The sequence below is a fragment of the Cytobacillus eiseniae genome (assembly GCF_017874625.1).
Taxonomy (GTDB): Bacteria; Bacillota; Bacilli; order Bacillales; family Cytobacillaceae; genus Cytobacillus; species Cytobacillus eiseniae.
In genome coordinates, this window is record NZ_JAGIKZ010000029.1 from 1 (window position 1) to 45,394 (window position 45,394).

At 38.4% G+C, this 45,394-nt stretch carries 40 protein-coding genes and 1 pseudogene; 9 read left to right on the plus strand and 32 right to left on the minus strand.

Annotated features, from left to right (window positions below; genetic code table 11):
- Window positions 1-328: 328 nt before the first annotated feature.
- The 3 genes from J2Z40_RS17015 to J2Z40_RS17025 all read right to left on the minus strand — a co-directional run bounded on the left by J2Z40_RS17015 (window position 329) and on the right by J2Z40_RS17025 (window position 2,734).
- Window positions 329-601, minus strand: coding sequence for a hypothetical protein (locus J2Z40_RS17015; RefSeq protein WP_066391995.1), 273 nt, complete (start codon window positions 599-601; stop codon window positions 329-331).
- A gap of 704 nt (window positions 602-1,305) precedes the next feature.
- A complete protein-coding gene (spoIIP, locus tag J2Z40_RS17020) occupies window positions 1,306-2,208 on the minus strand; it encodes a stage II sporulation protein P (RefSeq protein ID WP_066391991.1) in 903 nt (300 codons plus the stop codon).
- Window positions 2,198-2,734, minus strand: coding sequence for an RNA polymerase sigma factor (locus tag J2Z40_RS17025; protein WP_066391990.1), 537 nt, complete (start codon window positions 2,732-2,734; stop codon window positions 2,198-2,200). The genes spoIIP and J2Z40_RS17025 overlap by 11 nt, the downstream gene beginning before the upstream one ends.
- A gap of 407 nt (window positions 2,735-3,141) precedes the next feature.
- Here J2Z40_RS17025 and J2Z40_RS17030 point away from each other — a divergent pair, with 407 nt between their 5' ends.
- Window positions 3,142-4,167, plus strand: a complete 1,026-nt coding sequence (locus J2Z40_RS17030) for a serine hydrolase domain-containing protein (protein ID WP_066391989.1) — start codon at window positions 3,142-3,144, stop codon at window positions 4,165-4,167.
- Window positions 4,168-4,265: 98 nt separating this feature from the next.
- On the opposite strand, the gene J2Z40_RS17035 is transcribed toward J2Z40_RS17030, so the two are convergent.
- The 3 genes from J2Z40_RS17035 to J2Z40_RS17045 form a co-directional block, all read right to left on the minus strand.
- Complete coding sequence (locus J2Z40_RS17035) at window positions 4,266-5,282, minus strand: aminoglycoside phosphotransferase family protein (RefSeq protein WP_066391987.1); 1,017 nt, start codon at window positions 5,280-5,282, stop codon at window positions 4,266-4,268.
- 49 nt (window positions 5,283-5,331) lie between these two features.
- The gene (locus J2Z40_RS17040) at window positions 5,332-5,514 is read right to left on the minus strand and encodes a hypothetical protein (RefSeq protein WP_066391985.1); all 183 of its coding nucleotides are present in this window, start codon (window positions 5,512-5,514) and stop codon (window positions 5,332-5,334) included.
- A 512-nt stretch (window positions 5,515-6,026) separates the two neighbouring features.
- Window positions 6,027-6,221, minus strand: a complete 195-nt coding sequence (locus J2Z40_RS17045) for a hypothetical protein (RefSeq protein WP_066391982.1) — start codon at window positions 6,219-6,221, stop codon at window positions 6,027-6,029.
- 371 nt (window positions 6,222-6,592) lie between these two features.
- Between J2Z40_RS17045 and J2Z40_RS17050 the strand changes: the two genes are divergently transcribed.
- The gene (locus J2Z40_RS17050) at window positions 6,593-7,045 is read left to right on the plus strand and encodes a hypothetical protein (protein WP_066391976.1); all 453 of its coding nucleotides are present in this window, start codon (window positions 6,593-6,595) and stop codon (window positions 7,043-7,045) included.
- Window positions 7,046-7,351: 306 nt separating this feature from the next.
- Here J2Z40_RS17050 and J2Z40_RS17055 read toward each other — a convergent pair whose 3' ends face one another.
- From J2Z40_RS17055 to J2Z40_RS17135, 17 genes and pseudogenes are all read right to left on the minus strand, one after another.
- Window positions 7,352-8,020, minus strand: coding sequence for an MOSC domain-containing protein (locus J2Z40_RS17055; protein WP_066391974.1), 669 nt, complete (start codon window positions 8,018-8,020; stop codon window positions 7,352-7,354).
- Between the two features lie 333 nt (window positions 8,021-8,353).
- Entirely contained in the window at window positions 8,354-8,746 is a 393-nt protein-coding gene (locus tag J2Z40_RS17060) for a hypothetical protein (protein ID WP_066391972.1), read from the minus strand.
- Window positions 8,747-8,810: 64 nt separating this feature from the next.
- On the minus strand, window positions 8,811-9,560 hold the full coding sequence (locus tag J2Z40_RS17065; RefSeq protein ID WP_066391970.1) for a phosphotransferase family protein: 750 nt from the start codon (window positions 9,558-9,560) through the stop codon (window positions 8,811-8,813).
- Between the two features lie 273 nt (window positions 9,561-9,833).
- Window positions 9,834-11,189 (minus strand): replicative DNA helicase, encoded by a 1,356-nt coding sequence (gene dnaB, locus J2Z40_RS17070; protein WP_245350147.1) that lies wholly within the window; start codon window positions 11,187-11,189, stop codon window positions 9,834-9,836.
- A complete protein-coding gene (locus J2Z40_RS17075) occupies window positions 11,119-11,448 on the minus strand; it encodes a replicative helicase loader/inhibitor (protein WP_066391967.1) in 330 nt (109 codons plus the stop codon). Before J2Z40_RS17075 ends, dnaB begins: the two co-directional genes overlap by 71 nt.
- A gap of 12 nt (window positions 11,449-11,460) precedes the next feature.
- Entirely contained in the window at window positions 11,461-12,276 is an 816-nt protein-coding gene (locus J2Z40_RS17080; RefSeq protein WP_066391966.1) for a hypothetical protein, read from the minus strand.
- A 1,001-nt stretch (window positions 12,277-13,277) separates the two neighbouring features.
- Window positions 13,278-15,488, minus strand: coding sequence for a heavy metal translocating P-type ATPase (locus J2Z40_RS17085; protein ID WP_066391964.1), 2,211 nt, complete (start codon window positions 15,486-15,488; stop codon window positions 13,278-13,280).
- A 95-nt stretch (window positions 15,489-15,583) separates the two neighbouring features.
- Window positions 15,584-16,405 (minus strand): cytochrome c oxidase assembly protein, encoded by an 822-nt coding sequence (locus tag J2Z40_RS17090; RefSeq protein ID WP_066391963.1) that lies wholly within the window; start codon window positions 16,403-16,405, stop codon window positions 15,584-15,586.
- Window positions 16,406-16,837: 432 nt separating this feature from the next.
- Window positions 16,838-17,488, minus strand: a pseudogene (locus J2Z40_RS17095) (YdeI/OmpD-associated family protein).
- Window positions 17,489-17,592: 104 nt separating this feature from the next.
- On the minus strand, window positions 17,593-18,579 hold the full coding sequence (locus J2Z40_RS17100) for an SDR family oxidoreductase (RefSeq protein WP_066391961.1): 987 nt from the start codon (window positions 18,577-18,579) through the stop codon (window positions 17,593-17,595).
- Window positions 18,576-19,502: a bile acid:sodium symporter family protein gene (locus J2Z40_RS17105; protein WP_066391959.1), complete on the minus strand. Its 927-nt coding sequence runs from the start codon at window positions 19,500-19,502 to the stop codon at window positions 18,576-18,578. Before J2Z40_RS17105 ends, J2Z40_RS17100 begins: the two co-directional genes overlap by 4 nt.
- Window positions 19,502-21,250 carry a thiamine pyrophosphate-binding protein gene (locus tag J2Z40_RS17110; protein ID WP_066391953.1) on the minus strand — a complete coding sequence of 583 codons (1,749 nt, stop codon included), beginning with the start codon at window positions 21,248-21,250 and terminating at the stop codon, window positions 19,502-19,504. The genes J2Z40_RS17105 and J2Z40_RS17110 overlap by 1 nt, the downstream gene beginning before the upstream one ends.
- Before the next feature lie 328 nt (window positions 21,251-21,578).
- Window positions 21,579-22,751 (minus strand): iron-containing alcohol dehydrogenase family protein, encoded by a 1,173-nt coding sequence (locus tag J2Z40_RS17115; protein ID WP_342590348.1) that lies wholly within the window; start codon window positions 22,749-22,751, stop codon window positions 21,579-21,581.
- A gap of 45 nt (window positions 22,752-22,796) precedes the next feature.
- Entirely contained in the window at window positions 22,797-23,516 is a 720-nt protein-coding gene (locus J2Z40_RS17120) for a GntR family transcriptional regulator (RefSeq protein ID WP_066391951.1), read from the minus strand.
- Between the two features lie 182 nt (window positions 23,517-23,698).
- Window positions 23,699-23,860, minus strand: coding sequence for a hypothetical protein (locus J2Z40_RS17125; protein WP_157087795.1), 162 nt, complete (start codon window positions 23,858-23,860; stop codon window positions 23,699-23,701).
- A gap of 16 nt (window positions 23,861-23,876) precedes the next feature.
- Window positions 23,877-25,688, minus strand: coding sequence for a hypothetical protein (locus J2Z40_RS17130; protein WP_083953838.1), 1,812 nt, complete (start codon window positions 25,686-25,688; stop codon window positions 23,877-23,879).
- A 2-nt stretch (window positions 25,689-25,690) separates the two neighbouring features.
- Window positions 25,691-27,751, minus strand: coding sequence for an efflux RND transporter permease subunit (locus J2Z40_RS17135; RefSeq protein WP_066391945.1), 2,061 nt, complete (start codon window positions 27,749-27,751; stop codon window positions 25,691-25,693).
- Window positions 27,752-27,966: 215 nt separating this feature from the next.
- Here J2Z40_RS17135 and J2Z40_RS17140 point away from each other — a divergent pair, with 215 nt between their 5' ends.
- Window positions 27,967-28,473, plus strand: coding sequence for a TetR/AcrR family transcriptional regulator (locus tag J2Z40_RS17140; protein ID WP_245350148.1), 507 nt, complete (start codon window positions 27,967-27,969; stop codon window positions 28,471-28,473).
- Window positions 28,474-28,569: 96 nt separating this feature from the next.
- Here the strand turns inward: J2Z40_RS17140 and J2Z40_RS17145 are convergent, their stop codons facing one another.
- Window positions 28,570-30,633 carry a catalase gene (locus J2Z40_RS17145; protein ID WP_066391939.1) on the minus strand — a complete coding sequence of 688 codons (2,064 nt, stop codon included), beginning with the start codon at window positions 30,631-30,633 and terminating at the stop codon, window positions 28,570-28,572.
- Window positions 30,634-30,860: 227 nt separating this feature from the next.
- Here J2Z40_RS17145 and J2Z40_RS17150 point away from each other — a divergent pair, with 227 nt between their 5' ends.
- From J2Z40_RS17150 to J2Z40_RS17165, 4 genes are all read left to right on the plus strand, one after another.
- Entirely contained in the window at window positions 30,861-31,706 is an 846-nt protein-coding gene (locus J2Z40_RS17150; protein ID WP_066399099.1) for an MBL fold metallo-hydrolase, read from the plus strand.
- A gap of 145 nt (window positions 31,707-31,851) precedes the next feature.
- On the plus strand, window positions 31,852-32,199 hold the full coding sequence (locus J2Z40_RS17155; RefSeq protein WP_066391937.1) for a hypothetical protein: 348 nt from the start codon (window positions 31,852-31,854) through the stop codon (window positions 32,197-32,199).
- Window positions 32,200-32,790: a nitroreductase family protein gene (locus J2Z40_RS17160; RefSeq protein ID WP_066391935.1), complete on the plus strand. Its 591-nt coding sequence runs from the start codon at window positions 32,200-32,202 to the stop codon at window positions 32,788-32,790.
- Window positions 32,791-33,442: 652 nt separating this feature from the next.
- Window positions 33,443-34,450, plus strand: a complete 1,008-nt coding sequence (locus J2Z40_RS17165) for a DUF3231 family protein (RefSeq protein ID WP_066391933.1) — start codon at window positions 33,443-33,445, stop codon at window positions 34,448-34,450.
- A 135-nt stretch (window positions 34,451-34,585) separates the two neighbouring features.
- Here the strand turns inward: J2Z40_RS17165 and J2Z40_RS17170 are convergent, their stop codons facing one another.
- The 4 genes from J2Z40_RS17170 to J2Z40_RS17185 form a co-directional block, all read right to left on the minus strand.
- A complete protein-coding gene (locus J2Z40_RS17170; RefSeq protein ID WP_066391925.1) occupies window positions 34,586-35,857 on the minus strand; it encodes an MFS transporter in 1,272 nt (423 codons plus the stop codon).
- Between the two features lie 379 nt (window positions 35,858-36,236).
- Window positions 36,237-36,440, minus strand: coding sequence for a hypothetical protein (locus tag J2Z40_RS17175; protein ID WP_066391922.1), 204 nt, complete (start codon window positions 36,438-36,440; stop codon window positions 36,237-36,239).
- A gap of 246 nt (window positions 36,441-36,686) precedes the next feature.
- Window positions 36,687-38,699, minus strand: coding sequence for a DUF4179 domain-containing protein (locus J2Z40_RS17180; protein ID WP_066391920.1), 2,013 nt, complete (start codon window positions 38,697-38,699; stop codon window positions 36,687-36,689).
- Between the two features lie 219 nt (window positions 38,700-38,918).
- Window positions 38,919-40,289 (minus strand): MATE family efflux transporter, encoded by a 1,371-nt coding sequence (locus tag J2Z40_RS17185; RefSeq protein WP_066391918.1) that lies wholly within the window; start codon window positions 40,287-40,289, stop codon window positions 38,919-38,921.
- A gap of 275 nt (window positions 40,290-40,564) precedes the next feature.
- On the opposite strand from J2Z40_RS17185, the gene J2Z40_RS17190 reads away from it, so the two are divergent.
- Window positions 40,565-40,738 (plus strand): hypothetical protein, encoded by a 174-nt coding sequence (locus J2Z40_RS17190; protein ID WP_157087793.1) that lies wholly within the window; start codon window positions 40,565-40,567, stop codon window positions 40,736-40,738.
- Window positions 40,739-40,870: 132 nt separating this feature from the next.
- Here the strand turns inward: J2Z40_RS17190 and J2Z40_RS17195 are convergent, their stop codons facing one another.
- The 4 genes from J2Z40_RS17195 to J2Z40_RS17210 all read right to left on the minus strand — a co-directional run bounded on the left by J2Z40_RS17195 (window position 40,871) and on the right by J2Z40_RS17210 (window position 43,293).
- Window positions 40,871-41,770 carry an acetamidase/formamidase family protein gene (locus J2Z40_RS17195; RefSeq protein ID WP_066391914.1) on the minus strand — a complete coding sequence of 300 codons (900 nt, stop codon included), beginning with the start codon at window positions 41,768-41,770 and terminating at the stop codon, window positions 40,871-40,873.
- A gap of 114 nt (window positions 41,771-41,884) precedes the next feature.
- Window positions 41,885-42,265: a YxiJ family protein gene (locus J2Z40_RS17200; protein ID WP_066391911.1), complete on the minus strand. Its 381-nt coding sequence runs from the start codon at window positions 42,263-42,265 to the stop codon at window positions 41,885-41,887.
- 16 nt (window positions 42,266-42,281) lie between these two features.
- On the minus strand, window positions 42,282-42,716 hold the full coding sequence (locus J2Z40_RS17205) for a DUF4275 family protein (RefSeq protein ID WP_066391909.1): 435 nt from the start codon (window positions 42,714-42,716) through the stop codon (window positions 42,282-42,284).
- A gap of 58 nt (window positions 42,717-42,774) precedes the next feature.
- Window positions 42,775-43,293, minus strand: coding sequence for an NUDIX hydrolase (locus J2Z40_RS17210; RefSeq protein WP_066391907.1), 519 nt, complete (start codon window positions 43,291-43,293; stop codon window positions 42,775-42,777).
- A 576-nt stretch (window positions 43,294-43,869) separates the two neighbouring features.
- On the opposite strand from J2Z40_RS17210, the gene J2Z40_RS17215 reads away from it, so the two are divergent.
- Complete coding sequence (locus J2Z40_RS17215; protein WP_066391905.1) at window positions 43,870-44,964, plus strand: flavin monoamine oxidase family protein; 1,095 nt, start codon at window positions 43,870-43,872, stop codon at window positions 44,962-44,964.
- Window positions 44,965-45,394: the final 430 nt, after the last annotated feature.

Genomic DNA, 45,394 nt, shown 5'->3' on the forward strand with positions numbered 1-45,394 from the left:
TGAAATCTTCATCAAATGTTTTTCTGCTCATGTGGACACCTCATATTATTAGTTATTTCTATTTTAAACTGTGTCCACTTTTGAGTCTAACACCACAAAAGCATTACGAGATTGTATTGGACTAATTGTATCTTTTTTAAATACTTAACATCTTTTATATTCCATTGTAATTCATCCATTTTTATCCACCCCATTTTAATTAAATCTACTGCTCCGTTAGCATAAGAAGCAACTCTTGTTTAGCAATTGTTCCCTAGGTTTTCCATGTTTTCATTAAAAGAGAGGAATCTTTCTACTTGGGTTACTGGCAGAAATATAATTAATATCTTTACTTACCAAAACCAAATAGAATGAAATCAATTAATAAAGGACTGAGAAGGATTCCCAAAATAAGTAGGACACCTAATTGAGTGTCGATTCCCTTGTTAGTCCATTCCCACCTTGACTTTATTTTTGCAAAAATTTGCTGTAATAGAGTCGCTATTAAAACAAGAAGAGTTAGATTCAACCACTTTGAAAAAGGGAATGTTGGTTCAAAATAAATTATTACAATCATGAACAAGACAATAAATAAAGCCTCTATAATATTATATATTCTCATAAAACATTCTTCCTCATCTACTTTAAGGTAAACACACAATGAACAAATTTCCTATAAAGAAACCAGTCCACTTGTTTAATAACTTCAACAAAAAAGGGCGTTGCTCCTTCTTGAATCAACGCCCCCACCCGTTAACTAAAAATTGCTATTTTAATTATATCTTTAAAAAATATCCATAAAAACAGAATCCAGATGGCTGCAATTCCACAAAAAATGTATTTTTTATATCGAGGGCTATTCTTATCCCAAGCACCGGACCACTCTGCTAATAAAACAATAATAAAGATCAAAAACACATACATCATTAATTGAATCATTTTGCATCTTGATACTTCAATATTAACATAATTTTCAGAGTAATCTTTTAAAAAAATACAGACCATCCATTTGATGATCTATTGTTTAATTCATACACCCGTTTTTGGCCCGATTGAGGAAGATCAAATAGCGATTTATACTTTTTTCTTGTCATGCTATTGCTACCAGTTAGCGAAAAACATTATGGTGATCATTCAAGAAAGTAATTCCATATTTCTGTTGGTAATTCTTCAACTGCAAGAACTTTTAACTTTCGCATACTTTGTGTACTTGGTGAAGTCATAATCAGATAAAGCACGCTATTAATAAATTAGATATTTTTCCATTCTACCAGATTGCCCATTAACAACTGATCCGAAGTAGTGTTAAAAAGAAAAAAGCATGCGTTAAGACTCATTCAGAATGTCTTGAATGATTTCTGCAAGGATATCTGCTGTTCTATATTCCTCCTGTAGTGTGTTTTCAACTCCTCCAATTTCAAGTAAAACGGAGTTATCTAAGAGGTCTTGATTATAGGTGTTTTGTTTATCTTGATTATCTGTAACAATAACTCCTCTCGATAATCGAGGATATTTTTCCACCATCCTATTGTGAAGGCGTTCCGCAAACTTTATATTTTCTTTAGAATTACTGCTTGAACCAGATACTAAAAACACTACTTTTGAATAATCTATTCCTTTTAACTTTACAGTCGTATCCTTTCTTTTTCTTGAATCTCTGTGAATATCAAATACCATTTTAATACTTTTATTATTTTCCAAAGTGGCATTTAACGGCTCTCTTGATACTGAGTAAGTTTCACTAAATGAAAAGTTATTTTCGTTTAGTATTTCCGTTATATTGGTTTTATCATGGATAGCATTAATCCCTCTTTCTTTTAGTGATTGGCTTAACCTTTCTCCAACTAGAGTTATATTTTGGGTTTCATGAAATGCTTCATTAGCATCCTTTGTTTGCGTTTCTGTGAAAAATGACTCTAAATTATGTGATTGGTATATATAAATTAAAGGTTCTTGCTCAGCAACAGAAATCAGCGATTTTTCTTCTCCATGCGTATTAAGATTATTGAGTACGTCATCTTTCCCACCGTAAAAAAAGAACCATGAAAATGCAAATGTACATAGAGCAAGACCAGAAGTCACAAAGGATAAATATTTTATTCTACTTTTTCTATTCAATTTTCTTGCACGTTTTTTTAGAATATTTGAAGTTGTGGATACAAAGTCTTCGCTTGGATTGAGTGGGTAGGTATTTTTAATAAGGTCAAACAATTCCTTATCAGTTTGCATTTCCCATAACCTCCTCAGTATTAAGATCTAATTTTTTCTTAAGTTCTTTTAAGGCTCTGTGATAATCTACCTTTACTTTAGACTCGCTACATTTTAATATTTCAGATGTCTCTTTTATTGAGAATTCGTTTATGCCCCTTAGTATTACTACTGCTCGAAAGGATGGTTTTAATTTTGAAATTGCCGTATGAACAAGCTTTTTCAGTTCCTTTTGTTCAACTAATTCAAGTGTTTCTTTTTCCGTAGATACGATTCTCTTAAAAAATCCTTCTCCAAAAATTGAACTGTACTTTTTCTTTCTATAATGGTCAATGGCTGCATGTTTTGCTATTGAAAAAATCCACGTCTTTATATTTCCAGCATTAAAATTAGGTAAATTATTTAGTACACGAATAAATACTTCTTGAGTTAAGTCCTCTGCATCATTCTGACTACCTGTAAAACAAATAAGAAAACGATACACATCTAAATAGTGCTGATTATAGATTTCAATTATTCTGACCTCTATATCATCAAAACTATTCAAAATATCCCCCCCTCTTTTATGTACTCACCTATTAATCGTTTGGGATTAAAAAAAAGTTACAATAATCTAAACCGTCGTTACATAAAAAACATATTTTTTTCACTATACAAAAAAGACCCTCAATAATTGACGGTCCATTATCATAAAGAATAATATATATAGCAATTTCTTCATCATTAACAAATTTCCTTCTTATAGCAACCTGCCCGTCAGGTTTATAAAAGCAAACCAATATTGCATCCAGTTTCGATGTTTGAATATTGTAATAATTCACTCTAAATGCTATGCTCATAATGGTAAAGGAGGAGAACTACATGTTTCATTATCTAATGTGAAGAGGTTAACTGAATATGTTTTTTTAGATGCATTGAATCTTTTGCAAAAAACATATTCAGGAGGAATAAAAGATGAATAAACAAATAAGTTGGAACGGTTTAGCTAAAATACAACAGGAACTTCAGTTTTCAGGGAGCATTCACGTGCGTAAGAGTGGCAAGGCAATCATGTCGGAGAGCTTTGGCTATGCAAACCGTTCGGAAAAAATTATAAATGAACCACACACTCGATTTTCGATTGCATCTGGCAGCAAGATTTTTACATCGATTGCGATTTGTAAGTTGGTGGAAGAAGGAAAAATCTCATTTGATACAAAAATCATCAATTGCTTGGATATTGATTTTCCTTACTTTGATAAGGAAATCACCATTCATCATTTACTCACGCATATTTCTGGGGTTCCAGATTATTTTGACGAGGATGAAATGGATGATTTTGAAGTGCTTTGGGAAACCTTGCCAATGTATCGAGTTCGCTGTGCAAAAGACTTTTTGCCTATGTTTCAGAATGGAAAAATGCAAGCAAAAGTAGGAAGTCCCTTCAGTTATAATAATTCTGGTTATATTATTCTAGGCCTTATTATTGAGCAGATCAGTGGCATGGACTTCACTGACTATATCGAAAAAAATATCTTCCAGACAATTGGCATGACTGACTCAGGATACTTTTCAATGGATAAATTACCTGAAAGTGTTTCAATCGGATATATAGAAAACCCTGATCATACGTATAAAGCAAATATTTATTCTCTTCCTGCAAAAGGTGGGCCTGATGGCGGTGCCTATGTTACTGCTACTGATATGGGGATATTTTGGGAAGCATTAATGAATGGCAAACTATTGTCAGAAGAAATAACTCGCATCTTATTGACGCCTCAAGTAAATGTTGTAGATGATATCTTTTACGGGTATGGTGGGTATATGGAATCAAACGAACAGGGTGTCGTGAAATACATTCAAATGGGATATGATCCAGGTGTGAATTATCGTTCTGTCCATTATCCAAATCAAGATCTTACCATCATTGTTTGCTCAAATAAAGAAGAAGGTGCTTATGAGATTCTTAAGGAAGTGGAAAGTTTAACAGTCAATAAGTAAAGTATTAATAAGGGCTAATTCTGCGATTAGCCCTTATTTTTTCTATAAGCTCTGCTAAAATCTAATGATGATAGAAGTTTATATCGTAGTATATTTCTCTACACATTTCTCATCTCATAGATTTTTTGTAAGGTATTAAGGTGCATTTCTTTATCTTCAGGCGACTCAGCGAATTTATACCACTCCACAAGCCTATATCCAAACATAACAAGAATTAGTTCATAAATACAATGATCGGAGATATGGGTCATATCCGCATATTCCGAAAAACCCCTGTAATACGCCGGAATGCATTTTTCGTAGTATTCAATCATATGGCGGACGTCTGCTTCATCTGTTATTAAACTCGCGATATCCTCACCCATATGCCCCCATCCTGCGGTATCCCAATCGATAAGTACGATTTTACTGTCCGAATAGAAGATGTTTTCCACCCAAAAGTCTCTGTGGCAAAGCACGATTGGCAGCTTTTCAATCCGATTAAATATTTCATCCGCATTGTTATCTATGTCTATGAGCATTTCACACAGATGCTTCGGAATTTCACAGTCATCGGAGCGTATGTAATCATACACCACATTCCATGATCGATAACGTAGATAGTAGTTTTTCGTAAAATCAATCTTGCTTAAATTGGACAAATGCTGCAATTCCTTTGGTCGTTCAGTGTACAACTTTCCTTGAAATCGCCCCAATTCCTCGGCTATCCGCTCATACATTTCCGTGGTCAGATGTAAGCCTGACACACCATCAATATATTCCATCCACAGTTGAATATCATCGCCATTTATTTCGGCGTGGTAACACTCTGGACTTCGGAACGAATCAAGGAACACCTTTTTAAAATCCGATGCATAGAGGTCGTATTCCCTACGCCATGAATCCGGATCCCCATAACGCTCAAACTTTTTCTGTATTTTCCAAACGAGCTTATACGGCAGCTTTTCACCATCAGCAGTTTCAACCATTCCTGTTACAAGCCGAACCTCCCCTATTGTCCCTCCTTGCAACTCTGTGAGTTGATAATCTGCATGGATGATCGTCTTCTCGAGCATTTTACCCAAAACAAGTGCTAGTGTTTTGGGCTTTACTAATTTTTCATCAAGTTTGTTCATCTTTTGTATCCTCCCTTTTTTGCCTTATGTTGCATGGCAATCACTTTTTCTACATCCATTTATCCGGTTGATGCCCTAATATTTCATCAACAGATTTTTTTCCTGCTTCTGTAAAAGGGATTGCTCCCGCTGTATTTCCTGCTCTCGGTGGCATTCGGCTTCGATATAGCCGGATTGTTTCAAAACAATTATCAATCGATTTTTCCCTATTAATGGAAGCGTTTTTAGGCATAAAAATACCGCGAACAAGCAGCCTCCAAAGAAGCTGCTGTTACGCGGTGAAAAGTCAAAAGCCGACTTGTAATCAAAAAAGAATACAATTTTCATCGTATCCCGCTAACAGCAGTATTCACGAAAGGTTACTGTTTACGGCATAGCAAAAAAACGGGGGTTATTCCCAGTTGCTCCCATTCCAAGCTATAACAATGATTGGAATCTACTATGCCCGATATTCGGTTAAGCTAAAACCACCAATACCATATAAGTAATCATAAAAAAACATCCCCTTTCGCATAAAAAAATTGAAAAAACCATTCACTTTAATATTGTGACACATCTAAATGTTAGAATCAATAGAAAATACAGAAAATTTAATCATAAGGAATATTTACAGTTAATTGCCCCTCCAACCCAATCTCTCAACTATCGCAAATAGTGGTAACTCAACAAAAAGATGCATTAATCTTACTTAGATCAACGCACTTGATAGTAAATATGTACATTATTTATTCTTTCGCAATTCACTTATCCTATTACTATACTGTATGAAATATTCAGTTGATCCCAAACCCAAGCCTGAAAAACTTTGTCTATTTCTTTTTTTAGTGCTTCATCATCCAACTCCTCAACAATACCTAATTCTTTAAAAGTAAATGTTTCTGTCGCCTCTACACCTTTATATTTTGTACTGCTGAATGAAAAAGTAACTGTTTTATCCATTGGTTCATCCTCTGTTATTTCTCTTTAATTACCGTTTAAAGTTTTCCTTCTTATTGCACTAAAGTGCTCACTAATTTATGTATAATCTTGCACAAGCACCAAATTATTGTTGCTATAAGTATTCACTTTTTCTTAGTATTCTTCCACATTTTTATATTTGTAACATCCGAACCTTTTCTTATAGAATTAAATAGTTAGTTTATAAGGGAGGACATTTTATGAAAGGAATTGATAGAATAATGATTGCATTGCTTTATTAGGTATACTCGGTTTTATCAGTTATGAGCTCACTGGAATAAAAAATCAATTAGACGCAATTCAATTCTCGATTTTCAGATTATAGGGTTGGATAGAATCGGAGAGGTGAGTGAATGAAGTCCAACTATAAGTGTTTTATTGATATCCATTTAAGTGGCGGCGATATTCAATTTGACGTTTCAGATGATATACAGTTATTTAGTTTTAAATCAGGGTTAGGTTTTATAGCTATTCCACATTTTTTATTTACGCTTGCACAACTCTATAAGGGGAAAATTAAAGAAGCACGATTAGATTGTCATGGAAATACCGATTATTATAGTTTTATTAGTGATGGTGTTAACCTTTTTATTGTATATACAACTAATTATCCCGAAGAGAAAATTTATAATTATCAATTTATTTTAGAAAAGTACCTAGAAGCTATAGATGAAGGATTTAAGAAATATTTAAAACAACTGGAAAGTGAAGGATTATTACCTTTAAAAACACAAGACTACGCTCATCCTTTAGGTGATGGTGTATTAAATGCCTTTTATGATTTTTCATCACTTATACATAATTAATTTTATAATACCGTTTACGTCGTTGAACTAGTGGGACAACTTATTTATTCCAATAAGGGTCTCAACAGAAGTCAAACAGGGAAACAGCAATTTTATAATCATTAACTTGTTCTTCTGCAATCGAGCGCTATCATTGAAGTAGCGCCTTTTTTTTAACAGTTTGGTAGAGCGTACATATACATAAAATCTTTGAACTTTTTTATTAAACCTATTATTAATAGAAATTATTTTGTAAGGGGGTCCACCGAAACTTATTAATAGTAAAAAAAACATTAGTATACTAATGTCCTTTTACAATAAAAATAACTATCCCCATAAATTTGTTGTTTTGGATTGAAATTGTTTTAATAAAATAGCACGCAGACTTTCTGATAAAGCATCAACAGATAATACTTTTTCAAGTTTCTCTTTATTAAATCTGTCAAAAAACTTCACATCATTAACTAATGATACAGAAACTTGTTGAGGATGTTCTTCAAGAAGCTCTAGGTCATCGTTTGATGTTACCATTCCCTCCTTCAATACTCGTAAAAGGAACCCTGTATAGCCAGTATCTCTCATTCGAATCACCATATTAGGCACTTCATATTTTGCAGCAAGTTTATAACAAGGATTTCGTGGTTCGGAGACCTGAATAATAGCTTCACCAAAAGTATAAATATCTCCAATATGGGCATTATCTTCTTTTAATCCTTTAACTGTTAGATTTTCACCGAACAAGGCTGTATTACTAAAGTTATTTAAAATATCACTCCAATAAGAGTAGTAATCATAAGGATATAAACATATAGCTTTATCCTCGCCACCGTGATGTTCATATGCTTGCTCATCACTCATAAATCCTGTTTTACTTAAAAAAATGGGTTCTTTGACAGATTTCTTTCTGATAGCTGATTCAAATGTTCTGTTGCCATAGGTTAGTGTTTCGATTTTCCCGACATTTAATGATTTGACTTGATATTTTAGATTTTTCATTTAAAACCTCCTTATATAACAAAATTCCAATCATACATTCAGCATATCATCAGATGTTTAAAGTTAAATTGGAGATTATTTCAACTCCAAATTACACCGATATTGACACCTCATGCTCTCTCCCCAAATAAATTAGTAATAATCGCACAAAAATTCTATACTACCAATTCCTTTTTTTAAAATTGCTCCTCCAATAAATGATCTTATCATGAAGAAAGACGCTTTCCTTATTTCTGAAAAGTGCCGATTGTTGTTCAATTAAATCGCACTCTTTAGTTAAAGTGTATTTCTTCCCTATCTCAACATTATTTGAAAGTTACTTCTTAATAAATATTACTTAATCCGTCCCTTCCCAGCTAACTGGTACATTTCCTGATTACTTATTTGTGATAATTGATAGACATGTCCATATTCTTCATCTTCTCTAAATGAGGAAGCAGTAATATTATACTTTTCCCCTTCTTTAATCAGGTTGTAGACCATTGAGTCCTCAATAAAGATTTTGTAGCGATCACGGTTCTCTTCACTTTCATTTCCATTGTAGCCAATCACCCACATTTCAAAGTAATTCCCAGGGTCAATATAATGACTTTTTTCTTCTATAACCATATCTACCATACTAATACTCTTTGTTATTTGATTGGCTGATAATGTGAAATAACTAATCATAATTAGTACGGCACCCAGAACACCTATTATTCCCCACTTTTTTGCAGTGTTTTTCATTAAGATCATATCCTTTCAGTACAACACTGAATTCCTTTATTCAACAACCGAGTTAACTCGTTCATTAAAAAGGGTAGTCGTGATTTATAATTTCCATTAATCTTTCTGCATTCTCCGATGATACCGTTTCAGATAATCTTGCTCCCGCAATGATTGGCGCCCATTGAAAAATATCAGCCCTTAACAATCCACTCTTTTCACAGTAAAGCCGCAAATACAATTCAGCTAATTCGAGTGAACGCTGAGAATATAAAAGATAGGTCCGGTAAATATCCGCACGAATATCTCCTGCACTCGAATCGACCCAATCGATCACGACTATTTTTTTATCAGACTGAATTAAATTGAATAAATGAAAATCCCCGTGACAGAGCCGATTCTCATAAGTTATGGATTCCAATTTTTTTAATAGATAAGATTTTTGTCTAGTTTCCAGTTTAGCGGCTGTCGCAATTTGACGGGATAATTTATCATACATTGGCTCAATCGTATCTGGAATTACGCGATGAATCTTTTGTTGAATATCAATAGAAAGATCTAAGTAATATTCTGCTTGATCCCTATTTTCGAATAATAAATCTCCCAACGTTCTTCCCTTTACATATTCCATCATGATCGCTTGTTTGCCATTTATCTTCGCCACACGATAAATTTCAGGAACAGGCAGTCCACATGAATAGGCATGTTTTTGCTTATTGGCTTCATTGAATGATTCCGTTTCAGGCAAATAATCGTTGAACATTTTTATAATTTTGTTGTCGTGAAGATAAATGGCAGCCGTATTTCCCTTTGCGATTGGATTTCCTAATTCCATTGGGCTCTCTCCCTATCCTTTTTTATGATCTCGTTTGCATTTTTTATTTAAATAATAAACTAGAGATGGGATTGAAATAACAATAACTGTAAATATAATAAGTTTCACCAATTGCCCCTTGTATATCGCATAATAAGTAAATGTCAGCATACCGATTATAGCTACATTTGAAGGATGAGATAAAAAATTCGTTTACTCATAATCAATCCCCCACTCTTTTCCTTAATTGTAACATTCTGAATTCTTTTTATCTGACTATTTTACTAAATAAGATTAATTCTTACCTTGAGCGCACTTCCTCTTCCCCCCATCCACAACCCCCCCATATTCCTTCTCAAACAACAACTTAACCATCCCAACTGGCCCATTCCGATGCTTCGCTAGGTCAATTTCAATGAATTTGTTTTCGCTGTTATTTTTGTTATAATACTCGTCTCTGTAAAGAAGCATAATGAGATCGGCGTCTTGTTCAATGCTGCCGGAGTCACGGAGGTCGGACATTTTTGGGCGCTTGTCCATTCTTTGTTCGACTCCTCGTGAAAGCTGGGAAAGGAGAATAATTGGGACATCGTATTGTCTAGCGAGCTGTTTTAATTCCTTCGTAATGCTGGCAATTGCGAGGTCATGGCGATCATATTTCCCGGATGTGGCGATGAGCTGGAGATAATCAATGACAACGAGATAGTCTTCATGAGGATATTCCCGGCGCGTTTTTTGGATTTGGGCTCTTATACCGGAGACTGTTTTCTGTGGTGGGTCATGGATTTGGAGATGCCATTGATGAAAAATACTGAGCGCCTCATTTGCTCTCACTTGGTCTTCCTCGGTAAATAGCCTGTATGGATTTTTCCATTTGGCACCGTCAATCCTTGATAGGCTGCTTAATATCCGTTTGGCGAGCTGTTTTTTTGGCATTTCAAGGGAAAACAGATCAACAACACCGCCTTTTTGACAGCCATTCATGGCAAGTGACAAGGCAAAGGCCGTTTTTCCCATCGATGGCCTGCCAGCTAAAATAATCAAATCGCCCTTGCTCCAGCCGCTTGTCATCCGATTGAGCGAGTCAAAGCCTGTATCGATCCCACTTAGGTCGCCTTGGTCCTCATACATTTCATTAAAAATCTCCATCATCAAATCCTGTTTTGTTTCTTCCACGGTATTCCCTATTTCCTGGAGCTTAATAAATGTCTGATAGAATTGCTCTGCTTCTACTAATCTCCCATCATTTAAAAATCTGGCTGCTGCCCGTTTTAACTCACGGAGCTTATAATGTTCAAGCATGATCTGCTCATATTCTTCCAGATGAACGGTCGTCGGACAGCTTAAGGCCAGGCTGGACAAGTAGCTGACACCGCCGATGGATTCAATCAAACTCCCAAGCTTATTGACGACTGTGACGATATCAATCCCTTGTGATTCCTGACGCAGCTCTATCATCGCTTGAAAAATTAGCTGATTTCTCTTTTGGGAAAAATGATAAGGTTCGAGAATTACTTCAAACACACATCCAGGCTCGAGAAAAATTGCTCCTAGTATCATATTTTCCGCTTCGATTTCTTTACTTTCGGATGGATGGGGGTAGCCAGTCTGGAGTTGGTTTCCTTCTGGCAAATAACTGATCTCGTTCAATTCGCTCGCTCCCTTCTTGCTCCCACCTCTTTATTTGCTGAAGAAACGGATTGTCTGTCTCCCGAAATGCCGCAATTTCAGCGAGCACAGGTGGAAAGCGATTGCTCGCAATATGGGCAGATAATTTTTCCATCACAAGCTTGTAATCCATTTCTTTTGACACTTTTAGCCACATGAGCACAGTCTCGTCGCTAATTTTAAATTGTGGATATACGGATTCAATGGTCGCTAACACTTGAATGACTTCCCTCTTGTCCATTGTCAGCCCTCCCTACATAAGGATCCCTTGTATTTCAAGGCGAGCAATACGGTCATGAAGCGTTTCCTTTTTCTCTTTCCATTCCATTTTCCGAAGACGTGTCATAATCGCCGCTTCATAATAGGCCATACTGTTGATGGTTTGCTGTGGTGATTTCTGCTGATAGTTTGAATGAATCGTTGTCATCCAATTCAACAGCTTTTCGAGCGAGACTTCCATTTTGGCGACTTTTTCAATCGCTTGCATGTCTTTAGCTGATAAAATTGCCCCCCGATTGCGAAGCTTGAGAAAGTGCTCAGTGATCGCAGTCATTCTTGTGGTTTGATCCTTACTTTGGGTAGAATTTCCGTTTTCCTGATTCTTCCTATTCTCCAACTTCTCTTCTTTCTTCTCTCTTTCTTGATTTTGTTCCGGGTTCGTATCGGCCTTGTTTTCTGTTCGTTCTGTCATCGTTCCGCGAAAAGAAGGGCAAAAAAAATCGATGAATCCTTTTGCTTGGATGTCTTCACAATGCAATAAAGTAAATAGCGTGCCCATATTTGTTTCCTCAACGGCAATTAACCGCTTTTTCACAAGCTTATCGACCGACCGCTTGATCGTGCTTTTGGCGTAATGCTTTTCCCCTCTGCCCTCGCGATAGCCAAGATCCTCCACTAGCTTGGAAAAAGCGCGTATGTATTGCCCGCGTTTTAATCGCACACCGCTCACCATTCTGCCGTCATCTCTTGTTGCTTTTGTCAGCAGCAACAAATAAAGCCGCAACGGCACAATTTCCTTCCATAAATCAACCTCAGTCACATCTCGATTCAACTTCACCCAGCCGCTCATAGGATAACCGCCTTTCCATTATGTCGTTCATCACCCTTTATATATAGAAGTGCTGCAATAATAGACAGGGTCAATTGAAATTTTTATGATCGGGACTTTACTAAAAAAGCCTCGCCTCTTTGATGGGGTAAAACGGAGGGGTGTATAAAATAAATTCTTGTGTGGGAGAGTGAATGATGTGCCAGTATATCGCTCTATGAGACATTTACTTCTTTAGAAGCTTGGCAATTGTCCCATTGACTCGCTCTATGAGACATTTGCTGCTCTAGCAAATTGCTAGATGTCCCATTGACTCGCTCTATGGGACATTTGCTGCTATGGAAGATTGGCAGATGTCCCATTAACTCGCTCTATGGGACATTTGCTACTCTGGAAAATTGCAAAGTGTCCCATTAACTCGCTCTATGGGACATTTGCTGCTATGGAAAATTGCAAGATGTCCCATTGACTCGCTCTATGAGACATTTACTTCTTTAGAAGCTTGGCAATTGTCCCATTGACTCGCTCTATGAGACATTTGCTGCTCTAGAAAATTGCTAAATGTCCCATTCACCCGCTCTATGGGACATTTACTGCTTTTGAAGTTTGGCAATTGTCCCATTGACTCGCTCTATGAGACATTTGCTGCTCTAGAAAATTGCTAAATGTCCCATTCACCCGCTCTATGGGACATTTGCTGCTCTGGAAGATTGGCAGATGTCCCATTAACTCGCTCTATGGGACATTTGCTACTCTGGAAATTTCAAAGTGTCCCATTAACTCGCTCTATGGGCCATTTGCTGCTCTGGAAAATTGCAAAATGTCCCATTGACTCGCTCTATGAGACATTTTCCGCTATGGAAAATTAACAAATGTCCCATAGCTTCATTCTACGGGACATTTTCCTACATATAGAATTGCTAAATTACGCCTGATCATCATAGATATTATAGCGGGTGCCGAAGTTTTGTGTAGCATTAGTAGGATTTGATTCCGGCACCACTAAAATTCATTCATCAATCTCATATTCGAGTCTTCTGCAATCTAAGCGCATTGAGAACGACTGAAACAGAACTAAACGCCATGACTGCACCCGCCAGCCAAGGCGCTAAAAGGCCGAACATGGCAAATGGGATGCTGATAATATTATATAGAAAGGCCCATACAAAGTTTTGCCTAATATTAATCATCGTTGCGTTACTTATTTTCATTGCATCCACAACCTTGTTCAAATCACCTTTGATGACCGTAATATCACCAGATTCAATCGCAATGTCAGATCCAGTCCCCATCGCAATTCCAACATCTGCGACAGTTAAGGCAGGTGCATCATTAATTCCATCCCCGACCATAACAACTTGTTTTCCTTCGGCCTGAAGAGATTGGATGATTTCTGCCTTTTTTTGTGGGGTGATAGTTGCTTGAACCTTTCTAATTCCCGTTTTTTTGGCAACCGACAGGGCGATTTTCTCGTGATCACCTGTTAGCATGATAACGTCCATTCCCATCTGCTTTAGTCGAGAAATTGCTGCTTTAGATGATTGCTTTACTTCATCCGCAACCGCAATTATTCCGGCAAATCGGTTATGAATTGCAACTACCATCACTGTTTTTCCTTCTTGTTCAAGTCTTTCAATCTCTCTATCTGCTTTTGATGGAATGAATAGTTGATTATGGATAAAGTAGCTTGGATTAGAAATGATTACTTCTTTCCCTTTTACAATTGCCTTGATTCCATAGCCTGGAATGGTTAGTACTTCAGTTGCATCTGGAAAATAAAATACCCTCTTTTTTGCCTCAGTCACTATCGCTTTTGCAACAGGGTGTCCTGAAGCCGCTTCAACCGCACCAATCAATTCAAAAAAGTCATTTTCACTAAATGATTCAACATACATGTCCGTTACATGGGGCTCTCCTTTAGTAATCGTTCCAGTTTTATCTAAAACAACGACATTGCTTTTACCTAAAACTTCAAGAAATTTTCCCTCTTTAAAAAGAATCCCCGTTTGAGCAGCTCGTCCACTTCCTACCATGACAGAAGTAGGGGTAGCCAATCCAAGGGCACATGGACACGCGATAATTAAGACAGCGATCACTTTTTCCAAAGCTTCACTTAACTGTCCCGGCTGGATCATGCCATACCACAAAACAAATGTAATAATAGAGATTAAAATAATAATAGGAACGAAGATGCCTGTCACTTTATCGGCAATATGCTGAATCGGCGCCTTTGATGATTGGGCTTCTTCAACGATCCGAATAATTTGTGATAAAGTAGTCTCCGAGTTTCTTTTCGTTACTTTTATTTTTAATGTTCCGTTCTGATTGATTGTCCCTGCATACACATGATGGCCGATCCCTTTTTCAATTGCTACACTTTCCCCAGTTAACAATGACTCATCAATCATGGAGTGCCCTTCAATCACTTGTCCATCGATTGGCACCTTTTCACCCGATTTCACAATAATCACATTCCCCGGTGAGATTTGCTCAACAGGCGATTGGGACTCTTTTCCGTTCAAATACACTGTCGCTGTCTTCGTTTGTAATTGGTATAGTTTCTTGATCGCCTCTGTTGTTCTCATTTTCGTTCTTGCTTCTAGTAATTTTCCTAGCAAAATAAACGTGATAATAAAAGCACTTGTTTCATAGAACAAGACAATGGAATGCGGATGTTCTGAGGCATTTAAATTGGTAAAGGTTAAATAATGGCTGTAAAAAAAAGCGGCCGATGTACTTAAAACGACTAAAACATCCATATTCGCACTTCCACTTTTCAACGATTTCCATGCCCTTTCATAAAATTGAAATCCAATGATAAATTGAATCGGAATCGTAAGAACAAATTGGAATAATGGATGAATAAAAAGTGCGGGAACTGTAATAAAGGAAGCCCAATTAAAATGGGAAAACATGGCCCACGCCAAAGGGAAAGTGAGCAAGGCTGAAATAAAAAACTGCCATTTAAGAACGGTCACTTCTCTTAGCTTCTCTATTTCTGACTGATGGTTATTCTTTCTATCTATTTTTGCGTCAAATCCAATCACTTGAATCTTCTTGATAATCTCATTGATCGTTATCGTATGATTGCTAAATGTGACGCGTCCCTTTTCAGTTGCTAAATTTACATGCACTTCCTCTACCCCATCTATTTTAGAGATTGCCTTTTCTATTCTAGTTGCACAAGCGGCACAATGCATCCCACTAATCTCTAAATGGTTTGTTTCTTTCATTCTACTTTTCACCACTTTCTATTTTGCCAAATTACTATAGTCTATTAAAAATAAATACTTTTTAGAACGAGCTTTCCAAGAGTTGATAGCTAGATTTACGAATCGCCTTTCTCTATTTGAGTGTCCGATCGGTCAGCTCCAAGTCGCGCAGTAGCCATTAAAGACATTTTATGAATGCCTAACATAAGAAATCCTGCCATTGCTTGATCATATTTTGTATTGAATGGAGTTGGAAGAATATGAATGGATATCGATTGAGAAGGCATGCAAAGAAGGGCTGTTATTTGTGTGAGGAAGGGATTATTTGCTCCATCTAATAAGGCACTGATAACGAATAATAAGCAAGCGGGCATTAATAGGACGCCACTTAGGAATACATATTGTTTCTTTTGTCCATCACCTAGTCGTTGTTTCGGGTCGGGTGAAACAATTGGCCACCACATGCTGAAAGATAATAGGAACAGGAGATAAATATAGCCATTGTGAACGAATGGGTTTTGCGTAAAAACATGTAAAACAACCGGTAAATGGTACATCAAAAACATCACTGCAAAAATGATTAAGGCAATCTTAGGAGTCAAAATCCATTTGCCTATCCTGCCAGCTATTGCTGTTTTCCGTATCCTTTGAAACAATTGATTAGGAATCCCTACTAAAAGAAGTGGCGGGATAATAAAATATAATATACTCATTTGCATCATGTGCAAGCTAAATGAGAGGTGACTGATTGTTGTTAATGGACTGCCGATCGTTACATATAACAAGCCTAAACTTAGGAAAAAGAATCGTGGCTGTTTATGATACAGTTTTATATCTGGCAAACGATTGAGGGATAATCCATATAAAACGGCCATACCAATTACACACAATAGCAATGGCATATTCCACGTGAGCTCTACAAGAAAAAGATTGAACACGTCACTCCTCCTTCCAGCCGTTTGAACCCTTTACTATATCGAGTTTTATTAACTATATAAGTTATGTTTGATTATCTGATTTATAACAATAAACTACAAAGCTTTCCCATTTAACGATGACTGGGCTTTTATAAAAAGAAGATATATATTAAATTAGAAGTTTTCCTGCGGATTTAAAACAATAGAAATGGCAAACAAAATGCATGGATTGCAAACCCATGCATTTCATTTTTTTGTGGACATTGAATCCGTTATTATCATAAATTAGGCTATTTTGGAGAGTTTCCGGACACTGAGTCCGTTATTTGCTAATAAATATGTAAAAAGAACATTTTTTAGATAAATAACGGAACGTGTGTCCGATAAACGTATGAAAATCCAATGATTATCGCAAATAGCGGAACGTGTGTCCTATTAATTGCACATAATTACCTATTTCTTTTTCTGCCGATATAAATCAACGGTTTTATAGCCTTGTGATAAAATATCAATCATTTGCTCATGACGTTTTTCTCGGGTTTTTTGTTGTTTTGCGGAAAAAATATAGCGGGCCCAGTCTCTCTGATACCCAGCTGTTAGCTGCTGAAAAAATGCGAGTTCACCCGGATAAGCAGCTAAAAGCTTTTCGACATCGGCAATATTGTTTTCATAATCAGCAACACATTGACTTGCAGCTGATGATTTTTACTGTTTCTTCTGCTCTCGCTTCAAACCAACAACTGTAAAAACATCATCCATGCTGACCATTCGGGAAAATTTCAAATCACTTTCCCCTACATACCCATCTTCGCCCACATGCAATGCTGGAAAAATATCATCCCGATGGACAAATGTAGAATATCGTTTATTCCCCTTTTTCGGATAAGCAAAAAATAAATATCCTTTTTCCAGTAAGTGCTGCTCACTAATTATTCGGTTTGTATGCTGGACCATCTCATCGAGCGTTTCGATAAAAATGAATATCGCATCATGTTCCCCAGTTAATGCTGTTTTTTGTTCGACAAACACCTCATAATCACTCGGTTGATTAATAATAGCGATATTTTTGTACTTCATTAAATGTAATTTATCGATAATTGACATGATTGACTCCTTCGCAAATCCAAATCTATTAACAACTTCTAATTCTCCTATTATATATGTACTTTTCCCTATAATTCCACCATACATAGCAAAAAGGCCAGTAATCACTGACCTTTTTTGGCTAACGGAACAGCATCCGCTTCCTTTCTTTTTTCTAAAAAGTACTGAAACACTTCTTTTGAAGTTAGCCTTGGTGTGTATCCGAATACGGTTTTCAATTGATGATTATCAAGAACTGGGCGATATCTGAGAAAGTTGACCTGTTCCTCACCGTATTGTGTGAGCGATAATCTTTTTAAGATAAAAAGCATCCCGGCAACAAGTCCAGCAGGAATTCGCAGCACACGCTTCCCTAGTATTTCTGCAATCTCATCAATCGTTAACGCCCCATCACCAGCCACATTGAAAATGCCGACTTTGCTGCCAAAAATGCCTTGTATCAAGCATTCAACAACGTCCTGATCCCATATAAAAACAAACGGACTTTTTGAATCGGAAATGCCTAGTACTCGTTTTTTTTCAAACAAAGCAGTAATTTGATTTTTCGTAGAATCACCGAGAATCGTTCCGACTCGAAAGATGACCTGTTCTAATTCAGGATACTCTTTCCGATAAGTTGCCAAAAGCTCTTCTACGAGTCGCTTATGGTAAGAATAAGCAAACTCCTCATTTCCGCGAATCGGATGATCCTCCTTAATCCATTCTGCGTTGTCCGAATAATAGCCGTATGCCGCACCGCTCGATGTAACAACAAACCTTTTTACCCTGTGTTCAACACAAGCCCTCAATACATTTTCACTGCCGATCACATCAACCGAATACTCAAATTCCCGATTGCTCTTTTTTCCTGGAGTCACAATGGACGCTAAATGTACGACTGTTTCAATTGAATACTGCTTCATTACATCGCTCATATCTGGGGAACGAACATCCAAATGAACAAATTGCACACAAGCATCCTTTACAGCTGGCTCCCTAATATCAGCTGCGATAATCATTAATTTCTCTTCTCTATCCCTGTTTAACTCGACTAACCGTTCAAGCAGGTTGCTGCCAAGATAGCCGGCAGCACCTGTAATCAGTATATTCATACATGTAAGCCCCCTTCTATAGAAGGCGTTTTTGGTTCTTTTCGTGACCAGAAAGTGGCAAGAGTTAAGCCAGAGATTAAATGCCAGACACCCCACCATGCAGCAACAATTGCCATTCCACCTAAGCCATCAAAAAAGTTAAAAATAAGGATAAGCCCTAAGCCAGAATTTTGAATGCCTACTTCAATAGCAATCGCACGGCGATCCCTTTCTGGCAGCTTAAAGGCACGTGCTGAAAAATAGCCAGAAAGAATCGCCACAAGGTTTTGCAGGAACACAATGATAACAACCATCCCGACAAACTCAATAAAATACGTAAAGTTCGCGGCAAGGGTTGCACCAACAAAAATCACAAAAAAGATAATCGAAAAATACTTCATAAACGTGTTCATCTTCTTTGCAATAGCAGGAAATTTGGATTTAATGAACATGCCAATCACAAGCGGCAAACCTAGCATCATGAAAATAGAAACAAACATATCGATCGGATTAATCGTAAACGAACGTAATAGCGAATCGGTTGCAGGGTAAAGTGAACCCCAGAACATAAAATTAATAGGTGTCATAATAATTGCAATTACTGTTGACACGGCAGACATCGTAATCGATAACGGTGTATTTCCTTTTGCTAAATAGGTTAAAAAGTTCGAAAGATTCCCCCCTGGACAAGCAGCAACTAGAAATAAACCTAACGCAATACTTGGTCTTGGTTGAATCGCCAATACTAAAAGAAAAGTAAAGGCTGGAAACAACAGAAATTGACCTGTAAGGCCGACGAGAAAAGGCTTTGGACTGGAAAGGGTTCGCTTGAAATCAGCTAATCGTAAATCAAGAGCAACTCCAAACATAATTAATGCAATGGCGATATTCATAATCGTTAATGTAGACGGATTAAAGTTGAGTTGAATTTGATCGATCCCCATTATTTCCCCTTCGGCTCTGCATGCATATCTTTGAAGTATTTTAGCCCTGGCGCCCACATATGTTTAACAGGATCGACATCTACATGGAGCACTGCACATTTCCCTGTCTGTAATGCACGCTGCAATGCTGCCTTTAATTCCTTTGGATCATTCACATATTCACCGTATGCGCCCATACTTTCTGCTAACTTATCAAATTGGATATCCCCTAAATCCGCATTAATCGTTTCCTCAGCACTCAATGATTTTTTCAATACCGTTTTAATCGGCTTCAATGCAAATTGCTGGTTCATTTTCACCATGCCCCATTGCTTATCAACCATGACAACAAAGATAATTTGTAGATTGTTTCTTACCGCTGTTTCAATTTCCTGTGGGTGGAAGCCCATTGCTCCATCACCGATAATACAGCATACTGGACGGTTTCGATTAGCAGCTGCCGCCCCGAGCGCCTGACCAATTCCCGCACCAAGCATCCCAAATTTATAAGTAGAAATGACCGAACCTGGCTGATCTACTTGATAATAAAAATTGGACCAAATAACGGTATTCCCGCCATCTAACACTTTGATAGAATCCTGTGGAAAGACTTCCTGGCATATAGAAGGGACATGTGCAGGATTCATTGGGATCGCGAAATCCTTTAAGTGCTCATCAAGCTTGGCGCGGTTCTTCTCCTTATCAACTAGGATTCGATCGATCTTCGCTTTCCGATTTTCGATTGAAATCTCATGTTTACGCTTCAATAATTTCTCATAAAGCTGGGATAAAAACTTCTTCACGTCAGCTTGGATCACCACTTCAGCCGGTTTATTGGCACCTAAAATACTCGGATCAAGGTCCACTTGAATCATTTTTTGCGCAGCATTCCAATAAGGAGCCTTCCCCCACCAGTCAGTTTCCCCTAGCCTTGAACCGAGAACAAGAACGACATCTGCTTCATTTCTTGCCTTATTATTCGTTTGGATGTGAACCATCGGTATCATTAATGGGTTCTTTTCACTCATTGCCCCCCGTGCTGCCCAGCTTGTTGTCACCATTGATTGCAAAAGGTTAGCAACCATTTCTAATTCTTCATAGGCTTGCGAATGGACGACACCGCTTCCTGCCTGAATAAGAGGAAATTCCGCATGCACGAGAAGATCCACAGCACGATCTAATTGCTGCTCAGATGCACCTGGCCATTCGGTTACGCGATACTCATTCGGCTCCCAGAAGCGTAGATCACACTTCACCTTCGTGTTTAAAATGTTTTCTGGAATATCGAGATGAACAACTCCTGGTCTGCCTTCATAGCATTTTCTAAGTGCAGTCCGCAGCATTTCAGGAATTCGTTCAAATGAAGGTACTGCTTCACTCCATTTAGCCATTTTAGAAATAACCCCAACCTGATCGAAGCACTGATATGTACCGCCACGGTCTGGATACATAATACCTGTTCTTCTAGCACTTGTAATAACAAGCACTCGATTCCCTTCTCCTTCTTCAACGACTAGTCCCGGTAAAATATTGGCAACCCCTGGTCCATTACTTGCCATGCAAACCCCAAGCTTCCCGGTCACACGGGCATAGCTGCCTGCCATATGTGCTGCACTTGTTTCATGGCGCGGGCTTATGAGTTCAATTCCATATTTCTGTAAACTCGAGTAAAAACCAAAATATGTGCCATCAATAATTCCAAATAATGTATCTACCTTTTCAAGACTGAGCATTTTGGCAACTACTTCGCCACCTGACATTTCTCCCATCTGATTCCTCCTGCTACCGTTAAGGTTTTGTTTTTTTTAACATGAAGCGACTGATTGCTAACTATCCGCAACCGCTTTCATTTAGTTTGCTATTATTGCATTTTCGTAGATTCATTTATAACTGAGGTGTTTCAACATGATGGGCAAGGACATAGAATTCGCAGATTGTTGAAGATGAATAGGATGTGATTTCTTGGTGTGGATCGTTCCTACCATAGGAAAAAAATATAAAAGATTGCCGTAAAACCAACTGGTACCTACCAATTTAGTTATCATTATATAGAAATTGTTAATAAAGTCAATATATTTGTAAAATTACAAAAATAAATTAATTATGCTTTTGTATTTCAAGAAACATCTCTCGATAGATTCCTTCGATATCATGCGCCTTAGGGATTTTCTGATTAGTGGCAATGCCATTGCCTGACAATGCATCTTTGATTAAAGTCGGTAAAACTGCTTCAATATTCTCTCCTTCGAAATATTTGTACCCGTCCGCCCAAATATGAAAGATCGCATTATACTCTTTTACCATTTGTAAAAGCGCCTTGGCCAATTGCTCATCAGTACCTTCCTTATTTATCCCTAAAGCCTTAGCTGCATTTGCATAGCGCTCCTTGCCAGATTCTAAACCAAACTCAATAACAAATGGCAGTGTTAAAGCAACACTTAACCCATGTGGGATATCAAATCTTGCCCCAAGAGGTCTAGCGGTCGCATGTGCCAAATTCGTAGAAGCGTTAGAAAATGCGATCCCTGCATAACAACTGGCTAGCAGCATCTTCTCCCTCGCCTTCAAGTCTTCTCCATTATGATAAGCAGATTCAAGCGACTCTCCGATTAAACTCATCGCATGCAATGCATAGAAATCACTTAATGGGGTAGCAAGTCTAGAAACATAGGCTTCCATTGCATGGGCAAGTGCATCAAGACCTGTATAAGCTGTCAGATGCTTTGGCAAGCTAACCGTTAGTCGTGCATCAAGAATCGCTGCATCAGGAACGAGATCCGGATGCCCTGGATTCTTCTTCACCTTGCTTTCCACATCCGTAATGACCGTTATTTTCGTCGCTTCGGACCCTGTCCCAGCAGTTGTAGGGACAGCAATCAATGGAAGTCTAGTAATCTTTTTAAGCTGTGTTATATCATCCAAACTTACATGCTGATGAAAAGCAAACATAGAAACAGCTTTCGCTAAATCAATCACACTTCCCCCACCGATCGCCACAATACAATCCGCTTTGCATTCATCAATCGAGAGAAGCGCATCTTGCAAATGTTCAGTTGTAGGCTCGCCGCTAAAGTTAGAAAAATAGGTGGCCTTTAATCCTTGTTTTCGAATGCACTCATCAAGCTGATCGCGGATTGGCCCATTTTTCAATAGGGAACCGATCACAATAAATACATGTGTCGCTTGAAAATGTTGGGCGACTTCGCCTACTTCCAAAAGGGCACCTTCTCCAATCTTTATCATCTTCGGTAAAAATAATGAACTGCTCACCTATTTGTCCTCCCTATTGCAGTTATTTTCATAACAGATCGAACGCTATTTTTTCCGTTTCGTTTGAATGCGAAAGACATACATATCTGGACGAAAATTGCTCATATAGTATTCAATCGGGGTCCCATTTGCATCCGTAATCAATCTTTCCACACATAGCACACTGGACCCTACGGGAATATCAAGATGATGTGCATCTTGTTCAGATACTTCCTTGCATGAAATGAATTGTTCTGCCTCCTCCATTTCAATGCCTAGACTGTTTTCCAGTGTGTCATAAATAGTCGTTGTTTCTAAATCATAATTGGCTAGCTTTTGGCCAAGCTCCTCATTGTAAAAATGTCTCTCGATCGCAATTGGGATCGAGTCAGCTGTTCGTAGCCTTTCAATGGAATAAAAAAGATCCACCTGCAAAAGATCAGCAATATAACTTGGCTCTGTAACCATTCCTTTAGCTAGCAGCTTTGATCCTGGCTTCATTCCCATTTTCGTCACTGTGTCTGTTAGGCTATGTAATGAATCAAGCCATTCATGGACAGGCGGCTTTTGCGAAATAAATGTCCCCTTTCCATGCACCTTCTCCAAAATCCCTTCTTGAACAAGATGCGAAATCGCTTCACGAACCGTCGTTCTGCTAATCGAAAACCGATCCATCAAATCCCGTTCACTCGGAATCTTTTCCTTATACACCTCATTTTTGATCTCCCTCGCAATTACATCCTTCAGTTGAAGATGCAACGGAATTGGATTATTTACATCAACCATTGAATGTCCCTCCTTTTCTTCTATCACTCATCACGACGTACGTACCAGTTGTTAATAAATAGATTATAAACAACTTAATTAACTAATTGCAATAATTATTTGAAAATTAGTACTATTTATCAGGCCAAAATTGATCTTTCTTGAATATCTCTTTTATTATTCTTGATTTTATCAGCCACTTTCTATGTATTATCGGTCCCTTTGATTTGTTTATCGGCCACTTTGTTTTGTTTACCAGCCACTTTGATTTGTTTACCAGCCACTTCGCTTCGTTTACCAACCACTTCCGCATTTTCAGCCAAAAACAAACGTACAAAAAAGGTGCCACCCCTATGGGCGCGCACCTTTTTATCATCCCTCTTATTTAAATAAATCAATCAGCCGAGCCCAAAAGCCTTTCTTTTCTTCAACAGGTTCAGAAGGTTTTTCCGATTCTTCTGATTTAATGCTTTCCGTTTTCAGTACAAACTGGACGGAATTGACTTTTTCATTTTCAGCTGAAACGAAGGATACAGCATCAAAATCTGATTTATCATAGGTTGAAATCATTTGATCGATTTCAGTTGTCATTTGATTAGGTAAATCACTTGTTGATTCATGCAATTTATTTGTCCCATCATGAAGCTCCGATACACCTTTTTCTAAATCCTCGGTTCCTCCAGACAATTCGACGATTCCATCATGTAAGCCTTCATACGAGCTCGATAATTGGCTGACTCCATCCGTATAGTCGACAATGCCAGAATGAAATGCTTTGTAGCTGGCTGACAAAGCTGAAATGCCTTGCTGCAATTGGGCAAATCCGTCCATATCCTCTTCAGATGAAGCAAGTCCTTTCGCCATCGTTGCGAGGTGGTTTCTCATTTCAGTGAGTGCACCGATCACATTTTGTAAAGTGGCATCGACTGCATCAAAGCCTTGCTTCACCTCCGTATAGGTCGCTTTTGCTGTTCGGGCAGCTATATAGGTTTCTATTAATTTTCCGACTACTTCTTGATTGGCATTGCTTTTTTTCAAAGCTTCCAATTGTTCATCGGTCATATCATATGAAGGTATGGCAGTCATCGCTTGATCTAGTGCTCTGTACGCATGTTTATAATTCTGCTTTAGCGTAGCGAGCCCTTCGGTTGTTTCTCCTAAACCATTCGCAATGGTAGTCAGTCCTTCCGCTAATTGACCGATCCCACTGACATCTATTCCCTCCGCGTTTCCAAGAGAATGACTCATTGTTTCGAGTGCCTTTTCAATGTCTTTCGAGCCATTTACTAGTGCACTGGAAGCTTGATCAAGATCTGTGATGCCATTTTTATATTGTACGGAACCAGCTCGTAAGTCCCCGACACCGCTATTTAATTGAGACACTCCGTTATTTAGTTCTGCCACACCCTTGTTGACATCAGCAATCGCATCAGCCAAGGTTTTCATTTCACCTGTCATCTCATCCACATCAGGAAGATCAATCGATATCGATGAAGGAACACCTGTGATATCAATGCCTGCTAATTCAAAATCTACTACATCTGCTTCTACTACTAGTTCTTCCGCTTTTTCAGGCATGACGGTAAATGTCACTTGCTTATTTTTCCCCGCATTCGCAATCATTCCGCTAGGCGCCTTGATCGCTGTAAAAATACTAGAATCAAGTGGCAGAGAGATTTGCAGCAAATAATTTTCATAGAATACGGGATTGACCTTTTCATTTGCGGACGTGTTTATTTGAATTTCCACATGTCCGTCTTTTCCAGCTAATTCTTCAGGAGTGATTTTCTTTCCATCAAGGAAATAGGAAATCGCAATCTCCCATGGCAATGGTTCCTCATTCATATTTCCCTGATAATAAAATTTCCCCTCAGATGCTGTGAAGTGTACTCGTTGATCCATTTGTTCCAGATTTGCTAAATCGGTTAAGTTTTTTAGGCTAGAATACGAGCCATAGTCAACCACTTTTCCCTCTCTTTTCACTTCTAACGTGTTGACCACATAAATTTCTTGTCTTTCTCCAGTGGCGCTGAGTGTTGCATAAACGACTTCATCCTTTGAGGCGATTTCTCCCTCTTTTTCGGATGTAGCTTCCTTCTGTTTGCTGTCATTTGCCGATGTCGTTGTAAGAAATGACGGCAATACAAGAATTCCAGCTAGTAAGGCAAATAGGATCGTTCTCATTCTCCTCATCATCATTTCTCCTTATAAAAATTTGCTTTCCATGTAGTTTTTTCGATTGCTTTATCAAAGACCAAAAGAATTGCCGGCAGGAGGAACACGACCATAATAAAGGCAAGGAACGCGCCACGTCCAAGCAATAATCCGATCGATGATACAATTGGATTGGATGACGTGATCCATAAAATAAATCCGACACTCGACAAAATCGAAGCTGAAATGGCAATCGAGAATATTTTCTCATCGATCGTTTTCTTAATTGCCTTCAAAGCAGTCATTTCTTTCCGATTCTCTTTATAGGCTTCCGTTAGTAAAATCGCATAATCAACGGTTGCGGCAAGCTGGACCGTGCTGACAATTAAGTACCCTACAAATACTAAGGCGGAATTCGTAAAATACGGAACCGACAAATTAATCCATACAGATGACTGAATCGTAAGCAATAGAATGACTGGGTATGAAATCGATTTAAATGTCACTAGCAAGACAATCGCAATTGTAATAACAGTCAACAGATTAACGACTGTATTATCTTTTTGCACAACATCTTTCATATCATACAATGTCACGCTTTCTCCTAGTGAATAGACATCTTCTCCATAATACCCTGCTGCTAGTTGTTGAATGTCTTCAATTAAGCCAAAAGCTACGTCTCCCTCTGTTTCTGTATTCGTTTGAAGAATGATCCGGCTATAATCAGTAGAAAAAAATTGGTCCGTGATTGCTTCATCCAAATATTCGGGAGGAATCGCAGCACCGACTGTGTTGACATAAGAAATCACACTTGTCACATGCGCCATATTCTCTAAGTCTTGCACTAAATCTTCTTGTTTCGCTATATCATCCTTAGGAACGAGCAGGACCATCGAAGTACTCTTTCCAAATGCTTCTTCAATCTTGATCACGTCACTGCCAGCACGAGTAGATTCCGGCTGTTCACCAATCCCATAGATAAAATTCGTTTGCCCTTGTGCTAAAAAGGCAGGAACGATGAGGAGCAATACTAAAATCAAACTCGGAAACTTTAGTTTTACTACTCGATTGCCAAGATTTTTGAAGCTTGGCAGCAATGCCTTATGCTGAGTTTTATCAATCCATTTATAGAACATAAGGGTGAGAGCTGGTAAAAAGACCATCACACTTATGAAGCTTAAAACAATCCCTTTTACTAGATTCAGTCCTAAATCTGAACCAATTTCAAACTTCATAAATGAAAGGGCGATAAAACCAAAGAAGGTCGTTGATGCACTGGCTGCAATGGCTGGGAATGAGCGTTTCATCGCTAGCCTCATTGCTTCCTTAGGATCGGCTACTTTCTCCCGATAGTCTGAGAAACTATGTAAAAGAAAGATCGCATAATCTAGGGAAACGGCCAGTTGCAAGATCGGTGCCACGGATTGTGTGACGAACGATACTTCCCCGATAAATAGATTCGTTCCGAGGTTAATCAATACGGACACACCAATCGCTGCTAAAAAGAAGACCGGCTCAATCCAAGAATTCGTTGATAACACTAAGATAAGAACGATAATTGGGATTAATAAGGCGGCTGCAAACATCGTTTCAGTAAAGGCCATTTTTTGCTGAGTGGCCGTGTTTAGCGCCTCTCCTGCCATTGCATTTTCCTCACCAATGAGCTCATAAATCGCATCGGTTATTTCGACTTCATCCCCTGCACGAATACTGAAGGAAAATAAGGCTTGGTTATCCTTATAATAGGATTCAAGCATTTCTGTATCCGTCATTTCGATCGGTGTTTTTATATCGATGGCATCATCCAGCCAGGTTACATCTGATACTCCATCGATCGAAGCTAGTTTCTCTTTGAACACAAGCGCTTCCTGAATCGTAACGTCATTTATCATGACTTTCGTATTCGGAACCGCCCCTTCGAATTCTTGCTCCATCATCTCCATTGCTTTTGTCGACTGCGCATCTTCTGGCAAGTAATCTACCATATTATAATTGACAGATACGCCAAACTGCGCAACAGCACTAATCATCGCAATAATGATAAAAGCAATCACAATGGGCTTTTTATGTTTTATGATTCTTGCTGCAATATCTATAGTCATTCACCCTTTCTTGCAGAAACCAAAAATCTACCCTATTATTATATAAAACACGGTGTTGCTTTTACAACAAACAGTTCTACTAGATACGTACATTCTCCAACAGATTTGCTCACTTTGTTGGAAAAAATCAAATTTCTAAGGAGTGAATTCTCATCGCTTCTCTAAAACTAGATCGAAGAAAGAAATACACACGCATGGTTCTAAAGGAAAGCCTCATGACCTTGTTAAAAGAAAAGCAAATATCAGCAATCACAGTAAAAGAGCTTTGTGAATTAGCTGATATTAATCGCTCCACTTTCTATGCACATTATAAAGATCATTATGACCTGCTTACGCAAATGGAAGACGAACTGATTGAGGATATGAATATGTACTTAAGTTCATGCAATTTCGAGAAAGAAAAAGAAGCACTCCAGATGACCGAAAAATTGCTTGAATACTTAGCTACGAAACAAGATGAATATCAAACATTGCTCAACAAAAATAGCGATTCCTCTTTACAAGGGAAAGTCCATGCGATCGCTCATCATTACATCATCGAAAAATGGATGGCCGTAAACCCAATCGATAAAAATCTTTCCGAATACATAAGCTCCTACATTATAAGTGGCGGCATTCAAATGATGAAAATGTGGTTGTACAATGGGATGGACCGATCACCAAAAGAAATGGCTGAAATGATTAATCACATAGTGAACAAAGGGCTATGGGGGTTGCGGTGAATGGGGATGGGTCTTAATCTATATACCAAAAAAGCACAACGAGTGAACCCAGGCTCGTTGTGCTTTAAATAATCATTTTCCATAACATAAAAATAACTACGTTCGATTCCAAAATCGTTGCTCAGCGATCGCTGTGACAAATTCCTGTTCGAAATTTGGGTTATTTGCTGCAAAAACGACTCCATCTAAATTATTTCTTTCTGAATTTAAAATATATGGCTGTCCCGTCGAAGCAATGCCGATTGGTTTATAATGTTGATAGGCTACACGTACGTAGTACATCAAGTCTTGATTGAACTTTTCTTGATTTTTTGTCCGTCCGCCAACAACATAAAGTGAGTCCAGTAAATAAGGGCTAGTCGTGAGAACGTTTTTATCCACATTAATCTGGGTGCCATCCGCCCCTGTAACAGTCCCAAGCGTTTCACTTACAATCGTAATAAAAACACCATATTGCTGTAAGTAATTCAGCACATTTGTTACCTCTTGGCCGTTAAACCCATCGCCAATGAGCACCCCTACTTTTTGACTATATGCATAGCGTGGTGTATTTGCTTGACTTAGAGAAGGGTAACTTGTAGATACAGGGACATGCGTACCACTTGGGCGATCCACCCCAATATTATCAGCCACAGTATAGGCCATCTCCTGATCAACCTTAACAAGCAAGTTAGCGACCTGCTGACGAACAGATTTGCTTTTTACACTGCCGACCTGGTAAGTTAACGCGTCAATCGTGTGCTGCTTTTCAATAGGTGTCAAGCTATTCCAAAAGATGCGCGGCTGTGTAAAGTAATCCTTGAATGATTCACTTCGATTTCGAGTAACATGTCCTTCCACTTTTGTTGGGTAATGTTCATACCCGCCTTCTTCCGGTGGTGTCGTATATGGTGTATTATCAGCAAGCGAATTTTGATGATAGTTTACCTGGTCCACATCGATTCGGTATCTCATAAAGCCCTTTCGCTGATTATTATGAAACGGACAGACTGGCTGGTTGATTGGAATATCCTGGAAATTCGTTCCAAGTCGATGATATTGTGCCGTTTGATAAGCAATTAACCTTCCCTGCAGGACAGGATCATTGGAAAAATCAATGCCTGGAACGACATTTCCTGGGTTATATGCTACTTGCTCTACTTCAGAAAAGAAATTATCCACATTTCGATTTAATGTCATCTTGCCGATCAGCTGAACGGGGATGAGTTCTTCCGGCCAAAATTTTGTCGGATCAAGCACATCAAAGTCGTATTTGAATTCATCCTCCTTCGCAATTAGCTGAACACCTAATTCATATTCAGGGTAAGCGCCCCGGTCAATGGCCTCCATCAAATCCCGCCGGTGGAAATCCGGATCGATTCCGCCAATTTTCTGCGACTCATCCATTAGCAAGGAATGGACACCAAGAACCGGCTTCCAAACAAATCGTACAAAGGTTGGAACCTCCTGGTCATTGACAAATAAGTACGTATTAATTGCCCATGATTCCATCATTCGATAGCTTCTTAAAATTCCTCGATCAGACATGACCCAAAGCGTCATATGAAGGGCATCTATATTATTGGCCACATAATCCCAAAAGTTGTCGTGCGCCCCAGCCGCTTGTGGAATGTCCGTTCGTGGCTCAGGTTGGTACGCATGAATTACATCCGGAAACTTCATTGGGTCTTGATTAATTAGTACCGGCATCGCAATCGATGTAAGATCATAATTTCCTTCTTCTGTATAAAACTTAACGCCCAAACAGCGTAAATCTCTTGCTGTATCTTTAGATCCTCTACTTCCTTGGACCGTCGAAAACCGAACAAATACAGGCGTCTTTTTTCCTGGTTCCTGCAAGAATCCGGCTTTTGTAAACTGCTTCATTGACTGATAGCATTCAAACTCCCCATGTGCCCCACTGCCTCTTGCGTGAACCTTTCTTTCGGGAATTTCTTCATGGACAAAATGTGTCATTTTCTCAAAATAATGAACATCCCCAAGTAATCCAGGACCTCGTTCACCAGCTGTTAAAATCTCCGAATCATTTGATATTTTTCGCCCTTGATTTGTTGTCATTGGCTCTCCAGTATTTTTCACACGATACTGGTCTAGCTGTTCATTTTTGCTATTCCCATCAACAGGTTTTCTATTTTCTGAATTTGACTTATCTTTATCCACCTGATCCCCCACCTTGATGTAAGATATTTCAACTCTATTTATAAACGTATGCGTTTCGTGATAAACTAGAACGCTTTATCTATGAATACGAACTAAAACATACAATCGAATGAATACTAGCCTTTCAAAAGAAACATATTTTTAGCAGTTAACCCGAATAATAAAGATGTTCGAACAACAATAACGAAATGTGGTGGATCATGATGGATGGACATTTGCAAGACGGGATGAAGGATTCGATGGAGAATAAGTTTCTCCCAATGTATGCTGCTACAAGTGGGATGGGCATAGAGGTACTGCCCGATCTTTTCTGTTATACGAATCAAATTGTCAATATATGCTGTGTTGGGGACCCAGAAAAATCACAGGAATGGGTGCTAGTCGACACAGGCATGCCTGAATCAGCGAACCGTATTGCCGAGGTAGTTGAAGAGCGTTTTGGCGAAGACAATCCACCAAAAGCAATTATACTGACACATGGTCACTTTGATCATGTCGGTGCTGTTGTCGATTTAGTGAAAAAATGGGGAATTAAAGTCTATGCCCATGAGGCCGAACTCCCTTTTTTAACAGGAAAACAAAGTTACCCTGAACCAGATGGGACGGTTGAAGGCGGACTTGTCGCAAAAATGTCCCCTATGTTCCCGAATGAACCTGTTGATCTAGGAACTCATGTAGAAGCGCTCCCTTCTGACGGCAGTATTCCCCCTATGCCTGGTTGGAGATGGATTCATACACCTGGGCATGCGCCTGGGCATATATCCTTGTTCAGGGAGGAAGACCGCGCACTTATTGTAGGCGATGCCTTTGTCACCGTGAAACAAGAATCGCTTTATAAGGTGCTCACACAGGATCTCGAATTTAGCGGTCCACCAAGATATTTAACGACCGATTGGGATGCAGTAAGACAATCCGTCAAAAAGCTTGAAGCATTAAAACCTTCCGTTGCAGTGACTGGCCATGGGCAACCAGTGTCTGGTGCTGAGCTTGCAGATGGATTAGAAAGATTGGTAAAGGATTTTGATCGTATCGCGATTCCAGAATATGGGCGATTTGTGAATCGTGAACAGTGAGTTGATATGAAAAGTTAATTAGAAGGAGCGATTACATTAATAATGTAGTCGCTTTTTTATTTCAGTTGACTTCACGTATACAAATGTATACACTAGAACTATAAAATTAAAGTATACAATTGTATACAAAAAAGGAGAATGTCTAATGAGACACGAAGGACATCGAGGCCACCATAAACATCATGAAGGCAGACATAATGGACGCCGCGAAGAGCATGTAAATGGTGGAAAATCAGAAGGGGCAAAAACGTTCCGACGTAAGCGTGCAATCATGTTTCTAGAGCACTTAGAAACGAAACAAGAAGTATTGAAAAAGCAATTAAATACACCCGAACTGCAATCAGCGAATCCAATCATTGCCGGTGAATTAAAGGCAACGCAGGCAATCATCGGTGAATTTGTCCAATTGTTTGAGCTATACGAGTTCGAGGAATATGCAAAGCTGCGTTATAAAGCAGAAAAAGGACAGAAGAATGAACAGGATGTGGAATAGATGAATAATGAAGCCCATTTAACGGTTGAAGCGGGTATCCGTTCCCGCCGAACGATTAAAAAGTTTAAAACAGAACCGATTTCTTTAGAAATGATTAAAGAGTTATTAGATATTGCCATTTGGGCGCCGAATCATAAATTGCGCGAGCCTTGGCGTTTTATCGCATTCTTAGATGAAGGCAAGCAACTTCTAGTAGACGGTTTAAGAAAAGAAAAGGAAAAAGGAAAGTTCCCTCGACCGATGAAACCTGAACGAGTTGAGCACTTACTTTCCATTCCAGCGTTCGTTGTTGTAGTCATGCAAGTAGACCCACGACCGATGATTTTTGAAGAGGATTTTGCAGCGGTTAGTGCCTGCATTCAAAACTTTCAATTAGCCGCTTGGGAGCGTGGAATCGGGATGCTTTGGAGCACGGACCAAGCAATGTATTCCCCCACTTTTCATACCCAAATCGGTGTGAAGCCAGGTGAGAAGATTGTTGGCATAATGCAAATGGGCTACCCAGATTTAATCCCACAAGCACGACCACGAACTTCAATTGAAGAAAAATTAACCGTCATGACTAGCGCTTCTCCGCTTGAAGAAAATTAGGAAAAATAGATCCTCGCTTTTTGAAAGTGCCAGTCCGATTAAGGACTGGCACGAATGATTATGTAGATGTTAGACGGGTGTGCAAATTTAGTAAATCATCTCCTCTTCCCTGTATCCACTTTTGTGTAAGTATTGCCTTCATAAGCGGAGAATTTCCGGTTAATTATAGAAAAAAGGCTTAAAAAGAAGAAATAAGCGGAGATATTCCGGTTAACTGCTCAAATTAAGACAAAATCCATCGATTTAGATCAAATAAGTGGAAAAATTCCGCTTATTTATAAGGAAATAGAGGTATTTCCCAATATAGCCGGAATTTTTCCGTTTAGTTTTCACACTTAGCGAAATCAACTGTGTATCCATTTCTCCCCCAAAATGTATATTGCTGTACACAAGCAATTGTGCCGTACAATATACAAATTGTACTAAAAATCCCCCTTGAAATATTAGTCACAATCCCTTTATATCAACAAAATAGACCTTCAAATCCCCTTATAATTTGAAGGTCATCTTGCATTACATTCTTTAATGATTTCGGTTGTTGAAGATTTGTCTCTTTTTTGTAATAGATTAAAGTTAAATAGTTGCTACTTAATAATTTCTTTTATTTTGTGAGATATTATGCCAGACGGATTAAATACAGGAGGAATGTTCGATGGAAACCAATCACGACCATGTATTGTTAACCTCTGCCGAATTATCTTATATGTGGACTACATACCTTTCGGATAGTATGGCAATTTGTGTGTTTAAATATTTTCTTAAACATATGGAAGATGAGGAGATTAAATCTTTAGTCATATTAGCTATGCAATTATCAGAAGAACATATTCGCTTTATTAGTGAAACTTTCTCAAAAGAAAAGATTCAAATTCCACAAGGTTTTACCGATCAAGATGTGAACTTAGAGGCAAAGCGCCTATTTACCGACGTCTTTTATTTAAAGTATTTAAAGCAAACAGCCAAAGCTGGATTAACCGCATATGGGAGAGTATTACAGAGCACATATCGTCAAGATATTCTAGACTTCTTTAACACTTGTATAAAAGAAACAAGTGATCTAAATACGAAAGCAACTCAACTGCTACTAGAAAAAGGATTAGCGATGCGTCCTCCTACCATTCCATATCCTAATAAGATTGAATTTGTTCATAAACAATCCTTTATATTAGAAGGACTTGGGAGAAGAAAAGCATTCACAGGTTCAGAAATTACGAATTTGCACTCAAATATACTAACAAATTATTTAGGCACTGCCTTAGCAACTGCCTTTAGCCAAGTAGCAGAATCAAATAAGGTACAGAACTACTTTTTAAGAGGAAAAGAAATTGCACTCAAACATATTAAAGTATTTGGTTCTTATTTAGAGATGTGCTCGCTTCCATTGCCGATGTCATATAACCAAGATGTGACGGAATCCAAGGAATCGCCTTTTTCCGATAAGCTAATGATGTTTCATTTTAGTCTGATGATTTATGCTGGAATTGGGAATTACGGCGTGTCCATTTCCGAAAGCCAAAGAAGCGATATGAATGTCGATTATTCTCGCTTAATGGCTGAAGTGATGAAGTATTCGGAGGATGGTGCCAATCTAATGATTGCGAATGAATGGATGGAGCAGCCGCCCTTAGCTGCTAACCGAAGCGATTTGGCTAAGGGGTAGAAGGACAAGGGATATGGGAAGAATCTTATATTTTTATTTTCCAATGCAATAAGCTGAAAATATACAAATATTCATTCAGATTTCTATATTTTCAGCTAGTTTTCATTATAAAAGGCAAAAAAAGCGCGTTAAAATTCATTTTCCAAGTTTCTCTCGTCCAGCCTCATCCCCTTTTTCCTTAACAGACAAAATGCCAAATAAGCCAATCATCGAAAAAACAACAGGAGCGATGAATCCATAGAAATAGCCATCACTCACACTGCCAGAGACAAGTTGAAAATGATCCAATATTTTGCCGAAAATACTTGGCAGCAAGACGGCGCTTAGAAAGCCACCAGTATTGGCAAATCCGGAAACGATGCCCGATTCTTTGATCGGAAACGTTTGTCGAACGATTGCAAAGGTTAATGCACTTGCTCCATAACCAAAACCAATAATAAAAAAAAGCAGCGTAAGCAAGTATAATGGCGGATGCCCTTTATACATAAGAAAAACAGACCAGCTCAATAAAATGATTAGGTGGACAACCGCATATGGCCGTTTAATCGTTTCTAGCTTGCTTGAAATCCAGCTTGTTAAAGGCGCACCAATTAGTGCACCGATCAACCCAATCATAATGAGCTGGCTTGCGTCTAAACGGCTCATTCCATACATTTCCATTCCATAAGGCACAGACCACGAACTAATAAAACCCACATAAGCTCCTACAACGCCAAAGTGACAAAAGAATAAGGCCCACGCTTGCCGATTTGAAAAAATCTTTTGTAGGATCGAAGCTGTTTTTTCACGATGAATGTCATTTTTTTCAGCTTCGGACTCATGAAGCAACAGATGTTTTGGTTTTTTTATGAGTGTGAAATAAAGCAGGATACTACATAAACAGAGCAGCAGCCCCGCTGAAAAAAAAGCAGCTCTCCACCCAAGAAAATCAATCCATTCGGAAAAAGGAACGGTCGCTAAAAGAAAGCCCAAGCTTCCTGTCATTCCCGCCAGCCCAATTAAACGGACAAATTCCTTTGCCCGAAACCATTGGCTTAAGATGAGCACCATATTCACCCAAATAGTTGCATCCCCAGTCCCTGTTAAGATTCTAGCAAAAAACAGGACAAATTCTTGTGTACTGAGGCTATAAATAATGGTTCCTACCCCAGTAAGCATCGCACCAATAATCAGAAAAAAATTGGGCCCATACCGATCTGCCAATATCCCCATCGGAATTTGCAAACTCGTGTACACAAAAAATTGAATACTTGTCAGCAAACCAATCGTCGCTGCAGTCACTTGAAAATCCTGCATCAATTGGTCTGTAATCAACCCTGGAGCTGTTCGTTGACTGGCCATTAATAAATAAGTAAACAGGACTGTAGCAAAGACAACCCATCTAAATTGGCTATTTTGTTTATCCAATGATTTCTTCTCCTGTTAGTTTTTACTTTATGTATATGGCATTTCCCCAACAGTAGAAATCATTTTTTAACAAAAATAAATGCAAGCGTGCAAAAAAAAGGAGGACGCGTCACTACCCTTTTCTTCTTCTTCGTCTATATCAAGTTCTTTCACTCAATTTTTAAGGATTCAAACTGTAGTTTCAAATTTCTTATCCGGTCCTATTCTCCAGACATCTCCCAAACGGGAAAGTAAATGTTATTATATGCCTGTAATTCTTTTAAATATAGGTTAATAGTATCACTTTTTGTTTCCTATCATCCTAACTAGCCCGAATTGATCATCAAAAAAGGAGATTATGATAATCTGTTTATTTTTTCTTTTATTTCTCTCACTTCCTCTATTTGTATGTTGCTATATCGGCAATGAGATTTTCTGGTAATCCTTTCTTCACCATTTCAAAAATCATTCGTTCAACTTTTATCATCCCTTGTTCGATCCCTTGTTCATTTCCCTTTTCTAGACCTCTTTCATAATAGGAATTCGGCAATTTAAGGACTTGTTTCTCTTCGTCTTTTGGGAGTTTGGTTATTTCTTCTATCATTCGAGCTTCCTCCTCTTCATTTAGTCGTAAATACGTTTCGAAAAATCCGTAAAGAAGTTCCATTCTGGCAGGATTTAATTCCATTTTACTTAGCATACGCAAGAATTAAAGCTTTACTTATAAAAAATGCCTCAGCCATCGTAATTAGCTGAAGCACTTTTTTCTCTTACAAGCTCCCTAGGTCAATCAAGCTCCTGTACTTCATTGTCATTCACCTATTCCCCGGAAATAAATTCATGAAAAATATTAATCCAACTTAATCTCCACTGCATCGTCCACATATTTTGTCGTGTTATATCCGAAAATCTCCAAACTTTTAGGGATCACTTTTTCCTCGAAGTTTTCATTTTGCATTTCAATATTTTGAACTGTTGTCAAATAGCGGGGCCACTCTAGCGTCTCATATTGAATATTGCCACGATTCAAATCGTATTCCTTCCCGCTTTTATCAACGAGCATATATTCGGCTCCTGTTACATATGTAATCATTGCATTTTCATTCTCGTCAATTACTTGTACATGAAAGGAATCATATGGGCGATTTTTCGTTTGATGATCACTTAGCACCATATTGCTTGGTCTGCCAATTTCCAATGAATCAATGGAGATCGTACTGCCTGCGTATTCAAATGATTGCGGATATCCTTTTGAATGATCAAGTTCAATCGATTGATGTTCATTAACTGATAAAAGAATGGAGCCAAATCGAACAAGTACTTCTTTTGGATTTTTTTCAAATAGTGGAGGGAATTGTGCTTGATATCCATTTCCCATGCTATATGGATCGATCTCTAGTTTCTTCCCATTCACCTCTATACTGTCAAAATTAACATAATCAATCCGCTTCTCAAATTGTTCATTGAGAATCGCATACTGAAGAAGCGTCGCCGTTGGAGCAATCGTAAATTTATTAAAATAGATCGGAATTCCTTCAATTTCTATCTCCTCGTCTATTTCATATTCGACAGAAGCATATTTTGTTACAGGGATCTCAAACTTCCACTCCCCTTTTTCATATTCACTTCCCTCGTAAACCCGATAACCATCTGGCCTTGAAGGATCGTAGACCAACTTCTGAAGTTTGGTCACATTCAGTTCAATCGTTGCATTTTCCTCTGTAAGTGGAAGAAGACTCATTTTTCCATGGTATACATTCTTTGCATCATCATGTTGGGTAGGCAGATAGTATTTTGGATAGGTTGTGTTATCCATAATGTCACTTTCGTTTTCAACCCAAGCCCCTTCTTGGAAATTCATCACATATTGATTCTCTTCCTTCATATCCTCAATTTCGTAAAAAATAAGCGTCTGCACATCATCGGCAATGGCACTCTTGATTGTTACTTTCACCCCATTATTTTCCGCTACTAGATCTAACCTTTCACCATAATCATGCTGAAGAAGTTGGCGCAGCTCTGGATCTTCTTCTGTCCATGAATAATAAAGCTTGGAGAACCAGCCAGTAAGAAATCCCGCAAAGATGAACAGTGCGAAAACACTAGCAAAAATAAGACCGATTTTCTTTTGCTTCTTCCCCCTCAACTGCCTGCGCTCTTCCTTTTCTACCAACCTCTCTTTCACTTTCGCCATGAAGGCTGCTGGCATATGAACTTCTTCAAACAGTTCAGGTAGTTTTAACATCACCTCTTGAAAGATAGCCAAATCCTCCTGACAGCTGCGACAATGATAAATATGTATCTCAAAATCTACCTTTTTCGAACGATCGAGCGTTCTTCCTAAATAGTCTATGTAAAGTGAATGATTTTCCTTACAGCCATCAAACGGTATTCCATCTCCCAATTGTTCTCGAAGCGACTGGATGCCAGTGAACAAAAATTTCTTCATTTCCTCAACAGAAGCTTGGAGGATTTCGGCTCCTTCCTCTAGTGAAAATCCGATTCCATACGTAAGGATAATCGCTTCTTTTTCCTTCTCTTTCATTTGATCAAGTATTTTGAACACATCAAGACGACGTTCACTTTCCTCTGATCGCTTGGCTGAAAGCTCCCTGCATATATGTATAAAAAGCGAAGCAACCCACACTTCCAATGATGATTCTCTTTTTAATCGTGGCAGTTCTTTCTGTATTTTTATAATCACATGATAAAACAGCTCTTCCATTTGCTCTTGATTTTTAAGATAAGACGAACCAAGTATATAAAATGATTCTTTATTTTGATCAAACCAATCAATAATCGATTCCAAACTCATTGATAAATCTGCAGTGAGTCGATTCGAATCTATTTTTTCTGGGATCATATCGGTGTCCCCCTTTACCTATCTCTTCCATTCTATCATGATGCAACTATTATTTTACATATTTTTCATTTAGCTTTTGCCTTCAAGGGAGGAACATCGAGTCACTTTTCTTAAAATCCCCACCGAGCATTGAACTTTTCAACTTTTCTTATCAAAAGAAAAAAAGTGAACAAATCTCCTAATTTTATCAGGATTCGCCCACTTTTCTCAATTTTCCCACTATCCTCTATTTGTTGCCGTTTCATACTTCACAGCCTTCTTCTTAAACCAAGGTTTAGATAACCAGCGCCTTAAGGCAAAGATTCCACGAATCCATTCATCCATCCCTTGTGCCAGCCAAATTCCTAGCAAACCTAATCCAAAGATTACGCCAAAAAGATAGCTAAATACAACGGCAACTCCCCACATGCAAATCACGCCAATAACTACAGGGAAACGAACATCGCCGACTGATTTTAAAGACCCCATCAGAACAATATTCATCGCACGGCCAGGTTCAATAAATACAATCGCCCATAGTACGGGAAGTCCGATCGAAATGATGCTCGCTTCATCTGTAAATACTGCTAATACCGGCTCTCCTGTAAGTGCAATGGCAAGCGACACCGCTAACGAAACGACCATCGAAATTTTTAATGTCTTCAGTCCTCGTTTTAAGGTTCGATCGTAGTCCTCTGCGCCAATATAACGTGCGATTAGCAGCTGAGTTCCTTGTGCAATCGCCATCGTGAATAAAAAGCAGAGCATGGAAAGATTGAGAATATACACACGAGCCGCCAATGCATCGTCTCCGATCATCGCAACAAAGCTCGTGATCACAATTTGTGAAAGCTGATAAGAAAGATTTTCTCCTGCAGACGGAATGCCGATGTGGAAGATTTCCTTTATATCTGTTTTATGAATAGAAAAAGCATCTTTTATCGAAAACTTTAAATCTAATATTCTATAAACAAAGTAAAGCAGAGCGAGAACGAGGAAAACCCTCGCAACGATAATCGAATACGAAACCCCTGCAACCCCTGTTATAGGCAAACCAAACCAGCCTTTAATCGCAATAAAATAACCAGTCGCACTAATGATATTCATGATCACCGTCATAATCATCGCTTCTTTTGTATGGCCATAGCTGCGCAAAACAGCACTCAAGGCAAGGGAAATCGCTTCAAGTACGAGCGAGAAACCAGTAATCGTTAGAAACGTAAGTGCATAGTCATAAATCTCTCCACTTAACCCATAAAATCGCAAAAACACATCACCGAACGAGACAACAACGACTGTCATAATCACGCCAACCCATAAATTGATCCCAAAAGCTGAGCGTGCAAGCTGACGTGCCCGTTTCAACTGGTTTCCACCTAAATTTTGACCAATTAAAATCATCGCCCCAATAACGGTTACATTAAAAATGAGGATAAAAATATTTATAACCTGATTAGCTACCCCCACACCCGCAACAGCCTTATCCGAATACCCACTCAAAATTAACGTCGCAATAATCCCAACACTCATATGCAGAGTAAGTTCGATAAAAAGCGGCCAGGTAATACTAAACAACGATTGATTTTGATACTTGTTATTTTTACTTGTCAATAGTTAACCCTTCTTTTCTAGGAGCTTATAATGAAATTTAGTTTACCTAAAATCTGCTTAAAAGGAAATAGACAAGTTTATACAACTGTCACACGGAAGCGACCTATGAGACAAAAGTTTGTGATAAAAATAGGGAATGATCCCATTGAACTGGTCTATGAGATGAATGCTTCTCAAAGATTGTTATATAAGGTGTATTGCATTTATAATGAAATTAAGGAAAGGAAGAAAATTCTATTCTTATAGAATTAAAGAAAATTTATGGAGGCATGTAAATGTTCTGGATGATCTTAGGAATACTATTTATGTTGTATGTAATTTACAGTCTATCGGATATTAAATATCAATTAAAGATGATTACAAAGCATCTTGATGTCAAAGAAAAGGATATATATAAGATAACTAATGAAGAAATTGAAATTGAATTAGAAGATGAATTTAAAAAGTAGACATCTACTACCTTATCTGACCATGTTCGAAGGAAAATAAATAGTTGACTTCATAATACAGGACTTTTTATACACTTCTCAATTCGTAGGGAAACACAGGCCCTCTCTGTTTCCCCTACCTACCAACCAAGCCTAAATCAACTCCACACCCAATTGCTTTAACAGCCACTTTGGCACGACCATTCGAGCGGTCATCAAGGGATCAACAATTTGGCATACTTCCACTTGACCTGCTGCACTCATGAGCATCGTGACTTCGCTTAACGGACGTCCTGTTTTATTGACAATAAGGTCAATCATTTCCTCTGTTGCGATTTTACATGCTTCATCCAATGTTTCCGCTGAAACAATTTGTGTCACGACCTCTTCTGTCTCTAGCATTGGATGACGCAGCTTTACATCCTTAAGCACTTCAAGCGTAACCGTCGCTTTGCCGGGAATTTCGATGCCAGATACACTAACCTCGCCATCCCCCATTGCTGCATGAAAATCACCTAAACCAAATAAGGCGCCTTCTACGAAAATAGGAAAATATAAGGTTGCCCCCTCTGTCACCATTTTATTATCCATATTTCCCCCATGCGCACCAGGTGTTCCGCAGTTCACACCTTCACCAGATGGCGCCACTCCGATCACTCCAATCATTGGATTTAATGGAATCTCAATCTCATTAAAAAGCGCTTTTCCATCACGGATCGGAATAATTTTGGCTTCCATTTGTTCAATCCGATGCCCCATTACACCTAGATTTGGCCCAACAACCATAACACCTTGATCTTGAATTTCCAGCTTTTCAATTTTCACCTTCAGCACATCACCAGGCTTTGCCCCTTCAACAAAAATAGGCCCAGTCGCTGGATTAATTCGATTCCAATCAATTTCAGCAACAACCGTATCCGCCGATTGGATTTGATTTTGGAAGCAATCATATGTTTCCATTTCAATCGTCGTTCCAGATGCAACCGTTTTAACTGGCTTATTTGATTTACTAAATTCATAAATAATTCCTGATTGGCATGATATTGTTTCCATATGAATCCTCCTCAAATAAAATGAATATCTTAACTTGTTTCATTAGATACTAACATAGTATTAATTATAAAAAAATTCAAATTATTAAAACCTTAAGATAAATACATTTGACACCTACTCGTTCCGCAAAAATGCCAGCAGCAGTTTTCTCGTCTCTTCAAAACTCATATACTCTTGATAAAAATCATTATAATGAGAAATGCTCTCTTCAAAAAATGTATATTGCTTGAAGTACTCAAAAAAAGAGAAGTGCAACATTTCGACTTGGCCGTTTGGAATGTCCTTCGACTTCTCTCGCAAAACATAACTCAACGTCCCAGCAATATTCATACAATACGTATTAAAATCCGCTGTTAACCCATTTTCCTCATCCGATAACTTTTCAAAAATCACACAGTAATCTTCTTGTATTCTATCAGTATCCCTATAAGGGAATGGCTGACTCAATTTTTCATTCATTAAAACCAGTTGTTCTTTCATCTCATGCAAATCCATTTAACCCTCTCCATCACTACATATCTTTTCTACTAAAATATGGACCACACCAGCCTGTTTCATGCGTTCGCACATAGGTCCAAGTGAACGCCTTATCTACAACATATACGTCCTCTTCATTTAAAAAATCTTCGGCATGTAATGAAGAGGCATTTTCAAGAATCCACCCATCATTTGTGTGCTGATAAAAAACATAGCAGAATTGTTTCGCTTCATTATTAAATGCGCAATCCGCTTGTTCCATTTCCAAACTACTTCTTTTATTAAAACTAAATAGGTGCCAAAGATAGCCACAATAACCATCCTTATCATAAAGAAAAATGGACTCCTTTTCTTTATCACTCAAATGATTAGAAAAATGAGCTTCCCATTGCTTCCTCAAATCTGTCCCACAATTAGGTATATGCGTGTACTTTATTTTTTTCTTTTTAAATCGCGTTTCCAAATCCATTAAATCCTCCATAATAACACCTACTTTTATTTATACCTGCTGACTTCAAAAAGCTTGATTACCCTTGAAACACCCCACGCTGTTTTCGGCTATCAAATAGCAATTGAATAAAACTTTCATAATAAGGAATAAATTCTCCGTTTTTGATCATCATCAAAATGTCTTCCTTGCTTGCCCATTTCACGTTTTGCACTTCTTCTTCCTGTAAAGTGAGCGTATGTAAATCCACATTTTCCTCAATTAAATAAAAATCATCAAAGCCCTTCTCAAAATTAATCGTTAAATGAGGCCTCATGTGCTGAAAATCTACTTCCAAGCCAATTTCTTCAAATAATTCTCTTTGTGCAGCCGTTTGACTCGTATCCCCAGCTGTTGCACTCCCACCTACCGTAAGATCCCACAGATTCGGCCATCCCTTTTTAAAAGGCTGCCTTTGTTGAATAAGCATCTCGCCATTTGAATTAAAAATGCATACATGAACAACTAAATGAAAATCTCCAGACTGAATCTCTTCACCACGCACCCACGTACGATTCGTCTTCTTGCGATTGATATCATATATATCCAATAATTCCATGTCCTACCTCCACTTATTTGTTATACGTATTATTTTAATAAAGATTCCTTCTTTTCCAAAGCTTTATGAAAAAAGGATTAAAATAAAATGTCATCTTGTTCTGCTTAGAAGTAAATAGATGATGTTTGATGGGTCTACTCCCCCCTCTTTTATTGTTCTAATCCCTAGTAAACCTCTTTTACCTTGATGTGCTTATAAACTGAAAGGCCACAAAAACTTTATCCATCTTATTAGATTTTTCTAAACTACTTCATTTTACAATCTACCTACTAGTAGATAGAATACTCATACAGATACTTTATCAATTTAACGATAAGAGCAACTAATCTATAAGACCTTTGTTTTTATAATAGGTTATCACTTGTTCGACACGGAAGGTGGATTGAAAGAGTCATCGAACAAGGGAAAGAATCTGGCATAGTGAATGATGAAATTAGTCCCAAGGGAGAGTCGCAGTTCATCATGGCATGTGTACAAGGGGCGCAATTATTAGCTAGATCTTCAGGAGATCTTCAATATTTTGATTTCCTCGTTCAAAATATGATGAAAAAACTAAAACTATAAGGAGGAGAGAAGATGGAGAAACCTGTAGTCATTGTTGGAGCTGGATTAAGTGGCCTTCATGCTGCGTCGCTACTTACTGCACAGGGGATCAAATGTATCGTTCTGGAAGCTAGAGATCGGATTGGCGGCAGAGTATTAAGTACTTCTGTTGCAGGCAGACCTGAACTGGGGACATTTGACCTCGGACCGACATGGTTCTGGCCGCAGTATGAGAGCACGATTACCAATCTTGTGAATGAATTAAATATAAGAACATTTGAACAGTACACCGAGGGAGCAATGCTCGTCGAACGATCCGAAAAGGATGAGCCCGAGCGTTATGTCCTGCCTAAAAATTCAAATGCAAAGTCCATTCGAATGATTGGTGGTGTACAGTCTCTCATTAATGCTGTAGCAAATACGATCCCCTCTGAAATAGTCGAGCCTGAAACACGAGTTACAGCCATTCGACTGGATGAAGCGAATGCAATCACGGTAGAAGCTGACCTTGCTGATGGAAATAGAAAAAATATTGCGGCAAGCGCTGTTATCCTAGCATTGCCGCCCCGGATTATTGCGCGTCATATTGAATTCTCGCCTTCTCTCCCTCCCAATCTTGTTACTAACCTAGTAAACAAACCTACGTGGATGGCGGGACAGGCTAAGGCAGTTGCAATCTATGAACGCCCTTTTTGGAGAGATTCAGGGCTCTCTGGCTTCGCATCAAGCTGGGTTGGACCTTTGCAAGAAATCCATGATGCTTCACCTGAAACAGGTTCCGGTGCATTATTTGGTTTTTTCGGTATGCCAGCGAAAATGCGACAAGAACTAGGTGAGGAGAAATTAGTTAAAATGGTTATTGACCAATTCGTTAGACTCTTTGGACCCTCTGCCAAAAACGTAAGTTCTATCCTTTACAAAGATTGGGCCAGTGATGTCGAAACGGCTGTTGAAGAAGACTTCCATCCACTCAAGGACTTTCCCGTATATGGAAAACCACCACAAGAAGGAATTTGGGATAAGAAAATTATTTTTGCTGGAACAGAGACGAATTCTCAATTTGGAGGACATCTTGAAGGTGCACTTCTATCAGCTGAACAGGCAGTTTTAGAAATCACAAATGGTTGATTAGTTACCTTTACTGGATCGTGCTCGCTCTCACTTGTCATCTAGTCGATCGGTTCATTTTCTCATCCGTAGCCTTTTACTAAGTCGTTCGGGCAAGAGAGAAAATAAAAGCAGAGGCTCAGGCTCAGGCACAGCATTCATGCGGATAAATAGACGGAGAAATTCCGCTTATTGACTTAAAAAATTTAAGATAAAGCATTTTTTTATTGCAGGCGAAAAAAGGCATCAAAGAGTCTTCAATAGGTGCTATTGAACCCCGAACAGGAGAAAAAAAGCATCAAAGAGTCTTCAATAGAGGGGATTGAACCCCGAACTGGCGAAAAAAAACATCAAAGAGTCTTCAATAGAGGGGATTGAACCCCGAACTGGCGAAAAAAAACATCAAAGAGTCTTCAATAGAGGGGATTGAACCCCGAACTGGCGAAAAAAA

Coding starts and splice junctions, on each gene's coding strand:
- J2Z40_RS17015 (WP_066391995.1), bottom strand. CDS start 601: ATGAGAATATATAATATTATAGAGGCTTTATTTATTGTCTTGTTCATG.
- spoIIP (WP_066391991.1), bottom strand. CDS start 2,208: ATGCAAACTGATAAGGAATTGTTTGACCTTATTAAAAATACCTACCCA.
- J2Z40_RS17030 (WP_066391989.1), top strand. CDS start 3,142: ATGAATAAACAAATAAGTTGGAACGGTTTAGCTAAAATACAACAGGAA.
- J2Z40_RS17035 (WP_066391987.1), bottom strand. CDS start 5,282: ATGAACAAACTTGATGAAAAATTAGTAAAGCCCAAAACACTAGCACTT.
- J2Z40_RS17040 (WP_066391985.1), bottom strand. CDS start 5,514: ATGCCTAAAAACGCTTCCATTAATAGGGAAAAATCGATTGATAATTGT.
- J2Z40_RS17045 (WP_066391982.1), bottom strand. CDS start 6,221: ATGGATAAAACAGTTACTTTTTCATTCAGCAGTACAAAATATAAAGGT.
- J2Z40_RS17050 (WP_066391976.1), top strand. CDS start 6,593: ATGAAGTCCAACTATAAGTGTTTTATTGATATCCATTTAAGTGGCGGC.
- J2Z40_RS17055 (WP_066391974.1), bottom strand. CDS start 8,020: ATGAAAAATCTAAAATATCAAGTCAAATCATTAAATGTCGGGAAAATC.
- J2Z40_RS17060 (WP_066391972.1), bottom strand. CDS start 8,746: ATGAAAAACACTGCAAAAAAGTGGGGAATAATAGGTGTTCTGGGTGCC.
- J2Z40_RS17065 (WP_066391970.1), bottom strand. CDS start 9,560: ATGGAATTAGGAAATCCAATCGCAAAGGGAAATACGGCTGCCATTTAT.
- J2Z40_RS17075 (WP_066391967.1), bottom strand. CDS start 11,448: ATGGACAAGAGGGAAGTCATTCAAGTGTTAGCGACCATTGAATCCGTA.
- J2Z40_RS17080 (WP_066391966.1), bottom strand. CDS start 12,276: ATGAGCGGCTGGGTGAAGTTGAATCGAGATGTGACTGAGGTTGATTTA.
- J2Z40_RS17085 (WP_066391964.1), bottom strand. CDS start 15,488: ATGAAAGAAACAAACCATTTAGAGATTAGTGGGATGCATTGTGCCGCT.
- J2Z40_RS17100 (WP_066391961.1), bottom strand. CDS start 18,579: ATGAATATACTGATTACAGGTGCTGCCGGCTATCTTGGCAGCAACCTG.
- J2Z40_RS17105 (WP_066391959.1), bottom strand. CDS start 19,502: ATGGGGATCGATCAAATTCAACTCAACTTTAATCCGTCTACATTAACG.
- J2Z40_RS17110 (WP_066391953.1), bottom strand. CDS start 21,250: ATGGGAGAAATGTCAGGTGGCGAAGTAGTTGCCAAAATGCTCAGTCTT.
- J2Z40_RS17120 (WP_066391951.1), bottom strand. CDS start 23,516: ATGGTTGATGTAAATAATCCAATTCCGTTGCATCTTCAACTGAAGGAT.
- J2Z40_RS17130 (WP_083953838.1), bottom strand. CDS start 25,688: ATGAGGAGAATGAGAACGATCCTATTTGCCTTACTAGCTGGAATTCTT.
- J2Z40_RS17135 (WP_066391945.1), bottom strand. CDS start 27,751: ATGACTATAGATATTGCAGCAAGAATCATAAAACATAAAAAGCCCATT.
- J2Z40_RS17140 (WP_245350148.1), top strand. CDS start 27,967: ATGACCTTGTTAAAAGAAAAGCAAATATCAGCAATCACAGTAAAAGAG.
- J2Z40_RS17150 (WP_066399099.1), top strand. CDS start 30,861: ATGAAGGATTCGATGGAGAATAAGTTTCTCCCAATGTATGCTGCTACA.
- J2Z40_RS17155 (WP_066391937.1), top strand. CDS start 31,852: ATGAGACACGAAGGACATCGAGGCCACCATAAACATCATGAAGGCAGA.
- J2Z40_RS17160 (WP_066391935.1), top strand. CDS start 32,200: ATGAATAATGAAGCCCATTTAACGGTTGAAGCGGGTATCCGTTCCCGC.
- J2Z40_RS17165 (WP_066391933.1), top strand. CDS start 33,443: ATGGAAACCAATCACGACCATGTATTGTTAACCTCTGCCGAATTATCT.
- J2Z40_RS17175 (WP_066391922.1), bottom strand. CDS start 36,440: ATGATAGAAGAAATAACCAAACTCCCAAAAGACGAAGAGAAACAAGTC.
- J2Z40_RS17180 (WP_066391920.1), bottom strand. CDS start 38,699: ATGATCCCAGAAAAAATAGATTCGAATCGACTCACTGCAGATTTATCA.
- J2Z40_RS17190 (WP_157087793.1), top strand. CDS start 40,565: ATGTTCTGGATGATCTTAGGAATACTATTTATGTTGTATGTAATTTAC.
- J2Z40_RS17195 (WP_066391914.1), bottom strand. CDS start 41,770: ATGGAAACAATATCATGCCAATCAGGAATTATTTATGAATTTAGTAAA.
- J2Z40_RS17200 (WP_066391911.1), bottom strand. CDS start 42,265: ATGGATTTGCATGAGATGAAAGAACAACTGGTTTTAATGAATGAAAAA.
- J2Z40_RS17205 (WP_066391909.1), bottom strand. CDS start 42,716: ATGGATTTGGAAACGCGATTTAAAAAGAAAAAAATAAAGTACACGCAT.
- J2Z40_RS17210 (WP_066391907.1), bottom strand. CDS start 43,293: ATGGAATTATTGGATATATATGATATCAATCGCAAGAAGACGAATCGT.
- J2Z40_RS17215 (WP_066391905.1), top strand. CDS start 43,870: ATGGAGAAACCTGTAGTCATTGTTGGAGCTGGATTAAGTGGCCTTCAT.